The sequence below is a fragment of the Tritonibacter multivorans genome, assembly GCF_001458415.1.
GTDB classification, from domain to species: domain Bacteria; phylum Pseudomonadota; class Alphaproteobacteria; order Rhodobacterales; family Rhodobacteraceae; genus Epibacterium; species Epibacterium multivorans.
Genome location: NZ_CYSD01000037.1, coordinates 116,630 through 172,202 on the forward strand (window position 1 = coordinate 116,630; position 55,573 = coordinate 172,202).

Annotated in this window: 54 protein-coding genes and 2 tRNA genes (2 of these 56 cut by a window edge); 30 read left to right on the plus strand and 26 right to left on the minus strand. The window is 59.4% G+C overall.

The features are described 5' to 3' along the window. The 3 genes from TRM7557_RS11605 to TRM7557_RS11615 form a co-directional block, all read right to left on the minus strand. A protein-coding gene (locus TRM7557_RS11605) for an LON peptidase substrate-binding domain-containing protein (RefSeq protein WP_058290379.1) crosses the window boundary here: on the minus strand, window positions 1-108 show its 5' end (the start). Its footprint begins 522 nt before the window's first position; the window shows 108 of its 630 coding nt (coding positions 1-108); the start codon lies at window positions 106-108; its stop codon lies off the left edge, out of view. 27 nt (window positions 109-135) lie between these two features. Further along, the gene (locus tag TRM7557_RS11610; protein ID WP_058290380.1) at window positions 136-1,068 is read right to left on the minus strand and encodes a thioredoxin family protein; all 933 of its coding nucleotides are present in this window, start codon (window positions 1,066-1,068) and stop codon (window positions 136-138) included. A gap of 147 nt (window positions 1,069-1,215) precedes the next feature. Then, window positions 1,216-2,004, minus strand: coding sequence for an exodeoxyribonuclease III (locus TRM7557_RS11615; protein ID WP_058290381.1), 789 nt, complete (start codon window positions 2,002-2,004; stop codon window positions 1,216-1,218). 336 nt (window positions 2,005-2,340) lie between these two features. Between TRM7557_RS11615 and TRM7557_RS11620 the strand changes: the two genes are divergently transcribed. Beyond that, a complete protein-coding gene (locus tag TRM7557_RS11620; RefSeq protein WP_058290714.1) occupies window positions 2,341-3,450 on the plus strand; it encodes a TauD/TfdA family dioxygenase in 1,110 nt (369 codons plus the stop codon). Between the two features lie 125 nt (window positions 3,451-3,575). On the opposite strand, the gene TRM7557_RS11625 is transcribed toward TRM7557_RS11620, so the two are convergent. Continuing rightward, complete coding sequence (locus TRM7557_RS11625; RefSeq protein WP_058290382.1) at window positions 3,576-4,262, minus strand: response regulator transcription factor; 687 nt, start codon at window positions 4,260-4,262, stop codon at window positions 3,576-3,578. A gap of 186 nt (window positions 4,263-4,448) precedes the next feature. On the opposite strand from TRM7557_RS11625, the gene ribA reads away from it, so the two are divergent. Further along, window positions 4,449-5,537 (plus strand): GTP cyclohydrolase II, encoded by a 1,089-nt coding sequence (gene ribA / locus TRM7557_RS11630; protein WP_058290383.1) that lies wholly within the window; start codon window positions 4,449-4,451, stop codon window positions 5,535-5,537. A 41-nt stretch (window positions 5,538-5,578) separates the two neighbouring features. Further along, entirely contained in the window at window positions 5,579-6,034 is a 456-nt protein-coding gene (locus tag TRM7557_RS11635) for a L,D-transpeptidase family protein (RefSeq protein ID WP_413081161.1), read from the plus strand. Here the strand turns inward: TRM7557_RS11635 and TRM7557_RS11640 are convergent. Both TRM7557_RS11640 and TRM7557_RS11645 read right to left on the minus strand, forming a co-directional pair. After that, window positions 6,025-6,678 carry a YggS family pyridoxal phosphate-dependent enzyme gene (locus TRM7557_RS11640; protein ID WP_058290384.1) on the minus strand — a complete coding sequence of 218 codons (654 nt, stop codon included), beginning with the start codon at window positions 6,676-6,678 and terminating at the stop codon, window positions 6,025-6,027. The genes TRM7557_RS11635 and TRM7557_RS11640 overlap by 10 nt on opposite strands. A gap of 106 nt (window positions 6,679-6,784) precedes the next feature. Next, entirely contained in the window at window positions 6,785-7,738 is a 954-nt protein-coding gene (locus tag TRM7557_RS11645; protein WP_058290385.1) for a porin, read from the minus strand. A gap of 308 nt (window positions 7,739-8,046) precedes the next feature. Between TRM7557_RS11645 and TRM7557_RS11650 the strand changes: the two genes are divergently transcribed. From TRM7557_RS11650 to TRM7557_RS11670, 5 genes are all read left to right on the plus strand, one after another. Continuing rightward, window positions 8,047-8,541, plus strand: a complete 495-nt coding sequence (locus TRM7557_RS11650; RefSeq protein WP_058290386.1) for a DUF3576 domain-containing protein — start codon at window positions 8,047-8,049, stop codon at window positions 8,539-8,541. Between the two features lie 84 nt (window positions 8,542-8,625). After that, window positions 8,626-11,193, plus strand: a complete 2,568-nt coding sequence (gene leuS / locus TRM7557_RS11655) for a leucine--tRNA ligase (RefSeq protein WP_058290387.1) — start codon at window positions 8,626-8,628, stop codon at window positions 11,191-11,193. Further along, window positions 11,180-11,701 carry an LPS assembly lipoprotein LptE gene (lptE, locus tag TRM7557_RS11660; protein WP_058290388.1) on the plus strand — a complete coding sequence of 174 codons (522 nt, stop codon included), beginning with the start codon at window positions 11,180-11,182 and terminating at the stop codon, window positions 11,699-11,701. The genes leuS and lptE overlap by 14 nt, the downstream gene beginning before the upstream one ends. Next, a complete protein-coding gene (holA, locus tag TRM7557_RS11665; protein WP_058290389.1) occupies window positions 11,698-12,726 on the plus strand; it encodes a DNA polymerase III subunit delta in 1,029 nt (342 codons plus the stop codon). Before lptE ends, holA begins: the two co-directional genes overlap by 4 nt. Before the next feature lie 60 nt (window positions 12,727-12,786). Beyond that, window positions 12,787-13,377 (plus strand): glutathione S-transferase family protein, encoded by a 591-nt coding sequence (locus TRM7557_RS11670; protein ID WP_058290390.1) that lies wholly within the window; start codon window positions 12,787-12,789, stop codon window positions 13,375-13,377. On the opposite strand, the gene TRM7557_RS11675 is transcribed toward TRM7557_RS11670, so the two are convergent. Then, complete coding sequence (locus tag TRM7557_RS11675; protein ID WP_058290391.1) at window positions 13,350-14,564, minus strand: TIGR03862 family flavoprotein; 1,215 nt, start codon at window positions 14,562-14,564, stop codon at window positions 13,350-13,352. The genes TRM7557_RS11670 and TRM7557_RS11675 overlap by 28 nt on opposite strands. Before the next feature lie 64 nt (window positions 14,565-14,628). Here TRM7557_RS11675 and TRM7557_RS11680 point away from each other — a divergent pair, with 64 nt between their 5' ends. Then, on the plus strand, window positions 14,629-14,925 hold the full coding sequence (locus TRM7557_RS11680; RefSeq protein WP_058290392.1) for an HNH endonuclease family protein: 297 nt from the start codon (window positions 14,629-14,631) through the stop codon (window positions 14,923-14,925). A gap of 3 nt (window positions 14,926-14,928) precedes the next feature. On the opposite strand, the gene TRM7557_RS11685 is transcribed toward TRM7557_RS11680, so the two are convergent. Beyond that, a complete protein-coding gene (locus TRM7557_RS11685; RefSeq protein WP_058290393.1) occupies window positions 14,929-15,546 on the minus strand; it encodes an enoyl-CoA hydratase/isomerase family protein in 618 nt (205 codons plus the stop codon). Next, window positions 15,543-16,289: an SDR family oxidoreductase gene (locus TRM7557_RS11690; RefSeq protein ID WP_058290394.1), complete on the minus strand. Its 747-nt coding sequence runs from the start codon at window positions 16,287-16,289 to the stop codon at window positions 15,543-15,545. The genes TRM7557_RS11685 and TRM7557_RS11690 overlap by 4 nt, the downstream gene beginning before the upstream one ends. Before the next feature lie 164 nt (window positions 16,290-16,453). Between TRM7557_RS11690 and TRM7557_RS11695 the strand changes: the two genes are divergently transcribed. The 5 genes from TRM7557_RS11695 to lpxK all read left to right on the plus strand — a co-directional run bounded on the left by TRM7557_RS11695 (window position 16,454) and on the right by lpxK (window position 22,485). Next, complete coding sequence (locus tag TRM7557_RS11695; protein ID WP_058290395.1) at window positions 16,454-18,007, plus strand: DUF2125 domain-containing protein; 1,554 nt, start codon at window positions 16,454-16,456, stop codon at window positions 18,005-18,007. A 133-nt stretch (window positions 18,008-18,140) separates the two neighbouring features. Then, window positions 18,141-19,487: a TldD/PmbA family protein gene (locus TRM7557_RS11700; RefSeq protein ID WP_058290396.1), complete on the plus strand. Its 1,347-nt coding sequence runs from the start codon at window positions 18,141-18,143 to the stop codon at window positions 19,485-19,487. Next, a complete protein-coding gene (locus TRM7557_RS11705) occupies window positions 19,474-20,280 on the plus strand; it encodes a 3'(2'),5'-bisphosphate nucleotidase CysQ (RefSeq protein ID WP_058290397.1) in 807 nt (268 codons plus the stop codon). The genes TRM7557_RS11700 and TRM7557_RS11705 overlap by 14 nt, the downstream gene beginning before the upstream one ends. Beyond that, window positions 20,277-21,494, plus strand: a complete 1,218-nt coding sequence (locus TRM7557_RS11710) for a 3-deoxy-D-manno-octulosonic acid transferase (protein WP_058290398.1) — start codon at window positions 20,277-20,279, stop codon at window positions 21,492-21,494. The genes TRM7557_RS11705 and TRM7557_RS11710 overlap by 4 nt, the downstream gene beginning before the upstream one ends. After that, on the plus strand, window positions 21,481-22,485 hold the full coding sequence (gene lpxK, locus TRM7557_RS11715) for a tetraacyldisaccharide 4'-kinase (protein ID WP_058290399.1): 1,005 nt from the start codon (window positions 21,481-21,483) through the stop codon (window positions 22,483-22,485). Before TRM7557_RS11710 ends, lpxK begins: the two co-directional genes overlap by 14 nt. Before the next feature lie 34 nt (window positions 22,486-22,519). On the opposite strand, the gene TRM7557_RS11720 is transcribed toward lpxK, so the two are convergent. Both TRM7557_RS11720 and TRM7557_RS11725 read right to left on the minus strand, forming a co-directional pair. After that, a complete protein-coding gene (locus tag TRM7557_RS11720; RefSeq protein ID WP_058290400.1) occupies window positions 22,520-23,191 on the minus strand; it encodes a DsbA family protein in 672 nt (223 codons plus the stop codon). Further along, window positions 23,191-23,715 carry a DUF721 domain-containing protein gene (locus TRM7557_RS11725; protein ID WP_058290401.1) on the minus strand — a complete coding sequence of 175 codons (525 nt, stop codon included), beginning with the start codon at window positions 23,713-23,715 and terminating at the stop codon, window positions 23,191-23,193. Before TRM7557_RS11725 ends, TRM7557_RS11720 begins: the two co-directional genes overlap by 1 nt. 83 nt (window positions 23,716-23,798) lie before the next feature. Here TRM7557_RS11725 and mutY point away from each other — a divergent pair, with 83 nt between their 5' ends. Together mutY and TRM7557_RS11735 are read left to right on the plus strand one after the other, a co-directional pair. After that, complete coding sequence (gene mutY / locus TRM7557_RS11730) at window positions 23,799-24,878, plus strand: A/G-specific adenine glycosylase (protein ID WP_058290402.1); 1,080 nt, start codon at window positions 23,799-23,801, stop codon at window positions 24,876-24,878. 49 nt (window positions 24,879-24,927) lie between these two features. Beyond that, the gene (locus TRM7557_RS11735; RefSeq protein ID WP_058290403.1) at window positions 24,928-26,061 is read left to right on the plus strand and encodes an alkane 1-monooxygenase; all 1,134 of its coding nucleotides are present in this window, start codon (window positions 24,928-24,930) and stop codon (window positions 26,059-26,061) included. Window positions 26,062-26,066: 5 nt separating this feature from the next. Here the strand turns inward: TRM7557_RS11735 and TRM7557_RS11740 are convergent, their stop codons facing one another. The 4 genes from TRM7557_RS11740 to TRM7557_RS11755 form a co-directional block, all read right to left on the minus strand. Beyond that, window positions 26,067-27,458 (minus strand): adenylate/guanylate cyclase domain-containing protein, encoded by a 1,392-nt coding sequence (locus TRM7557_RS11740; protein ID WP_058290404.1) that lies wholly within the window; start codon window positions 27,456-27,458, stop codon window positions 26,067-26,069. A 181-nt stretch (window positions 27,459-27,639) separates the two neighbouring features. Then, a complete protein-coding gene (locus TRM7557_RS11745) occupies window positions 27,640-28,746 on the minus strand; it encodes a site-specific DNA-methyltransferase (RefSeq protein WP_058290405.1) in 1,107 nt (368 codons plus the stop codon). A 93-nt stretch (window positions 28,747-28,839) separates the two neighbouring features. After that, a complete protein-coding gene (locus TRM7557_RS11750; RefSeq protein WP_058290406.1) occupies window positions 28,840-29,472 on the minus strand; it encodes a ribonuclease HII in 633 nt (210 codons plus the stop codon). 89 nt (window positions 29,473-29,561) lie between these two features. Continuing rightward, window positions 29,562-30,035 carry a hypothetical protein gene (locus tag TRM7557_RS11755; RefSeq protein WP_058290407.1) on the minus strand — a complete coding sequence of 158 codons (474 nt, stop codon included), beginning with the start codon at window positions 30,033-30,035 and terminating at the stop codon, window positions 29,562-29,564. Window positions 30,036-30,202: 167 nt separating this feature from the next. Here TRM7557_RS11755 and TRM7557_RS19650 point away from each other — a divergent pair, with 167 nt between their 5' ends. The 3 genes from TRM7557_RS19650 (at window position 30,203) to TRM7557_RS11770 (ending at window position 32,896) form a co-directional block, all read left to right on the plus strand. Further along, window positions 30,203-30,496 (plus strand): hypothetical protein, encoded by a 294-nt coding sequence (locus tag TRM7557_RS19650; protein ID WP_074941783.1) that lies wholly within the window; start codon window positions 30,203-30,205, stop codon window positions 30,494-30,496. Beyond that, window positions 30,468-31,169, plus strand: a complete 702-nt coding sequence (locus TRM7557_RS11765) for a winged helix-turn-helix domain-containing protein (protein WP_058290409.1) — start codon at window positions 30,468-30,470, stop codon at window positions 31,167-31,169. Before TRM7557_RS19650 ends, TRM7557_RS11765 begins: the two co-directional genes overlap by 29 nt. Before the next feature lie 104 nt (window positions 31,170-31,273). Beyond that, complete coding sequence (locus tag TRM7557_RS11770; RefSeq protein WP_058290716.1) at window positions 31,274-32,896, plus strand: DUF427 domain-containing protein; 1,623 nt, start codon at window positions 31,274-31,276, stop codon at window positions 32,894-32,896. 81 nt (window positions 32,897-32,977) lie between these two features. Here the strand turns inward: TRM7557_RS11770 and TRM7557_RS11775 are convergent, their stop codons facing one another. Next, complete coding sequence (locus TRM7557_RS11775) at window positions 32,978-35,122, minus strand: methyl-accepting chemotaxis protein (RefSeq protein WP_207382657.1); 2,145 nt, start codon at window positions 35,120-35,122, stop codon at window positions 32,978-32,980. A gap of 300 nt (window positions 35,123-35,422) precedes the next feature. Here TRM7557_RS11775 and TRM7557_RS11780 point away from each other — a divergent pair, with 300 nt between their 5' ends. Further along, window positions 35,423-36,448, plus strand: a complete 1,026-nt coding sequence (locus TRM7557_RS11780) for a LacI family DNA-binding transcriptional regulator (RefSeq protein WP_058290718.1) — start codon at window positions 35,423-35,425, stop codon at window positions 36,446-36,448. Window positions 36,449-36,457: 9 nt separating this feature from the next. On the opposite strand, the gene TRM7557_RS11785 is transcribed toward TRM7557_RS11780, so the two are convergent. Both TRM7557_RS11785 and TRM7557_RS11790 read right to left on the minus strand, forming a co-directional pair. Then, window positions 36,458-38,431, minus strand: coding sequence for a putative bifunctional diguanylate cyclase/phosphodiesterase (locus TRM7557_RS11785; RefSeq protein ID WP_058290410.1), 1,974 nt, complete (start codon window positions 38,429-38,431; stop codon window positions 36,458-36,460). 250 nt (window positions 38,432-38,681) lie between these two features. Beyond that, complete coding sequence (locus tag TRM7557_RS11790) at window positions 38,682-39,596, minus strand: LysR substrate-binding domain-containing protein (protein ID WP_058290411.1); 915 nt, start codon at window positions 39,594-39,596, stop codon at window positions 38,682-38,684. A gap of 184 nt (window positions 39,597-39,780) precedes the next feature. Between TRM7557_RS11790 and katG the strand changes: the two genes are divergently transcribed. Next, a complete protein-coding gene (gene katG / locus TRM7557_RS11795) occupies window positions 39,781-42,015 on the plus strand; it encodes a catalase/peroxidase HPI (protein WP_058290412.1) in 2,235 nt (744 codons plus the stop codon). A 137-nt stretch (window positions 42,016-42,152) separates the two neighbouring features. On the opposite strand, the gene TRM7557_RS11800 is transcribed toward katG, so the two are convergent. Further along, window positions 42,153-42,228, minus strand: a tRNA-Lys gene (locus TRM7557_RS11800). A gap of 43 nt (window positions 42,229-42,271) precedes the next feature. Beyond that, a tRNA-Lys gene (locus tag TRM7557_RS11805) sits at window positions 42,272-42,347 on the minus strand. Window positions 42,348-42,595: 248 nt separating this feature from the next. Here TRM7557_RS11805 and dapF point away from each other — a divergent pair. Together dapF and mtaB are read left to right on the plus strand one after the other, a co-directional pair. After that, window positions 42,596-43,414 (plus strand): diaminopimelate epimerase, encoded by an 819-nt coding sequence (gene dapF, locus TRM7557_RS11810; protein ID WP_058290413.1) that lies wholly within the window; start codon window positions 42,596-42,598, stop codon window positions 43,412-43,414. Continuing rightward, window positions 43,411-44,673 (plus strand): tRNA (N(6)-L-threonylcarbamoyladenosine(37)-C(2))-methylthiotransferase MtaB, encoded by a 1,263-nt coding sequence (gene mtaB / locus TRM7557_RS11815; RefSeq protein ID WP_058290414.1) that lies wholly within the window; start codon window positions 43,411-43,413, stop codon window positions 44,671-44,673. Before dapF ends, mtaB begins: the two co-directional genes overlap by 4 nt. 136 nt (window positions 44,674-44,809) lie before the next feature. Here mtaB and TRM7557_RS11820 read toward each other — a convergent pair whose 3' ends face one another. From TRM7557_RS11820 to TRM7557_RS11835, 4 genes are all read right to left on the minus strand, one after another. After that, the gene (locus tag TRM7557_RS11820; protein ID WP_058290415.1) at window positions 44,810-45,604 is read right to left on the minus strand and encodes a cytochrome c1; all 795 of its coding nucleotides are present in this window, start codon (window positions 45,602-45,604) and stop codon (window positions 44,810-44,812) included. Between the two features lie 15 nt (window positions 45,605-45,619). Further along, entirely contained in the window at window positions 45,620-46,948 is a 1,329-nt protein-coding gene (petB, locus tag TRM7557_RS11825) for a cytochrome b (RefSeq protein ID WP_058290416.1), read from the minus strand. A gap of 12 nt (window positions 46,949-46,960) precedes the next feature. After that, window positions 46,961-47,521, minus strand: a complete 561-nt coding sequence (gene petA, locus TRM7557_RS11830) for a ubiquinol-cytochrome c reductase iron-sulfur subunit (protein ID WP_058290417.1) — start codon at window positions 47,519-47,521, stop codon at window positions 46,961-46,963. A gap of 266 nt (window positions 47,522-47,787) precedes the next feature. Then, the gene (locus TRM7557_RS11835) at window positions 47,788-48,393 is read right to left on the minus strand and encodes a glutathione S-transferase (RefSeq protein WP_058290418.1); all 606 of its coding nucleotides are present in this window, start codon (window positions 48,391-48,393) and stop codon (window positions 47,788-47,790) included. A 331-nt stretch (window positions 48,394-48,724) separates the two neighbouring features. Between TRM7557_RS11835 and TRM7557_RS11845 the strand changes: the two genes are divergently transcribed. The 3 genes from TRM7557_RS11845 (at window position 48,725) to TRM7557_RS11855 (ending at window position 51,802) form a co-directional block, all read left to right on the plus strand. Continuing rightward, complete coding sequence (locus TRM7557_RS11845) at window positions 48,725-49,483, plus strand: porin (protein ID WP_058290420.1); 759 nt, start codon at window positions 48,725-48,727, stop codon at window positions 49,481-49,483. Between the two features lie 131 nt (window positions 49,484-49,614). Further along, window positions 49,615-50,721, plus strand: coding sequence for a chorismate synthase (aroC, locus tag TRM7557_RS11850; RefSeq protein ID WP_058290421.1), 1,107 nt, complete (start codon window positions 49,615-49,617; stop codon window positions 50,719-50,721). 127 nt (window positions 50,722-50,848) lie between these two features. Continuing rightward, window positions 50,849-51,802 (plus strand): DMT family transporter, encoded by a 954-nt coding sequence (locus tag TRM7557_RS11855; protein ID WP_058290719.1) that lies wholly within the window; start codon window positions 50,849-50,851, stop codon window positions 51,800-51,802. On the opposite strand, the gene TRM7557_RS11860 is transcribed toward TRM7557_RS11855, so the two are convergent. Continuing rightward, window positions 51,803-52,246 carry a MarR family winged helix-turn-helix transcriptional regulator gene (locus TRM7557_RS11860; RefSeq protein ID WP_058290422.1) on the minus strand — a complete coding sequence of 148 codons (444 nt, stop codon included), beginning with the start codon at window positions 52,244-52,246 and terminating at the stop codon, window positions 51,803-51,805. It lies immediately after the preceding gene. Between the two features lie 112 nt (window positions 52,247-52,358). On the opposite strand from TRM7557_RS11860, the gene TRM7557_RS11865 reads away from it, so the two are divergent. Beyond that, window positions 52,359-52,787, plus strand: coding sequence for an organic hydroperoxide resistance protein (locus TRM7557_RS11865; protein WP_058290423.1), 429 nt, complete (start codon window positions 52,359-52,361; stop codon window positions 52,785-52,787). 110 nt (window positions 52,788-52,897) lie between these two features. Here the strand turns inward: TRM7557_RS11865 and TRM7557_RS11870 are convergent, their stop codons facing one another. Then, window positions 52,898-53,764 (minus strand): branched-chain amino acid aminotransferase, encoded by an 867-nt coding sequence (locus TRM7557_RS11870; protein WP_058290720.1) that lies wholly within the window; start codon window positions 53,762-53,764, stop codon window positions 52,898-52,900. Between the two features lie 159 nt (window positions 53,765-53,923). Between TRM7557_RS11870 and TRM7557_RS11875 the strand changes: the two genes are divergently transcribed. The 3 genes in view from TRM7557_RS11875 to TRM7557_RS11885 are tightly spaced (at most 23 nt apart) and all read left to right on the plus strand, a layout consistent with a single transcriptional unit that may run on beyond the window. Then, the gene (locus TRM7557_RS11875; RefSeq protein ID WP_058290424.1) at window positions 53,924-54,448 is read left to right on the plus strand and encodes a MarR family winged helix-turn-helix transcriptional regulator; all 525 of its coding nucleotides are present in this window, start codon (window positions 53,924-53,926) and stop codon (window positions 54,446-54,448) included. A gap of 22 nt (window positions 54,449-54,470) precedes the next feature. Further along, a complete protein-coding gene (locus TRM7557_RS11880; protein WP_058290425.1) occupies window positions 54,471-55,172 on the plus strand; it encodes a response regulator in 702 nt (233 codons plus the stop codon). Window positions 55,173-55,195: 23 nt separating this feature from the next. Next, window positions 55,196-55,573 carry the 5' portion of a histone deacetylase family protein gene (locus TRM7557_RS11885; RefSeq protein WP_058290426.1) on the plus strand. Its footprint extends 549 nt past the window's final position, so only the first 378 of its 927 coding nucleotides appear in the window; its start codon is at window positions 55,196-55,198; the stop codon falls past the right edge of the window.

Genomic DNA, 55,573 nt, shown 5'->3' on the forward strand with positions numbered 1-55,573 from the left:
GTACCGTGGCTCAAACAGATGCAACGGTAATTTTGCCCGGGGCAGCAACAGCGCTCCGGGCAGTGGAAAGACAGCAAGGGTGTCCGGCAAATCTGCGGGTTGTATCATGGGAAGGAACCTAGGGCTCCCAAGCCTTTAGGCAAATATCAACGAGCTAAGTTTGCGGCGACCGTTCAACACAACCGGATCATTGGGTTTCAGCGCGTCGAAAATGGTGAACAGCTGCGCTTTTGCGGCGCCATCATTCCATTCGCGATCCCGGCGGAACAGTTCCAGTAGTTCGGTCACAGCTGCCTCGGCATCTTCGGACGCATGCAGCGCCTGGGCCAGATCAAAACGCGCCTCGTGATCATCGGGGTTTGCGTCTACTTTGGCCCGCAGCTCCGCCACCGGACCAGCATTGGCGGCCTGACGGCCCAGTTCGATCTGTGCGCGTGCGGCTTCCAGTTCCGGCGCATCAGCGATTTCCGCAGGGGCACCGTTCAGCACGGCTTCGGCCTGATCCAGATCCTCGAGCGCAATATGCGCGCGCGCCAAACCGCCATAAGCGGCTGCGTTTTTGTCATCTTCGCCAATGATCGCCGTGAACACCTGAACCGCATCTTCGGCCTGACCGTCCTCGAGGAACTGTTCGGCCATCGCAACGGCTTCGCCAAGACCACCGTCAGCGGTGCCACCGCCGGCTTCGGCAATGCGCTTTACAAAAGCTTCGATCTCGGATTGCGGTACGGCGCCTTGGAACATGTCCACCGGACGGCCCTGAAAGAAGGCAACCACGGTTGGGATGGACTGCAGCGGCAGACCCTGCTGGGCCAGAGCCTGCGCCAGACGCTGGTTTTCGTCCACGTTGATCTTGGCCATTTTGACCGCGCCTTTGGCTTTGGTCACAGCGGCTTCCAATTGCGGCCCCAGCGTCTTGCACGGGCCGCACCACGGCGCCCAGAAATCCACAATGACCGGCACCTGCATGGAGGTGTCGACCACCTCGGCCATGAAGGTTTCTTCGGTTACGTCTTTGATGAGGTCATTCGCGGGGGCTTCGCCCGCACCGCCAAGAATATCCATCATGAAATCGCTCTCCTTTGCACTTGCCCCCTATATGTCGCCTCCGACACGGGAAACCAAGAGGAAAGCCGCCATCAGTAAACTGTGGCGGCCGCTGAGATCACAGCGCACCACAAACTGCGCTGTGGAATTGCAGACTGTCGCCGGTGATCAGAGATCGAAGGTCGCAAAAACCGGCGCATGATCGCTGGGTTTTTCCCACCCGCGCGCATCGCGTAGAACCCGACTGGAGTGCGCGGCGTTCTTAATATCCGCCGTGGCCCAGACGTGGTCCAAACGGCGTCCTTTGTCTGCAGCATCCCAGTCCTTTGCGCGATAGCTCCACCAGCTATAGAGCAGCCCATCGGGGATATCGTTGCGCGTCACATCGGACCAGCCGCCGGCTTCCATCACATCGGCGAAATGCTCCACCTCGATCGGCGTGTGACTGACCACCTTCAGAAGTTTCTTGTGGTCCCAGACGTCGTCCTCACGGGGCGCAATGTTCAGATCCCCCACCAGAATCGCTTTTTCCGGAGTCTCTGCTTTAAACCAGTCGCGCATGTCGGTCAGGTAATCGAGCTTCTGACCAAACTTTTCGTTCTTCTCTCGATTCGGCTCATCACCACCCGCCGGAACATAGAAGTTGTGGATGGTGGTGCCGTTTTCCAGCCGCGCCGCCACATGGCGTGCATGGCCCAGTTCCGCGAAATCCTTGTCCCCCACATCCTCCAGCGGAAGGCGCGACAGAATCGCAACGCCATTGTAGCCCTTCTGCCCGCGGGCCACGATATGGCCATAGCCGAGCTCGGTGAACTGGGCCATTGGGATCTTGTCCACGGGGCTTTTACACTCTTGTAAACAAAGGACATCTGGCGCTTCTTCGCGCAGAAGCTTCGCCACGAGATCTTCGCGCAGGCGGACAGAATTGATGTTCCAAGTGGCAAGGGTAAAGGCCATGAGAGCTGTCTTTCTTAAAGGACTGTCTTGGTCGGTTTTCACGGGCGACTTTGCCTAGTGCTTGGGCAAATCACCAGAGGCCGCGCGCATGATTTTCAAAAATCTGGGGACGAATGTGAAATTTTCTTGTCACTTCTCACAGAGCCTGCGTAAAGAAGCCGCAAGACGTAATTTGGACCTAGTGGGTCGGAAAAATGGAAACCGTGTTGGGGCGTCGCCCCGGACATCCTTACAAGAAAGCCTATGATTGGTGGCCGCCGCCCGCCGATCAGAAGCGGGCTTGATTCCGCACATTTTCGAACAATCTATCCAAATACCAATGCCTGGAGGTTTCTCATGGCAACCGCAGAACTGCGTCAAAACGACGGCACAATCGCAATCACTTTCTCCAACGGCGCAACCGGCGCGTTCCCCTTCATCTGGCTGAAGGACAATGATCCGGCAGGTTTCCACCCGCAAACTCAAGAGCGCGTCACCGACCTGACCGCAATCGATCTGGACGTCAAAGCCTCGGCTGTTGAAGCCGACGACAGCACCCTGACCATTTCCTGGGACGGCGAAGACACCAAAACCGTGTATCAGCTGGACTGGCTGGCGGCCCATGTTCCCGGTCAATACGCAGCTGACCCGGCAAAAACCGGCTTCAAACACTGGCGCACAGACCTGGGCGCAGACGGCATCCCGCGCGCCAACGCCAAAGAAGTTCTGGAAAGCGACGCCGCCCTGAAAGAATGGCTGAAGCAAACCCAGATCTTCGGCTACTCCATCGTGGAAGGTCTGGATGACAACACCGAAGCAGGTATGGACGTTGCCCGCCGCATCGGCTTCCTGCGCGAAACCAACTTTGGTGTGACCTTCGAGGTTCAGTCCAAGCCGAACCCGAACAACCTGGCCTACACCCCGATCGCGCTGCCGCTGCACACCGACCTGACCAACCAGGAACTGCCCCCGGGCTTCCAGTTCCTGCACTGCCTGGCAAACGAAGCTGTCGGCGGTGGTTCGCTGTTCTGCGACGGTTATGCGATTGCGGAAGACCTGCAGAAAGAAGACCCGGAAGCGTTTGAACTGCTGTCCACCGTGTCTGTTCCGTTCCGCTTCCACGACGGTGAGGTCGACATCCGCGCCCGCAAGAAGGTCATCAACCTGGACGAAGATGGCACCATCATCGAGATCTGCTTCAACGCACACCTCGCGGACATCTTCGATCTCGAGCCGACGCTGATGACCCGCTACTACCGCGCGTACCGCAAGTACATGGCGATGACCCGTTCCAAGGACTACGTCGTGACCCTGAAGCTGAAGGGCGGCGAAATGGTCGTGTTCGACAACCGCCGCGTTCTGCACGGCCGCGACGCCTTCGACCCGAACACCGGTTTCCGTCACCTGCACGGCTGCTACGTTGACCGTGGCGAATTCGAAAGCCGCCTGCGCGTGCTGAGCCGCTAAGCGCGCCCGCTTTACGAGCGCAAACAAAAAAAGGCCGGGCGACTAAGCCCGGCCAGTCCAACAGGGAGGTGCATATCATAACCCGGATATGCGCGGGACGTGTTGGCCGAACCTGAAAACTTGGCTCAGGAAACGAGCCTGTATCCCCCAGATTCCGTAACAAGAAGACGTGCGTTTGACGGATCTGGTTCAATTTTTTGACGCAGGCGATAAATATGCGTCTCAAGCGTGTGCGTGGTCACCCCTGCATTGTAGCCCCAAACCTCGTGCAAAAGCACCTCTCTTGGCACTACTCCGTCGCTGGAACGGTATAGGAACTTGAGAATATTGGTTTCTTTTTCCGTCAGACGGATCTTCCGGTCGTCTTCGGTGATCAACATCTTCATCGACGGCTTGAAACTGTAGGGGCCAAGGATAAACACCGCATCCTCGGATTGTTCGTGCTGGCGCAGCTGGGCGCGAATACGGGCCAGCAGCACCGGGAATTTGAACGGTTTGGTGACATAATCATTGGCGCCAGCATCCAGACCCAGAATGGTATCCGCATCACTGTCATGGCCGGTCAGCATCAGGATCGGCGATTTGACCCCTTGCTTGCGCATCAAACGGCACAGCTCGCGGCCATCGGTGTCGGGCAGGCCCACATCCAAAATCACCAGATCATAAAGCGCCTCTTTGGCACGCTCCATCGCGTTTGCGCCCGTGTCGGCTTCAAAGACATCAAAGTCTTCGGTCATCACCAACTGCTCGCTCAGCGCTTCGCGCAGGTCGTCGTCATCATCGACAAGCAGGATTTTTTTCAACTGAGCCATTGCGACCTCCCTCGGCGCGTTCCTATGTTCGTGATCCAGACTTGGGCGCGCGCCCGCCAAAGCACAAGCTTTGCGACAGTTCTCTCACGGCGTCGTGTCCGGCAAGCTGGAATTGTTTCACTTTTGCAGCATTTAGCCGTAGAAGGCGGAACCTGAATCACAAACCGCAGCAAAGGTTGCACAACCATGAGCCTCCTACCCACCACCTTGGAACGCATTGCCCGCGCCCGCGTGGACCTGCGCATGGGGCTGCCGGTGATCCTGACCCACGACGGGCAGGCGCTTTTGGCGATGTCGGTTGAAACCCTACGTCAGAACCGCCTTGGCGACCTGCGGGATCTGGGCGACGTGCATCTGACGCTGACCGCGCGCCGGGCAGAAACGCTGAAGGCCCGCGTTTATGATGAAGACGTGGCACGGATCACCGTGCCGACAGATGTGGATCTGCGTTGGATCCGGTCACTGGCGGACCCAGCGGATGATCTGAACACCCCGATGAAGGGCCCGTTGATGAGCCTGCGCGGCGGTTGCCCCAAACTGCACCGGCTGTCGATTGCCCTGGTGAAATCGGCGCGCCTGCTGCCTGCGTCTGTGTCCATTGCCCTGCCCGACGCGGAGGCCGTGGCGGTGAACTACAACCTCACCCTGCTGTCGCTGGACGCGGCAGAACCCTTGATGAACGAAAGCTCACCGCAGCACCCGATCGCTGCTGCCCGCCTTCCCATTGTGGCGTCCGAACGCGGCCGGTTGCATATCTTCCGCCCAGAGGACGGCGCAGAAGAACATTATGCCATCGAGATCGGCCAGCCGGACCGCAGCAAGCCTGTGCTGGCCCGCCTGCATTCGGCCTGCTTTACCGGCGATGTTCTGGGGTCGCTCAAATGCGATTGCGGGCCGCAGCTGAATGGCGCGCTGGATCAGATGGGCGAAGAAGGCTCTGGTGTTCTGCTGTACCTGAACCAAGAGGGGCGCGGCATTGGTCTGGCCAATAAGATGCGCGCCTATTCCCTGCAGGATCAGGGCTTTGACACGGTGGAAGCCAACCATCGGCTGGGCTTTGAGGACGACGAACGTGATTTCCGCATTGGGGCGCAGCTGCTGCAAGAGCTGGGCTTTAGCTCTGTCCGGTTGATGACCAACAATCCCGGCAAGATTGCGATGATGGAGAAGACCGGCGTGAAGGTCGCCGAACGTGTGGCGCTGAAGGTCGGCGAAAACGCCTATAACACCCGCTATCTGGCCACCAAAGCCGCGAAATCGGGGCATATGCTGTGAGCCTTGCCGACCTGACCCTCACCCCGCAAGGCGTGCGGTTCATGGGACGCCTGATCCCCTGTTCGATCGGTAAAGGCGGCATTTCTGCCAACAAACGTGAAGGCGATGGCGCGACGCCTGTGGGCATCCACCGCATTGTCGGCATGCTGTATCGCCCCGACCGGATCCCCCCGCCGAACGACTGGGCCATGCCAATTGGCCCCCGCGATCTGTGGTCTGATGATGGGCGCGACGCGCAGTACAATCACATGGTGCGCGCGCCTTATGGTTTTAGCCATGAACGCCTGCGCCGGGCGGACCCGCTTTATGATCTGGTGTTCATCACCGACTGGAACTGGCCAGATGCGATCCCCGGACAGGGGTCGGCGATTTTTCTGCATCAATGGCGACGCCCCGGCTATCCAACCGAAGGCTGCGTGGCATTTTCGCGCCAGAACCTGCGCTGGATTGCCGAACGCATTACGCCCGGCACCCGGCTTATTGTGCCTCAGCTGTAATCGCGCGCGCCAAAGATGGCAGAGCCAACCCGCACATGGGTCGCACCAAAAGCAATCGCCTTTTCAAAATCGCTGCTCATACCCATCGACAGGCCGGTGAGGTCGTTGCGTTTTGCGATTTTGGCAAGCAACGCGAAATGAAGCGCAGCTTCTTCCTCGACCGGCGGGATGCACATCACCCCCTTAATCGGCAGATCAAGGCCGCGACACTCGGCGATAAAAGCGTCCGCATCCTGCGGCAGAATTCCGGCTTTTTGATCCTCGGCACCGGTGTTCACCTGGATGAACAGATCCGGACAAGACCCAAGCTCTTGCGCCAGCCGCGCAAGGGTTGTTGCCAGCTTCGGGCGATCAACGGAATGGATGCAGTCCGCCAGCTCCATCGCCTGACGGGCTTTGTTTGTCTGAAGGGGCCCGATGATATGCAGCTGAATGCGATCAAATTGCGTGCGGAAATCGGGCCATTTGCCAGCCGCTTCCTGAACGCGGTTTTCGCCAAAGACACGGTGGCCTTCGTTTAGAACAGCTTCGACGCGTTCATTGGGCTGAATTTTGGATACAGCGATCAGCTCTACCGAACCGGGCGCGCGCCCGGCTTTGGCTTCGGCGTCTGAAATTCGGGATTTGATCTCGGCAAGCGACATGTTTGGCCTCATGGTCTGTTTGCCGCCACAAAACACCTAACGTGCGCAAAAGAAAAGGGCGAGTTCCCGAAGGAACCCGCCCAAGAACCGTGTGGTTCAGCTTGACTTAGAAGTCGAAGCGAACACCCAGGTCAGCAACGGTGTTGCCGGAGGTGTTTTGGCCAACACCGCCGCGCAGGGACACGCCGCCACCCAGACCGTGCTTGAAGCCCAGGCCGTATGCGTCGTCGTCACCGTCTGCGCCGCCACCGGAGAATACTGCGGTGATGTCGGTCGCGGAAGATACAGAGTACGCACCGTACAGACCGTATGCTACGTCGAAGTCATCTGCATCAACATCGGAGGAGTTGTCACCAACCAGAACGCCGTAGGAGAAGTCACCAACGGAACCGTTAAAGCTCGCAGCAATGTAAGATTCATCTGCGTCGTTGTCACGGGAACCGTAGACGATACCAACGGAGTTGTCACCGAAGGAGTAGCCTGCACCGATCTGGAAGTAAGAATCTGCAACAAAGTCGTCAGCATCGCCCGGATCGTCTTTGTTCTCACCCGCATAAGACGCGGACAGTGTCAGCGAACCAACGGAGTATTTAACTTTTACTTTTTGACGTGCAACGTTGTCAGAACCGAAACCGTTTGCGTCAAAGCCACCGAATGCTGCGTTGTATTCGAGGAACGAGGTCAGACCAACGCCTTTACCGTAGTAATCAACTACATCGCCGGAATCCAAGGTGTCGGAGATGTGACCAACGTCAACACGCAGACCGCCGGTGGAAACAGCGAAGCCAGCTGCACCCGGACCGGAACCGCCTGCGGAACCTTGTGCGGAGTCATCAGACTGCAGACGGATGCGACCTTCCAGTTTAACACCAGCGTCGGTTTCTGCGGTTGCGGTGATGTTAAAGCGGAAACGCTGCTCAATGCGTGTTTCCTGCTCAAAGGATTCGACACCTTCATCGTAGATTACGCCGAAACGGCCATAGCCGCCGAATTTAACTTCCGCTGCAGCCATACCGGTGGTCGCGATCAGCGCGGTGGTTGCGAAGAGAATCTTTTTCATGGTTTTCCCTCGGGTTTAGAATTTTGCCAAGGTGGCCGGACAAGTCCCAGCACATCCTCGAGTACGCTCTTCCTCTCGCCCGTTTTGGGGTGTTGGCGCAAGCTTGGGCTGAAAGCAGAAAACCTTTCCCCAACAAATTGATGCAAGCTTGCCACAGTGCTTTCTGTGCCGCTGCGCAGCGAATCTGACACCACGCGACAAAGCTAACGCTCAGCAGGCCAGAGTCTTATAAAGAATAGGCTTGTTGCAGCCCCTCTGCTTGTCTAGGAGTAATGCGAACGGCAAAAATGAACGGATCCGTCCCCGAAATGCGCAGGTTTACGACTTTTGTTCTTATTGCAGCGGTTTCGCTGTTTTCTGCATGCGGCACTCTTCGCTCTTTGAACACAGGCACTCAGGTCGATGAGGACAACACCATTGTGCTGCCCGGCGACGCCCGAGAGGCCAATAATTCCGATGGCACCACCATCTGGGATGCCTTTGGCCCACAGTATAATGAGCAAAAGGTTCAGGTGAACCGCTACATCTGGGCGGCGAGCCTGGATGTTTTGAACTTCCTGCCTGTGCAATCCGTGGACCCGTTCACGGGTGTGATTCTGACGGGCTACGGCACGCCCCCAGGCGGCAACCAGTCTTACCGGGCGACAGTGCACGTCCGAGACCCCGCCCTAGAGGCCCGTTCGCTGAGCCTTGCGCTGCAAACCCGGAACGGACGCTCGGTCAGCCCGGAAACTCTGCGCGCTGTGGAAGATGCGATTCTCTCCCGCGCCCGTCAGATGCGGATCGCGGACAAGAAACTCTGACCACGCCCGCACTGGATCACATACGAATTTAGACGTAAGACGCCGGGTAATCGCCCGGCGTTTTCATGCAAAGGACCGCAATCGATGTCGCGTTACACCGCCTCAGAAATCGAATCCAAGTGGCAAAAGGCCTGGGAAGAGGCCGCCATCTTCGAAGCCAAGCCAGATCAGGACAAACCCAAGTACTATGTGCTTGAGATGTTCCCCTACCCCTCTGGCAAGCTGCACATGGGTCATGTGCGCAACTACACCATGGGCGACGTGATTGCCCGCCACAAACTGGCAACGGGCCACAATGTGCTGCACCCGATGGGGTTTGACGCCTTTGGCATGCCCGCGGAAAACGCCGCGATGGCGTCCGGCGGTCACCCCAAGGATTGGACCTACGGCAATATCGACACGATGGTCGAACAGATGAAGCCGCTGGGCCTGTCGCTGGACTGGAGCCGGATGTTCGCGACCTGCGACGAAGATTACTATGGTCAGCAGCAGGCGTTGTTCCTTGATTTCCTTGAAAAAGGTCTGGTCTATCGCAAGAACGCCGTGGTGAACTGGGATCCGGTCGATATGACCGTTCTGGCCAACGAGCAGGTTGAAAACGGCCGTGGCTGGCGCTCTGGTGCGCTGGTGGAACGTCGCGAGCTGACCCAGTGGTTCTTTAAGATCTCGGATTACTCCGAAGAACTGCTGAGCGCGCTGGACGGGCTGGAGAACTGGCCTGCCAAGGTCCGTCTGATGCAGGAAAACTGGATCGGCAAATCCCGCGGTCTGCAGTTTGGCTTCAAACGTACAGATGGCGGCGAAGACATTACTGTTTATACAACTCGCCCTGACACGCTGATGGGCGCGTCCTTTGTTGGCATCTCTCCCGATCACCCGATCGCGAAACAACTGGAGGCCGAATCGGCTGAGGTTGCGGCGTTCGTCGCGGAATGCCGCAAAGGTGGCACCACCGAGGAAGCCATCGAAACCGGCGAAAAGCTGGGCTATGACACCGGCATCCGCGTCACCCACCCGCTGGACCCCAACTGGGAGCTGCCGGTCTGGATCGCAAACTTCATCCTGATGGATTATGGCACCGGCGCGATCTTTGCCTGCCCCGCCCATGACCAGCGCGATTTTGAATTCGCGACCAAATACGACCTGCCGATCATCCCGGTATTCGAGGACCCCAAAGCCGAAGGCCCGCTGACCGAGGCTTACGTGCCCACTAAGGCCGAGAAGGTTCGGTATGTGAAGGGGTTCGCGGGCAGCGCAGAGCAGACCGGCGAAGAGGGCGTGAACACCGCCGTTGATAAAGCCGAGGCCGAAGGCTGGGGCGAAGGCGTCGCCAAATTCCGCCTGCGCGACTGGGGCCTGTCCCGTCAGCGGTATTGGGGTTGCCCGATTCCCGTGGTCCACTGCGACGACTGCGGCGTGGTGCCCGAGAAGAAAGAAAACCTGCCGATCGCCCTGCCCTATGACGAAGACGGCAAGCCGATCGACTTTTCCGTGCCCGGAAACCCGCTGGACCGTCACCCGTCCTGGCGCGACTGTAAATGCCCGAACTGTGGCAAGCCCGCGAAACGCGAAACCGACACGATGGACACCTTTGTCGATTCGTCCTGGTATTTCGCCCGTTTCACCGCACCGAAGGCCGAGACACCCACCGATCTGGACGCCGCCAAATACTGGATGAACGTCGACCAGTATATCGGCGGTATTGAGCACGCGATTCTGCACCTGCTGTATTCGCGCTTCTTTGCCCGCGCGATGGAGATCACCGGCCACCTGCCCGAAAAATCCAAAGAGCCGTTTGACGCGCTCTTTACCCAAGGCATGGTGACCCACGCGATCTTTGAGAACGCAGAGCGCAAGGATGCCAACGGGCGCACGATCTATCACTACCCGGCCGAGGTCGAGGAACGTGATGGTGGCACCTTTGTCAAAGAAACCGGCGAGAAGGTGAATGTGATCCCCTCGGCCAAAATGTCGAAGTCCAAGAACAACGTGGTCGACCCATTGGCGATCATCGACGCCTTTGGCGCCGACACCGCGCGGTGGTTTGTGCTGTCTGACAGCCCGCCCGAACGGGACGTGGAATGGACCGCATCGGGCGCGGAAGCCGCGCATAAACACCTGTCGCGCGTCTACCGCATTGCGGCTGAAGCTGCTGCTGCAACCGGCGACGGTCAGGGCGATGACGAGCTGCTGCGCGAAACCCACAAGGCGATCCGCGATGTCTCTGCCGGGGTCGAGAGCTTTGGCTTCAACGCTTCCATCGCAAAGCTTTATGGCTTCACCAACACGCTGGCGAAATCCAAAGCGGGCGCGAAGGCCAAACAAGAAGCCGCCAAAGTTCTGGCGCAGCTGATGTCACCGATGACACCGCACCTGTCCGAGGCGATGTGGGACCTGCTTGGCGGCGAGGGGCTGGTTGCAACCGCGCCCTGGCCGGTTGCCGACGAATCCCTGCTGGTCGAAGCCAGCGTGACCCTGCCGATCCAGATCAACGGCAAGCGTCGCGGTGAAATCACCGTGCCCAAGGATATGGACAAGGCAGAGGTTGAAAAACTCGCCCTTGCACACGAAGCTGTGGTGAAGGCCCTTGATGGGGGCCAACCGAAGAAAGTGATCGTGGTGCCGGGTCGTATCGTCAATGTCGTTGCTTAACCGCCGAAATATTCTGACAACTGGGGGGGCGCTGCTGGCCAGCGCCTCTCTGACCGCATGCGGGTTTTCGCCCGTTTATGCCCCCGGTGGCACTGGTGATCGCCTGCAGGGGCGCATTGCCTTTCAGGCCCCGGAAACCATCAACGCACCGCGTGACGAGGATGCGTATTACCTGATCCGCAATCTTGAAACACGCATGGGCCGCAGCACCGATGCGGACTATGATCTGACGGTTTCGCTGGATACGCGCGAAGAAGGCCAGGCCATCACTGCGGATCGCGAAATCACCCGCTATTCGCTTATCGGGCAGGCGCGCTATGCGCTGTTGCGGCGTTCGGACGGTCTGGTTGTGACCAGTGGCCGGGTCGAAAGCTTCTCGGGCTATTCGGCCTCAGGCTCAACGATCCAGACCTTGTCGAGCGAAAACGATGCGCATGAACGTCTGATGCAGATCCTTGCAGATCAGATCGTTGCCAAACTGCTTGCGACGGATCTTGGCACCTCATGAAGCTGAGCCCGCGCGACGCTGATGGCTATTTCGCCAAACCAGACCCCGGCAAAACCGGGGTTTTGATCTATGGCGGCGATGCCATGCGGGTGTCGCTCAAGCGCCAGCAGCTTTTGGCTGCCTTGCTTGGCCCCACCGCCGAAGAGGAAATGCGCCTTGCCCGGATGCCCGGCGCGGACCTGCGCAAGGATCCGGCCCAGCTGTTGGATGCCGTCAAAGCAGTCGGGTTCTTTCCCGGCGCACGCGCGGTCTTTGTAGAAGATGCCACCGACACTGCGACCCCTGCGATTCTTGCCGCGTTGCAGGACTGGCAGCCGGGCGATGCGCAGATCGTCATTACGGCGGGGCAGCTCAAGGCCAGCTCAAAACTGCGCAAGGCGTTTGAGGGCCACACCAACGCCTATGCCGTGGGTATCTATGACGATCCACCTTCACGGCAGGAAATCGAACGGATCCTTGGCGAAAACGGCCTCCAGAACGTGCCCGGTGACAGCATGTCGTCGCTGGTCGACATCGCCAATGACATTGGCCCCGGTGACTTTTCCCGCATGGTTGAAAAGCTGGCCCTGTACAAACGCGGTGATGCCACCCCGCTGAGCCTGGATGATATCGACGCGGTTGCACCGCAATCAACCGAGGCCGCGCTGGATGATCTGCTGAATGTTGTTGCCGAAGGCCGCACGCAGGAAATCGGCCCGATTCTGCGCCGCCTGCAAAGCCAGGGCACGCAGGCCGTCACGCTGTGTATTGGTGCGACCCGCCATTTCCGGCAGTTGTACACCGTTGCAGCGGCGCCCGGTGGGGCCTCGCAAGGGATTGCTGCGCTGCGGCCGCCGCTTTATGGCAAACGGCGGGACCGGGTGTTGCGTCAGGCGCAGAACTGGGGGGCGCAGAAACTGCAATCTGCCCTAACCCTGCTGACCGACACAGATTTGCAACTGCGGTCCGCTGGTCAAAGCGCCCCCGCACTGGCCTTGACTGAACGGGCGCTTATTCGCCTCGCCATGCTGGCACGGTCGCGATAGACGCTTGATCCTCACGCTTCTGCTGCCCATCTTGGCAAGTCAGAGAGGGAGATTTCAGATATGTATACCGTAATCGGATTGCCAATGACCCGAACCCTGCGCGTGCTTTGGGCGCTGGAGGAGATGGGACAAGATTTTGAGGTCAAACCCTTCCTGCCCGGCAGTGATGAGGTCCGAGAGATCAGCCCCTTGGGCAAAGTTCCCGTTCTGATCGATGGCGATCTTGTGCTGCCCGATTCCATGGCGATCCTGTGCCATCTGGGCGACAAACATGGTCAGATCCTCGGTGCCCCCGGCACGCCCGAGCGCGCGCTGCAAAACGCCATGTGTATGCGGTTGATGGATGAGCTGGACGCGCTTTTGTGGACCAACTCGCGCCACAAGTTCATCCTGCCGAAAGACCAGCGCGTGCCAGATATCAGCCCGGCCATCGAATGGGAACTGAACCGCAATGTTGACCGGCTGTTTTCTCAGGTCGACACGCCCTTTCTGACGGGCGACAGCTTTTCCGTGGCGGATATCATCTTTACCCACTGCGTGGGCTGGGCGAAAAACGTCAATATCCCGATTGCGAACCGAGCCGCACTGGACCATGCAAAAGCCATGCGCGCCCGTCCCGCGTTTCAGCGTGTTGTAGAGCTCGCCAAATAGTCAGCGGCGGCACGTCCCGCCCAGCGCCCTGTGGCAAAACACGCCGTCAGGAGGTAGCCCCCGGTGGGCGCCTCCCAATCCAGCATCTCGCCTGCGCAAAAGACACCGGGCATGGCGTTTAGCATCAACCCAGCGTCCAGCGCGTCCTGTGTGACGCCACCCGCGGTTGAGATCGCTTCGTCCATTGGACGCAAACTCAGATCCTTGATCGGCAAGGCTTTGATCAGCGCGGGCCATTCGGACAGAGGCTTTGGCGCCCCGCCTGCAGTCATCTCATTGAACAGCGCCACCTTCGCGGGCGGCAGCCGCAGCGTTTTTTTCAGAAACTGGGACAGACGCGCCTTTTTAGGGTCTTTCGGCAGCCGCTTTTGCAGCGCGTCCTGCGTCAGGTCAGGCATCAGGTCAACGGACAGTCCGCAGCCATTTCGCAAGGCAGGCGTCAGCGCATAGAGCCCACCCCCTTCCAGCCCACGCTGGGAAACAATGGCTTCCCCCCGGCTGGTCAGTTCCCCAGCCTGCCACCGCACGGATTTCAAAGCTGCGCCAAAATGAGGTTGCATATGGGTGCTCCACGGCACGGACAGCGCGGCATTTGAGGGGGCAAAAGGCGCAAGCGGCACGTCGCGGGCCGCCAGAACATCTGCCCAGACCCCGTCAGAACCCAACCGTGCCCAGCTTGCCCCGCCCAACGCCAGAACCGTGCAGGCTGCCCGAATGTGACAAAGCCCCTCTGGCGATTGAAAGCACAGGGCGTCCCCTTCCCAACCAGTCCACCGCCAGCGGGTGCGACGGGTCACGCCAAGGCTCTCCAGCTCTGCCAACCACGACCGCAGCAGGGGCGATCCTTTCATGACTTCCGGAAACACCCGACCGGTGGAGCCGGCAAACAGCGGCTGCCCAAGAGCGCGTGCCCAGTCCTGCACAGCTGCCGCGTCAAATTCTTCTATCATCGGGCGCAGCCAATCGGCAGCTGATCCGTAGTGGCGCAAAAGGGTTTCAAAGGGTTCGTCTTTGGTAAGGTTCAGCCCGGATTTACCCGCCATCAGAAACTTGCGTGCAAGCGAGGGTTTGGCCTCGGCCACCAGCACCCGGTGACCCGCGCGGGCAAGCTCTCCGGCGGCCATCAACCCAGCCGGACCACCGCCGATCACCACGGCGTCCCATTGTTCGATTTCCGACTTTGACATGAAACCCTCTTGCCTGCTTGCGCCTTGCACCCATCATAGACGGGTTCACAGTTCAAGGCCTGCAATGTCCGACGATCCGATTTGCCCCCTGTGCGGACGCCCGATCCCGCCGGGTGTACCCCAGAGCCTGCACCACCTGATTCCCAAGCTGAAAGGCGGCAAGGGCGGGCCAACGGTGCTGCTGCATGACATCTGCCATCGGGAAATCCACGCCAGCCTGACAGAGGCCGAACTGGCGCGTGAGTTCAACACAGTTGCAGCCCTGCGCCAACACCCGCGCCTTGCCAAGTTTTTTGCATGGGTTGCCAAACGCCCACCCAGCTTTCGCTCGCGGGTGCCGGGCAAACGCCGCCCTCGTTAGCCGTCACAGACCATCGCAGGCCGCAAGTATGCGCGCCGCCAGATCTGGATCCGCGCCCAGCGCGGGTTCTGCCAGCGTCTCGGCCTCGCGCAGCAATGCGTCAGGTTCCACGATCCGGTCGATCAACCCAAAATCATAAGCCTCTTGCGCGGTCAGCTTTTGCCCCGCCGCCAGCACCATTTTGGTCCGGGCAGGGCCGATCAGGGCCCGCATCCGCACCACGTCCGAAGGCTGCGGCATATAGCCAAGGCGCATAACCGGGTAGAACACTTTGGCCGTGGGCACCGCGATCCGCAAATCACAGGCCAAGGCCATGCCATTCGCTCCGCCCGCCAGCGTCCCATTCAGCGCGGCGATCTTGAGACAGGGCAAGGCCGCAAGAGCGGACGACAGGTCTTCCCACAAGGGTGAGGTCGCCAGCCCCGCGCGTGCTTCGTCCAGATCGGCACCGGCGCTAAAGACCTTGCCCACGCCCGTTACAATCAATGCCCGCGCCGCAGAGGCCTGCCGAACGGCCGCGATCAATTGACCCAGCATATCGGCGGTTAAGGCATTGGCTTTGTCCGGCCGGTTCAGACGCAGCGTCCAAAGCCCGTCCTTGCGTGCCTCGACTTCGATCATATCAGCCCGACCCGGCGGCGGACGGTTTCGTCCCGCAACGACACCTCGGCCCCCAGATACTCATCCGCATCTGCGCTGCACATCCACAGCAAGGTCTGCGCCGGCCATTCGGGCGGGATGTGGTCTTCCCAATCCAGCTGGCTGACCGCGTTGATACCGCTGGCCTTGATCTCGCGCTGCATTTGGGTCGCGACGGTACCCGGCGACAGGCTCATGACACGCAAGCCGTTTTCCCGCTCTTCCAGATCCAATGCCCGCATCAGCATCAGGCTGCCCGCCTTTGAGCTGCAATAGGCGCTCCATCCTTCCAGCGGGCGCTGCGCCGCCCCCGAACCGATAGAGATCACCGTGCCACCCTGTTTGTCCATCATCGGCACACCGGCCCGCATAATGTTGAAGACGCCGGAAATATTCACCTGAATCAGTTGCGCCCAATCCGCCGGGTCGGCTTCGATCAGGCGCGCGATCGGGTCGATCATGCCTGCATTCGCGATCAGGATATCCAACCCGCCAAAATGCGATTTGGCTTTCATCAGCGCAGCTTCGACAGCTGCATAGTCGGCAACATCACAGGAAAGAGCGAGCGCACGCGTGCCAATTTCTGCGGCCAGCGCCTCTAGCGGCGCGGCACTGCGCGCCAACAGGGCCACATTGGCACCCGCATCGGCAAAAACCCGCGCAGCAGAAGCGCCAATACCCCGGCTTGCGCCCGTGACGACGACGGTCTTACCGCTCAAATCCATAGGAAAACTCCCTTATTGTTCTGCATCCAGTGTTAAACTGCCGCCACAGCGCGGGTCCAGCCTGCCTTACAGGCTTGTGAGGACAATCCTGCGTTCTGACACCTTGACGCGGCGGGGGACACAAGGGACTCTGCCCGCAATTTGGATATGAGAGAGGTTCACCAATGTCCGTTTTCTTCCCCCGCGGTCTTGGCCTGGTTTCGGGTGCAATTTCACCCCTTTTGCTTGTCGCCCATGCGGCCCACGCCGATGTATCGGCGCAAGATGTCTGGGCGGACTGGAAGTCCTATATGGTGGCCTCGGGCTACGAGATCACCGCAAATGAGAGCCTCGCGGCAGGCATCCTGACCATCACCGACTTCGAAGCCAAAATGACCCTTCCGGAAACCGAAGGCTTCGCAATGAGCATGGTCCTGGGCGATATGCGCTTTGAGGAGATGGGCGACGGCACCGTGAACATTCAGCTGCCCGCGGATTTCCCAATGGACATCGCGATTTCTGAAGAAGGCGAAGGCGGCGTTTCGTTGAAGGTGGCTTATACACACGACGGCGCACCAATTGTCGTGTCTGGCGACCCCGAAGCAATGGTCTATGATTATTCCACCGACAAAGCGACCTTTGCGCTGTCGGATTTGCAGATCGAAGACGCCAAGGATGAGGTGACCTTCAACGCGTTTGAAATCACCTTCAATGATCTGGAAAGCCGCACCACGCAGACCAAGGACGGCGACAACCGGTCCTATGATCAGTCGTTCACGTCAGAGTCTGTCACCTATACCGTAGATGTTGTGGTTCCCGAGGATGAAGGGTCGTTCAAGATGTCGGGCGACATGGCCGATTTCGCGATGACCAGCGATTCTGTCCTGCCGATGCAGTACCTCGGCAATGCCGCTGGTGATTTCTCTGCAGCTCTCAACAATGGCATGGCCTATCGCCTCGACGCCAACTACGGCGCCAATACGTCGAACCTGTCGGTCGAAGCGAAAGACGGCAGCTTTGTTGCACAGGGTGAAGGGGCCTCCGGCCTGATGAACCTTGAGATGACCGAAAAAGGTCTGAACTACCGCGCATCGACTATGGATATGACCAACTCTGTCATGGGCAGCGACATTCCTTTCCCGATGACCCTGAGCATCGCAGAAGCGGCGATGAACCTCGCGATGCCGCTGCTTAAATCCGACGACGAGCAGGACTTTGCCTTTGGTCTGAGCCTGCGCGATTTTCAGGTCCCGGACCTGCTGTGGGGCATGGTGGATCCGACCGGCCAGCTGCCGCATGATCCGGCGACCTTTGTTCTGGATCTGACTGGCAAAGCCAAACTGTTGTTCAACTTCGACGATGAAGAGGAAATGGCGGCCCTTGAAAAAGGGGAACTGACACCGGGCGAGCTGAACGCCATCACCGTGAATGAACTGCGTCTGTCTGCGGTTGGTGCCGAAGTCAGCGGCACCGGCGATTTCACCTTCAACAACGACGACTTGCAGACCTTTGACGGCCTCCCCGCCCCCAATGGCGAAGCGAACTTCAAAATCGTCGGCGCAAACACCCTGATCGACAAGCTGATCGCCATGGGTCTGGTACAAGAAAGCGATGCGCTTGGTGCCCGTATGATGATGGGCCTCTTCACCACTCCGGCTGAAGGCGAAGACACGCTGACCTCGCGCATTCAGGTGGAAGAAGACGGCAAGGTTCTTGCCAACGGCCAGCGCCTGCGCTGACCCTTTTCGCCTGCGAAACCAGAGCCGCCCGACGCCGGGCGGCTCTTTTTGTTTTACCATTCGCCACAGGGGCCTTGCAGCCTGCACCGGCTCTGGCTAGCTCTGGAACAGAAGAGAAAAAACGAAGGTGCCCATGACCCAGTCTCCTGAACAGCTCTGCCAAGCCCTGATCGATGCTGCCCGCAAAGCCGGCGCTGATGCCGCCGATGCGATGGCGGCCGAAGGGTCGTCCCTGTCGATCGAAGTGCGAGAAGGCAAGCTGGAACATGCGGAACGATCCGAAGGTGTGGATCTGGGCATTCGGGTGTTTGTCGGCCAGCGTCAGGCGCAGGTGTCTTCGTCTGATACACGTCCCGATACCCTGGCCGCGATGGCAGAACGCGCGGTCGCCATGGCAAAAGAAGCCCCTGAAGACCCCTATGCCGGTCTCGCGGATCCAGCCCAGCTGGCGCAGTCCTGGGATCTTGATGCACTGGAGCTTTGTGACTCTGCGGCGGAACCAGCCCCGGATGCGCTGCAAGCAGATGCGATTGCCGCAGAGGCCGCCTGTGCCGCCGTGGATGGCATCACACAAGTTCAGTCTGCGGCCGCAGGCTATGGCCGCCACCTTGTACATCTGGCGACCTCTACCGGGTTTTCCGGCGGCTATGCCCGCACCGCGCGTTCGCTGTCCTGTGTGGGCATTGCAGGCACCGGCACCGGCATGGAGCGCGACCACGATGGCGATTCCCGCACCTTTCAGTCTGACCTGCGCAGCGCCGAGGAAATTGGCCGCACCGCCGGTGAGCGGGCGATCGAACGCCTGAATGCCCGCCGCCCGGCAACCGGGGCTTATCCGGTGCTGTTTGATGAACGCATTTCCTCTTCGCTGATCGGCCATCTGCTAAGCGCCTCTAATGGCGCGGCCATTGCACGCGGGTCGTCCTGGCTGAAGGACAGCCTTGGTGCGCAGGTTCTGCCGACCGGTCTGAACGTGACCGAGGACCCTTTCCGCCCGCGTATTTCAGGGTCGCGGCCATTTGACGGCGAAGGTCTGGCGACGCGCCGCCGCGACATCATCAAGGATGGGGTGCTGACGGGCTGGACGCTTGATCTGGCCTCTGCCCGCAAGCTGGGTCTGGAAAGCACAGCCAACGCCGCCCGTGGCATTGGGTCTGTGCCTTCGCCTGCGAACTGGAACATTGAGCTGACCCAAGGCAGCGCCAGCCGCGAAGATCTGATCCGTGATATGGGCACCGGCCTGTTGGTGACCTCGATGATCGGGTCAACCATCAACCCCAACACCGGCGACTATTCCCGTGGGGCGTCTGGATTCTGGGTGGAAAACGGCGAGATTGTTTACCCGGTCAATGAGGTGACAATCGCAGGCAATCTGCTGGATATGCTCAAGGCGATTGTGCCCGCAAATGATGCGCGCACCCATCTGTCGCGCATTGTACCGTCGCTGCTGGTTGAAGGGATGACCCTTGCCGGCAACTGAATATACCAATGACCTTGCCCTCCTGACCGAGGCCGCTTTGGCCGCCGGTGAGGTTGCCTGCCAGTTCACCGGCCCCGAGGCACAGCGTTGGGACAAACCGGATGGGGCAGGCCCGGTGACAGAAGCCGATCTGGCCGTAAACAGGCTGCTCGAAGACCGTCTGCAAGCGGCGCGCCCAGAGTATGGTTGGCTGTCCGAGGAAAGCGAGGACGGAACAGAACGGCTGTCGCGCGAGCGGGTGTTTGTAGTCGATCCGATCGATGGCACCCGCAGCTTTGCCGAAGGGTCGCACACCTGGGCGCATTCCATTGCCGTGGTCGAAAACGGCGCCCCCGTGGCCGCCGTAGTCTATCTTCCCAAACGCGATCTTCTGTTCACCGCAAGCCGTGGGGCTGGCGCGTCTTTGAATGGAACCGCGATCCAAATCTCCCGCACGCAAGAAATTGACCGCGCCCATGTTCTGAGTGCCAAGCCCGCGATGGCACCAACACATTGGAAAGACGGTCAGGTGCCTGGCTTTCAACGCAGTCACCGCCCTTCGCTGGCCTATCGTTTGTCGCGGGTCGCGGATGGCAGCTACGACGCCATGTTGACCCTGCGCCCAACGTGGGAATGGGACATCGCGGCTGGCGTTCTGATCCTGAGCGAAGCAGGCGGGCATTACCGCGACCGCGCAGGCGAACGCTTGCGGTTCAACTCCCCGTCCGCACAGCAGAACGGTCTTCTGGCGGGGTCAGAGGCGCTCTGCGAGGCGTTGCTGACACGCCTGGCAGGGACCGCCACACCGTCATGACGTCCACGCCCGGCACCTTCGCGCCCGTCGTTTGGGCGCCTCGCCCCGCCGGCGAGGTCATTTGGGTGCATGCCACCTCCGAAGAACGCCTCTATGGGCTTTGCGATGTGGGTCATCGGCTGAAATCACAACGGCCGGACCTACGCATTCTCACCACTTGGGAGCCAGAGTTGGGTGCGACAGCATGTCCGGACGACTGTGACATTGTCTGCGGTCCCCTCAGCCTTGATACCCAAAGCGCAATTCGCGCATTTCTCGACCATTGGCGCCCGGATGCCTGTGTCTGGGCAGGGGGCAATCTACGGCGCTTGCTGATGCGCAAGCTGCGCGAACAGCAGGTCCCGCTGTTTCTGGCCGACATTGAACTGCCAGAGATCCCGGACCGGACCAGCCGCTGGCTGCCGGACCAACGCCACCGTTTGCTGAACGGGTTTCGCAGTATTCTCGCCCCGGACCAAACCGTTTCTGAACGCCTGCAGCAGGCAGGCACCGCGCCCGAAAAAATCCGGGTGTGCGGGCGTCTGCGCCCTTCGATCACACCACCAGATTGCCATGACGACGACCTCACGGCGCTACAGGCAAGCTTTGCCAGTCGCCCGGTTTGGCTGGCCGCACATGTCACCTTGCCAGAGCTGGAGACCATCATAGCCGCGCACCGCAGCACACTGCGGTTGCTGCATCGCCTGTTGCTGGTGGTGTCTATGGCGGATGCAAAAGAGCTGCCCAAAGCCCGCGACCGCCTAAGCGACCTTGGCATCGGATTGGGGCTTGCTGATTGGGACAGAGGCGAAGAACCGGACGAACATCAGCAAATCCTTCTAAGCGGCCCCGAGGATCTGGGACTTTGGTATCGACTTGCGCCGCTGTGTTTTGTCGGCGGCAGTCTCCAACGTGGGCAAAACGGCAATACCCCCCTCGACGCGGCGGCGCTGGGATCCGCAGTTCTTCATGGGCCAGGGGTTTTGCAGTACCGCAGCGTTTATGACCGTCTGGCAGAGGTCGGAGCGGCCCGGCAGGTGTTTGGTGTCTCAGACTTGGCTGCGGCGGTCGAAAGGCTATCGGCCCCGGATGCTGCGGCCCAGATGGCGCTTGCGGGTTGGCAGCTGGTAACCGATGGTGCCGCCATGACAGATGCCCTGATCGAAGAAATCCAAGCCGCGCTCGACGAACAAGATGCGCGCCCAGTCGGAAGCACGGACAATGCGCGCGCCTGAATTCTGGGACAAAGCGCCCTCTGCTTTTGACTGGCGCGCCAGCCTGCTGGCCCCCCTGGGCGCGGCCTATGCGGCGGCTACCGCGCGGCGCCTGTCCCGCGCGACAGGCGTCTCTGTCGGGGTTCCGGTGATCTGCGTTGGCAATCTGAACGCAGGCGGCACCGGAAAGACCCCCACCGTGATCTGGCTTTTGGAACAGCTGAGCCAGATGGGCCACAAACCGCATGTGGTCAGCCGGGGCTATGGCGGCAGGCTGACGGGCCCTACTCAAGTGGAACCCACAACACACAAAGCCGCAGATGTCGGTGACGAGCCGCTTCTGCTGGCGGCCTTTGCACCGGTTTGGGTCGCCAAGGATCGCGCCGCCGGTGCGCAAAGTGCGGCCCATGCGGGCGCAACCGTCATTCTGCTGGATGATGGGTTTCAAAACCCTGCGGTGGCCAAAGATCTGTCGATCATTGTGGTCGACGCGGCGCGCGGCTTTGGCAATGGGCGCTGCCTGCCCGCAGGCCCGCTGCGCGAACCCGTCCCGACGGGTCTGGCCCGTGCTGATATTGTTCTGTCGCTTGGCGCGGAGACCACGCAGTCGCAGTTTGCGGCCCTTTGGACCCAAAGCATCGCACCCCTGCCCCATGTCACCGGCGAAGTGCGCCCCCTGCCCACCGGTATGCCATGGCAGGGCACAAAAGTGCTGGCATTTGCAGGCATTGGCCACCCGGAGAAGTTCTTTGCCACCCTGCGCGGTCTTGGCGCGGATCTGGTGCGCACAGAGGCGCTGGAGGATCACCAGGCACTGCCCCCCGCCCTGCTGACACGTTTGGAACAAGAAGCCCGCGCGCTTGGCGCGCAACTGGTGACCACCGAAAAAGACGCGGTGCGCCTGCCGGACAGTTTCCGCCCAAAAGTCGTCACCCTGCCTGTGCGCCTGCACATCGAACAGGCTGACGTTTTGTTCGCCCTGATCCAAGAAAAAGCGCCGCCCCCAGCCTGAGGACGGCGCTTTCTAAACTGTCAGGGCGCTGTAATCAGCTGCCCAATTCGGCCTCGATCGCCTCTTTGATATCGGCATAGGGCTGGTTCTGCATCTTTTCGCCGTTCAGCAGGAAAGACGGGGTCGAGGATACGCCATCCCGGGTGGCGTTTTCCTGATACCAGGTGACCAGCGTTTTGGCCTTGGTGCCGTCCTGAAGGCAAGCTTCCAGTTCGGCGTTGTCGATGCCAGCCAGACGGCCGATTTTGCGCAGTTCGTCGGCGACATCTGCTGGGCTACCGGCGCGCACCCAGGAGGTCTGACCTTTGAACAGCAGGTCGGAAATACCAAAGAACTTCTCGGGACCCGCGCAGCGCGCCACCATCGACGCCCAGAGGCCGGGGCCGTCAAAATACACTTCGCGGAAGACAAACTTCACCTTGCCGGTGTCGATGAAGTCTTTCTTCAGCTCTTTATACGCGCCTGCGTGAAAGTTCGCGCAATGCGGGCAGGTGAAAGAGGCATATTCCACCAGCGTGACCGGCGCGTCCTCGGCCCCCTGCACCATTTCAACAATGGTCGAGACGTCTACGTCAGCCTCTTGCGCCTGTGCGGAACCCACCAGCGGCAGATCGGGAAGCGCGGTGCGGCTGTTCATGCCGCCAATCGCATAGGCGCCAGCCGTCAGGGCCACCGCTGCGCAAAGCGCTGTCATCAAACGGGTCATCAATACCCCTTTCCTTTGGTTTTCTGTCGAGTGAGGACGTTCTGCCCCAACCGCTCCAAGGCGGCGCGCAGTTCGTCATTTTCCACCACGGCCGCGCTGGCTTGTGCCTCGGCCACATCTTCGGGCGCGGGGGCTGGCTGGCTGCGGGTTCGCGGGGCGTATTTGAAATCAACATGGCCTTCGGAAAACCCTGTCGGCGCGGTTTGCGTGATGTGTACGCGGGAAATGGCGTTGTAGCCGTAGGTCCCGTTCACCTTGGCCCGCAGGGCTTCTTTTTGCATTTCCAGCATCGGTGCCTGGGCACCGGTGGTCAGCACGGTGAGCGTCGCGCCAAGGCCGCCACGGCCATAGCCGACCTTAACGGGACGGGCGATCTGCGCCATGTCTGGGCCCACGATCTCTTCCCAATGGGTCAGAACACGCGACACCGCAAAACCCCGGCTTTCGCCAGTCTTGCGGATCTGGTCGTTGAGCAGGCTGCTTGTGCGTTTAAAGCCGCGGGTTGTGGATTTGCGATATGCCATAAGGTGGTTTTGCGTGACTGTTCGCCCTATTGTAAAGGGTCGGTTCACGAGAACCAGAAAAAGCGACCCAACGGGGATAAAGAATGCGTGACCTGAGCAGCACCGAGCTGAGCGAAACCTTGCTTGGCTGGTATGATATCCATGCCCGCAGCATGCCCTGGCGGATTGGCCCGGCAGACCGCGCCACAGGGGTAACTCCCGATCCCTATCGCATCTGGATGAGCGAGGTGATGCTGCAGCAAACCACGGTTGCCGCCGTGAAAGAGTATTTCACCCGTTTCACTACTCGCTGGCCGACAGTCACGGATTTGGCCACCGCCGAAGATGCGGATGTCATGGCCGAATGGGCGGGTCTTGGGTACTACGCCCGTGCACGCAACCTGCTGAAATGCGCCCGCGTAGTTGCCTTTGAGCTGGGCGGCCAGTTTCCAGATACGCTGGACGGGCTTCTTGCCCTGCCGGGTGTTGGCCCTTACACGGCTGCCGCGATTGCCTCTATTGCCTTTGATCGCTCAGAGGCTGTTTTGGACGGCAATGTTGAACGCGTCATGTCGCGACTATTCAATATTCACGACCCGCTCCCCGGCGTGAAGCCGGTACTGAAGGACAAAGCCGCCAGTCTGACCCCTGCGCTGCGCCCCGGTGATTACGCGCAGGCTGTGATGGATCTGGGCGCGACGATCTGCACCCCGAAATCCCCAGCCTGCGGCATTTGCCCTTGGGTTGCCCCCTGCGCGGCCCGCGCCGAGGGCACCGCTGCCGAGCTGCCAAAAAAGACCCCCAAAAAACCCAAACCCACCCGCTATGGCGTCGCCTATGTCGCGCGCACGACAGAAGGCGCGTGGCTGTTGGAGCGCCGCCCTGACAAAGGGCTGCTGGGCGGAATGCTGGGGTGGCCGGGCACCGATTGGGGCGATGCGCCATCCCGAAACCCGCCATTTACGGCCGACTGGTCCCGGTTGGAGGGCGAGGTCAAACATACGTTCACCCATTTCCATCTGATCCTGAAAGTGGAAACCGCGCGCATCCCCGAGGGGTTCAACCTCCGACCCGATCAGGAACTGCTGCCACAGGCAGGCTTCAAACCCTCTGACCTGCCGACAGTCATGCGCAAGGCCTTTGATCTTTATCAAGGAAATCCCCCCATCAAAGCGCTTGGGTGAATGTCAGATCGCCATTAAACTAGCGCCGAGAACACACAGGGAGCCCCCGATGATCCAAACCGCGCAGCTGAAGTCTTGGAAGCATATGCTGCCGTTCTGGTGTTCGCTCCTGCTGCTGCCGCTGTTGTGGCTGGGCGCAGTCTGGGGCGGATGGTGGGTGCTTTTGCCCACCTTGGTCACATGGAACCTCTTTGCGGTAATGGATGTGGCCACCGGGCTCGACCTCGAAAACGCCGATCCAGACACGCCAGATTCGGACCTGCGCGGCTATATCCGGCTGACCACCATCTGGGTGCCCCTGCAGTTCCTGACCCTTTTTGGGTTGATTGCTTATGTCGGTGGCGCAACCCATCTGTCCGGATGGGAGAAAGTCGGCCTGTTCTTTGGCGTCGGCGTGATCACCGGCACGGTGGGCATCAACTACTCTCACGAGCTCATGCACCAGCGAAACAGAGTGGAGCGCTGGCTCGGCGATTTCCTTTTGGCGATGGTGTTTTACTCACATTTCCGTTCGGAACATCTGCTGGTGCATCACCGCTATGTGGGAACCCCGCGCGATCCGGTGACAGCGCGCTACAATGAAGGCTTTCATCGCTTCTACCCGCGTGTCCTGCGCCAGTGCTGGCATTCTGCCTTCAACGCGGAAAAGGCGCTGCTGGCCCGCAAGAACCTCCGCTGGACAGACCGCTCCAATCCGTTCTGGCGCTATTGGGGGCTGCAAGGGGTCATGCTGCTTCTGGCCTTGAGCCTGGGCGGCTGGAGCGGCGTTGCCCTGCTCCTGCTGCAGGCCGGCATCGCGATCTGGCACCTGGAGCTGGTCAATTACGTGGAGCACTATGGGCTGACCCGGAAACATCTGGGCGATGGCAAATACGAGCACGTGAAGCCGCATCATTCCTGGAATGCCGCGCATCGGGCAACCAATTGGCTTCTGATCAATCTGCAGCGTCACAGCGACCACCACTATCGACCAAACCGCCGGTTTCCGCTGTTGCAAAACTACGACGATGCCGAAGCGCCGCAGTTCCCGCTCGGGTATCCGGCGATGACAGTTGCGGCCATGATCCCGCCCCTGTGGCGGCGGATTATGAACCCCCGCGTGCGCGCATGGCGGCAACGGTTTTATCCAGAGATCACGGACTGGCAGCCCTACAACAAGGCACAAAACCCGATGCCACGCTGAACGGCCTAGCGGGCCCAGACGGTCATTGGCTCGCTGAGCCCACGAATGATTTGCCCCTCATGGCAGCCAAAGCCCTGGAGCAGATCATTATCAGCACCTTCTTGCAGCAATTGCCCACGCAAGCCGTCGCTCAGGACAATATCCCCCTCGAGGGTTCGGGTCAGTTTTTCCAATCGGGACGCGACATTCACAGCCGCGCCAACAACCGCATATTCCAACCGGTTCGCGCCAATGTCGCCAAGAACCACGTCACCGTAATGCAGGCCAATGCCCACACGCAGCGTGGGCAGCCCTTTGCGGCGTCTGTCACGGTTCCAGCCCTCCAGCGCCGCCTGCATGGACAGCGCACAGGCAAGCGCATGGGTTGCGTCCTGCTCTCCGGGCTGCGGCGTGCCAAAGGTCGCCATCAAACCATCCCCCAGATATTTGTCGAGCGTGCCATTGTGCCGGAACACTTCGGCTTCCATCCGGCCGTGAAAGCCGCGCAGCAAATCAATGACTTCATGCGGGTCTTGGTCTTGGGTCAGCGGAGTGAAGCCCATAATGTCGACAAACATAACCGCCACTTTGGCGCCGCGAACCTGTTTCAGCGGTTCGTCATTCTGCGACAGCTGCTCGACCACATTGGGCGAAAAATAGCGCGACAGGTTTGCCCGTTCACGTTCCGATCCGGCCGCCGTTAGCAGCAGTTCATTGAACCGCTTGGCCGACAGGGCAAGCGTGCCGGCCACCAAAAGAAACACCATCGCTTCCTGAATGCGCAGCTGGAAATTCACATGAAAGGGGTCCATCAGTTCCCACATATGGCTGTCAGGCCCAACAATCGCCGCAAGCGCTGCCGACATATCCGCATCGGCGGGCGCAAAGCGCGCAACCCCATAGGATGCGCCCAGCCAGATCACTGCCGTCCAGACCCCGATCGCAATCACCGTACGCCAGCTATAGGCCAGTGTGCCCGCTGATAGGATCATGAAGAAGTACACAAAATTGCCGTAGTGATAGAGCATCGGCACCGGGATCGGCTGCGGATCAAATGGGTTTGGCACCACCATGCCAAAGGTCATCAGCAGCAGATCAAACAGGATCAGCGACAGCTCTGCCCGCGACCGTTCGACCCGCGCAACCCGCCGCATCAGCCAACCGTTCAGACACAACAGCCCAAGCATCGCAACATAATAGAGCTGCGACCACACCGGGTGCACGGCAATCAGAAACACAGCCACAATCGGCAGCATGATCCAACGAGTCCAAACGGCCAGCTCTACCCCGCGGCGCTTGTGTTCTTCCAAGGCGGTCAGAATGTACTGGCGGTCTTCAAACTCTTCTCGTGTGCGCACCGGCCCGTCGTTTGGCGCGCGCAGTTCTGCTGCGGTGGTGACATCCGTGGCATCTGCCATCTGTCTGTTCCTTCCTGCTGTCCCCTCACAGATAGCGACTGATGGCCCAAGTTTCACGGGGCCAATACGCAATCAGGTACAAAAAAACCCCGCCAAAAAGGCGGGGTATAGTTGGCGAGCCCGGCGCACCGGGCGCGGCAGGCAACTGTGTATTCTTAGAATGTCTTTGTTATGCGTAGGCTCAGTTCTGCATTTCAGCGCGGATCTGCTGGCGCAGCACGTCGATCGGCACAACTTTACCATCACGTTTGAAGCACCAGTAGGTCCAGCCGTTACAGGACGGCGCATTTTCAAGATGCGCGCCAACCTGGTGGATGGAGCCTTTGCAATTGTCACCGACCAGCGTGCCATCTGCACGCACCTTGGCCTTGTGACGTTTGTTCATAGAGTAAAGCTCTTCGCCCGGACGCAGCATGCCACGTTCGACCAGTTGGCCAAAGGGCACGCGCGGCTCTGCACGCTTGGAGGTCGAAACCTGCAGCGCTTCGCTGTCGAACTTGCGCACGGATTTAAGGCGCGCGGTTGCGACTTCGCGGTAGCTTTCTTCGCGTTCAATGCCGATCCAGTTGCGGCCCAGCATTTTGGCAACCGCACCGGTGGTGCCGGTGCCAAAGAACGGGTCCAGAACCACATCGCCCGGGTTGGTCGCGCCAACCAGAATGCGGTGCAGCAGCGATTCCGGCTTCTGCGTCGGGTGTGCCTTGTCGCCGTTGGCATCTTTCAGACGCTCGTGACCGGTGCAGATTGGCAGCACCCAGTCGGAACGCATCTGAATGCCCTCGTTCAGGGCTTTCAACGCCTCGTAATTGAAGGTGTATTTTGCACCCTCGGATTTGGACGCCCAGATCATGGTCTCATGCGCGTTGGTGAAACGTTTGCCGCGGAAGTTCGGCATCGGGTTCGATTTGCGCCAGACAACATCATTGAGGATCCAGAAACCCTCGTCCTGCAGCGCGGTGCCGACACGGAAGATGTTGTGGTAAGAGCCGATCACCCAGAGGGAGCCGTTCGGCTTCAGGATCCGGCGTGCCTGTTGCAGCCACTCGCGGGTGAACTGATCATACGCCTGAAAACTGGAGAACTGGTCCCAGTGGTCATCAACCGCATCGACTTTGGAATTGTCGGGACGGTGCAGCTGACCCTTGAGCTGCAGGTTATACGGCGGATCTGCAAAAATCAGATCCACGGAATTTGCGGGAAGACCCGCCATCGCCTTGATGCAATCGTCGGCAATAATCGTGTTTAAAGGGAGCGCGGAAGCCGCGCCCTTTTCGATGGTGTTTGTCATTTGCTCTGCCTCAGTAACCACGGCGCTTTTGCGCTCATTTTGGTTCCCTCTAAGATGAGTCATCCGGGATTCGAGGTCAATTCGTTTTTTGAATCAAGAAGCTACGTTTCTCGCTTGATACAACATATTGTGTACCGGCTTGAAGGATCGACGATGATGTGGGGTAACCCCTAGGGTCTGCAGGGCGTCGCGGTGTTGTTTGGACGGGTAACCTGCGTTTTTCTCCCAGCCATAACCGGGGAACTGTTGCGCCAATTCAACCATCAGACGATCGCGGGCTTGTTTTGCCAAAATGGAAGCCGCCGCAATCGACAGTGATTTGCCATCACCTTTTACGACCGCTTCACTGGGCAGATCCAACCCACGGGGGATCAGGTTGCCATCGATCAGCAGATAGTCCGGCGCAGGGTCCAAAGCGGCCACCGCACGCTCCATCGCCAGATGCGACGCACGCAAGATATTGTGTTCGTCGATTTCCTCCACAGTGGCATGCGCTACGGCCCATTCGGTTTTCTCAAGGATCTGCACCTCGACCGCATCGCGCTTCTTCGCGGTGAGCTTTTTAGAATCATTGAGCCCCTCTGGGATCTGGCACACATCGAGGATCACAGCGGCCGCTGTCACTGGCCCTGCAAGCGGGCCGCGCCCGACCTCATCCACCCCTGCGATGCGCAAGAAACCCTTGGCCTTTGCGGCCTCTTCAATCGTGTAATCTGGCTGTTCCATAGCCCAGAGAGGCCAGTTTTCGCGCCGGTGTGCAAGACGTAAAAAAAGGGGGCCGAAGCCCCCAGTTCACCTGCTCGAACGGTGTTTGGTTACCCCGCGGTCAAACGGTAGCCATGTTTGCGCAGGCAGCGCGGGCGAAACCCTTTGCGGTAATTGTCCTTGCGCTCATAGATTACCTCACAGCGCTCCGGCAGTGACCGGGTGTAGTTATAGTTGCGCTTGAGACAGCGTTTGCTCAGGACCCGACGGTTTTCGCCGCGCAGACGCGCATTGCGCAGGCAATGGCCCGGCAGGTCATAACGGCGCACGGAATGCGGTTTGGGGCGGACCGGTTGGTCATAGCCATACCCACTGTGCGGGCGGACCACCTTGCGTTTCTTTCGGTCGTCATCCTTGGCATCGTTGATCGCGGCGCCGATCAGGCCCAGCGCGACCATGCCCGCGATGAACTTAGCGACGTCCTCATCCGCACGGGCGGGCGCAGTTGAGAACCCCGTAATCGCCACGGAAGCCGCGAGAACAACGGCAATGAATTTGCGGTGCATATTGCGAATGGCAGGCATGAGAACCCCTTTCGTCGGTGCGGGGATGTCCCCGGCAGTGAAGCTTGTGCCCTCACCCTCGACCAACCCCGCTCAGACAGGCAATAACGGCCCCTTGTTATCGAATATCACCGCGGCAAAGCCCTGTTGTCATTGAATATCCCGCGCCCACCCCGCATGGTGGAGACATGAAACAGATCCTTTCTCTTTGCGGCCTTCTCATGGCCCTCGGCCTCGCGGCGGCACCGGTTCATGCGGCGGATTGCTATGCCGATTACAAGGCCAAACAGGACCAGCCCCTGCGGCTGCACTATGGGGTGATGGAGCTCTCTCAGGGCTGCAATGCGCAATCGGCCCGGCAAGAAGTCGCCGCCCGACTGAAGCGCAACGGCTGGACATTGCTCCAAGTTCAGTCCGTATTCGACGCCCAAGGCTTGCAGCAAAGGAAGACCAATGCCGGAAAATACTATCTCCGTTTCTGAGGTCCGCAGCGCTGGCCACCGCGTGGTGACCTTTGGCATCCTTGCCATCGTTGCGATCCTGCTGACGGCAGGCGTCGTTCTGTTGCTGACCCTGCCCGACGCCAATGCGTTTAACGCGCAGGTCGAGAAGCTGTTTGTCGAAAACGACCTGACCACGCAGGCCGAAATCAAACTGTTGGAAATCCTTGCGCAATCCGGCAGCGCATTTGCGGATACGCTGTCGAGCTACCGGATGGTGATCTTTGTGCTGTTGATTTTTGCCACAGCCATGATGGGCGCAGCCCTTGTGGTGCTGACCATGCTGGTGATGCTGAACCGCCGTATGGCGCAGATCGAACGGGCCGGTATTCAGGTGACCGAACTTCTGCTCAGCCGCGAAGAAAACACCGTCTATCTCAACACGATGGGGTTCAAACTGACCCCCGCCGCAATGGAGACCCTGGCGGTTCTGGCCGAGGCGCGGTTGGACGACGACGTGCTTTCGGGCGCTGAAATCGAAGCTATGATTTCGGGTCGCGATGCCTCTGACTGCGAAGAAGCCGCCGGCGCGACACGGATCAAACGTTTGCGCGACACGCTGGGAAATCAGATGGTGAGCGAGCTTCTGGTTAAAAACATCGCCAAACGCGGCTATGTTCTGGCGATCAATAAGGACGTGATCCGAATGGTTTAGGGCATGGTCAAGGGTCCGCAAGACCCTTGCGGCACCCTCACCAGCCCTAGAAATCGGCCACGTGACGTCCCATATTTGTAAAAACCCCCGAGGGAATGGTTTTTATGAACATTCGTGTGACACCCAAAACGGGCTATGGAATTCTCGTTGAACAATTGGACGGCCCGGTGGAGGCCTGGAACGGGCAGACGCTTCTGGCCCGCAGCACGCGTGCGAAGGTCATGTACGAGACGCGCAACGAACCGATCATCTATGTCCCCTTCGACGACATTCAGACGGAAACAAGCCCGTTCAATGATCTGTCGACCTTCTGCCCCTTCAAAGGCGTGGCACAGTACCGCGACCTGAAACTGCCCGGCGAAACACTGGACAACGCCCTTTGGTGTTACACTACGCCGTTTGCTGAGGCCCGCGAGATTGACGGCTATGTCGGGATCGCCCCCAATGCAGTGGAACGATGGGAACTGGGTGACAATACGCTTTCGCCGCCCGACTACGGCAATATCGCAGGTCCGCTGGTGGACTGGCTCCTTCGCGATGCCGCGTTTATGGACACGCCCGAAGACTTCATGGCGGGATTGGTCGACACCCTGCAGACCCATGGCGTTCCGATCAGCCGCCTGACTGTTCTGGCCTGGGCACTGCACCCGCGTATCGCAGGCCATCATTACATCTGGGAAAAACACCGCGACGGGATCACCACCAAGACCCCAAGCTACGAGATCCACGAAAAGCCCGAATACAAGAATTCGCCGCTGCGACATGTGTCGAAAGGGTTGGGCGGGCTGCGTTATCGGCTAAGCGAACAGATGGAGACGGATGATTTCCCGATCCTCAAGGACCTGCGCGACCTTGGCGCAACCGATTATGTGGCAATGCCATTGCCGTTTTCCGATGGGCGGATCAATGTTTTGACGCTGGCCAGCGACCACCCGGACGGGTTCAGCGTGGCAGATCTTGGGCTGATTTTTGAATGCTCCGCTGTCATCGCACGCCATCTGGAGGTCTTTGTGCAGCGTGAAAACGCGCAGGCCGTTCTGGAAACCTATGTCGGGAAACGGTCGGGTGCCCGGGTGCTTGGCGGTGAGATCCGCCGTGGTGACGGCGATGAAATCGACGCGGCGATCATGTTCTGTGATTTGCGCGGCTCAACACAATTGGAAGAACAGCTCCCGCGTGGTGCCTATATCGACCTGCTCAACCTGTTTTTTGACACCGTGTCCGGCATTGTTCATGACCATGGCGGCGAGGTTCTGAAGTTCATTGGTGATGCGGTCTTGGCAGTCTTCCCCTCTGACACAGACCCGGATCGCGCAAGAGCAAACGCAATGAAAAGCGCGCGTGCCATTGTGGCTTCGCTTGCGGCGCTGCCCCGCCGCCCGGACACGCGCCCTATCGAATGTGCCATAGGCCTGGCCGCAGGTTCTGTGCTCTACGGGAATGTCGGCTCTCACGAGCGCCTTGATTTCACAGTCATAGGACAGGCCGCCAATGTGGCCGCGAGACTGGGCGATTTGGGCAAAGAAGCGGGTCACCGGATCGTGGTGAGCCAAGATCTACTGCCGTCCGCTGACAGCCAGAGCGCGGTTGATCATGCCGCCACATGCGCCGAAGAAGCCACATCGGATCAGATCAAACCCTTGGGGCATGTGAAACTTCACAATGTGTCTAAGCCGGTTGTGTGCTTTGCCGTCTCTGCCGATGCACGGTCGTATCAGCTGGATTGATCGCCGCTTGCACATGGCGCCAAAACGGCGTGCAAGGGGCAACATCAAAACCCCTTGCACAGATATTCATGCGCCCTGAGTTTAGCCCGCTTTGCGCACGGCAGGCTGGGTCTCAGCCGTCTGTCCAATCCGCGCACTGCTCTGGCCATCGCCGATCTCAAACCCGCCTACAATCTCGCCAAGCTGTTCCGAGTTGGATTTCAGCATGTGGCTTGCAGCGGTCGACTGCTCCACCATTGCGGCATTCTGTTGGGTCACCTGATCCAACTGCACGACGCCAGTGTTGATTTCTTCCAGCCCAGACGACTGTTCGGTCGCGCCTTTGGCAATCTCACTGACAAGACCGGAAATATGGCTCACGCGTTCAACGATGCTCTGTAGGGCGTCGCCCGCTTTGTGAACCAGCTCGACCCCATGTTCCACTTGGCTGGAGCTTTTGCCAATCAACGTCTTAATCTCCATCGCCGCATCAGAAGAGCGCTGCGCCAAGGCCCGCACTTCGCTTGCGACCACCGCAAAACCACGCCCCGCTTCGCCGGCACGGGCGGCTTCAACCCCCGCATTCAGCGCAAGAAGATTGGTCTGAAAGGCAATATCGTCAATCACACCGATGATCTGCGCGATATGGTTAGAGCTTTCTTCGATTTCAGACATTGCCGCGACCGCTTTTTGCACCACGGTCCCGCTGTCCACAGCCTCCTGCTTGGCGTCTTCTGTCGTGCGTTCCACAGTCCGAGCGCCGTCTGCTGCAGATTTCACACTCACCGTGAGCTCTTCCAAGGCGGCAGCTGTTTGTTCCAGCGTTGCGGCCTGGCTTTCTGTGCGTTGCGACAGGTCATCCGAGGCCTGCGTGATCTCGCTCGCGCCACCCCGAATGCTATCGGCCGCCTCAATGACCTGAACCAAAGCCTCGCGCAGTTGCTGGATGGTGTCGTTAAAATCGCTGCGCAGGCCTTCGTATTCTTCGGGGAACGGGGATTGGAACCGCGTTGTCAAATTGCCGTCCGACAGCCCCGCAAGCCCGCGGCGCAGCTCTTCGACGACGAAATCCTGCTCCTCTTTGCGCTTTGCTTGATCTTCTTCCAACTGTTTTGCATTGCGGTGCATTTCAAGCGTGTCTTGTTTGAACCTGTAGATTGCACGTGCCATTTTGCTCAGCTCGTCCGAACCGTCGATCCCCTTCACAAAAATAGAGAAGTCGCCCGACGAAAAACCGTCAACGATCCGCGTCAGCTCTTTGATCCGGGCAATCATCAATTCAAAGGCCCCAACAGCCAAAACCAGGGCCACAATGGTTGTGATGATACTGACCACCAGAAGCGTATGGAAATCACCGCGCGACTCTGCTTCGATCTGAGCAGAAAAAGCCTCAATCTCGGCCGCCAGCCCCAGCTCTGTTTCGCGCAACAGGTCAATCCAATTGGTGGAAATCTTGAACCAATCCGGGGCTTTCAGCCCCCCGAAATCACCGCTGTCGTAACCTGTGCGGATCGTTTTCCGGGTTTCGGACACCACCTGGAACTGCTCTTGCGCCATGAGGTTCTGTAACCAATCCGGCTGCCCCAACGCGCCATTTGCTTCGGACAACAGGGCCATCTGGCTGGCACCCAAAGACACATATCGGTCGTGCAACGCGAGGCTAAAACCACCGCCCAAACCGGACGCGCCCATGGCCCGTTCCAACCCCGCACGCTCTTTGGCCGCGCTGACCAGCGTACGGGCCTGCAAAAGCTGCTGAAGCTCCATGCGTGTGTCGCCTTTGGCAACGGGGCGGGAAATCTCCAGAAGCTGGCTGATGGTTTGCGTGTAGAACTTTGCCATCTGCGGCACAGTCAGATCAAAGTTGCTGACCTGCGCGCGAATGTCAGCGATCCGGGCCATGTTTTCCAAGGCGATGCCCGCAGGCGTTGGCTTGTTTGCGCGCGCAAGTTCGACCTGTTCTTGGGCGCGGGCCAAAAGGCTATCGGTGGCTTCGCGCTGTTCTGCCAGTTGCGTCGGGAAATTTTTGCCTTTCGACGCAATGAACCCCGCAGAATATCCGCGTTCTTTCTGCATCTCGTGAATGAAGTCATTGACGATCGCCTCAGACCGGGTATCTGCCGCAACGACCTGCGCATGGGTCCAGTTGGACCGCAAAAGAAGCACCTCATTATAGGCAAAATACCCCGCAGCAGCGAACAAGGGGGCGATAACCAACGCCATAACGATACGTAAGCGCAAACGCATGGATAGACTCCTACAGGTAAACAACTGCCAAAAACCTAAACGTGCGGAGCTTAACCGCCCCTAAACCTTAAGGTGAAGCTTCCGCAAAATAAGATGCGTTTACTGAGCAATGGTGGACAAATGCCCGCACGGGACGCGTTGGTTGGAAAATCCAAACACTTTTCTGCTCTGTTGGTGACAGAGCTTTTGCCCCGTGTTCGGGTTTGCAAGCACCTGAATTCAGAGCGGCAGCTGAACAGCCATTGTGCAGACCTCAACGACTGGCTAACCTTGAGAAAATTGTGGAACGAGGCCAAGCAAGTGACCAATGAAAAACATCGCCCCCTGACACTTCGTGACGTGTCCGAAGCAACCGGCGTGTCGGAAATGACCGTCAGCCGTGTGCTGCGCAATCGTGGTGATGTATCTGAGAAGACCCGCCAAAAGGTGCTCGATGCCGCAAAAGAGCTGGGTTATGTGCCAAACAAGATCGCGGGTGCCCTGGCCTCTAAACGTGTGAACTTGGTCGCTGTTATTATCCCGTCGCTGTCCAACATGGTGTTTCCCGAGGTTCTGACCGGCATCAACCGGGTGCTGGAACACACAGAACTGCAGCCCGTGGTCGGCGTCACCGATTACCAGCCGGAGAAAGAGGAAAAAGTCCTCTATGAAATGCTGTCGTGGCGTCCTTCTGGCGTGATCATCGCCGGCCTTGAACACACGGACGCTGCGCGCGCCATGCTGCAGGCCGCCGGCATCCCTGTGGTTGAAATCATGGATACGGATGGCAAATGCGTGGATGCAATGGTCGGTATTTCACACCGCCGCGCGGGGCGCGAAATGGCGCGGGCCATTCTGAAAGCAGGCTACAGCCGCATCGGCTTTATGGGCACGAAAATGCCATTGGACCACCGGGCCCGCAAGCGGTTTGAAGGATTTACCGAGTGTCTGGCCAAAGAAGGGATCGAAATCGAAGATCGCGAGTTTTATTCCGGTGGCTCTGCTCTGGCCAAAGGCCGCGAGATGACTCAAGCCATGCTGGAGCGGTCGCCTGATCTGGACTTCCTCTATTATTCCAATGACATGATCGGCGCTGGCGGTCTGCTGTACCTTATGGAACAGGGCATCGACATTCCCGGCCAGATTGGTCTTGCGGGTTTCAATGGCGTGGAACTGCTGGCGGGCCTACCGCGCCAGCTGGCGACAATGGACGCCTGCCGCCAAGAGATTGGCCGTGCCGCCGCCGAAATCATTTCTGCGCAGCTGGAATCCCCGGACGCGGATGTCGAAAAGGTCATTTCCCTCACGCCGACCATCGCCTATGGCGACACGCTGCGCCGTAGATAAACCAGCATATTATACGGTCAGCGGACGCAGCGGGATCTGCGCGTCCGCTGACCGCTCCGCCACAAGAAATTGTGTCGCAAACTCTTCCGCCGCAACCGGCTTTCCAAACAGATATCCCTGACCGTGGGTGCATCCCAATGCCTGTAGCCGGTTGCGCTGCGCGTCTGTTTCAATCCCCTCTGCAACAATCGACAGGCCCAGATCTCTGCCCAGTTGCACCAGGGCCGCCACGATGTGATCGTCGCGCTGATCTTCGGTGATATTGCGTATAAATCGGCGGTCGATCTTGATCCGGGCAACCGGGAGATCTTTCAGCATCGCCAGTGATGAATATCCGGTGCCAAAGTCGTCCAGCGCCAGCTCCACGCCCAGCTCCTGCAATGCGTGAAGGTCCCAATGCGCGTCCGCCAAGCGCGGATAATGCACCGTTTCGATGACTTCGATGTGCAGGGCTGATTTCGGCACGGCCCAGGACTGGAGACAGTGGCGCAAGTCTGCCGCAAACCCCTCTTCCAGCAGCGTGGTGAGCGAAAGATTGATCGAAACTGGCAGTACGGGCAGCCCCGCGTCCTGCCAGCGGGCAATCTGTTGGCAGGTCTGCTCCAGCACAAAGCGGTCAATCACACCGCGCAGACCGACATCCAAAGCCATGGGCACAAAGGCCGCCGGCATAACCAGGCCGCGTGTGGGGTGGTGCCAGCGCAGCAGTGCCTCGGCGCCAATACACTGGCCGTCCCCAAGACGCACCTGTGGCTGGTAGTGGAGTGTAAGCTCGCCCCGTCTCAGCCCCTGTCGCAGTTCCAGTTCCAGCGTCAGGCTCTCTGCATTGCGCCGTTTATGCCCTTCCGACGAAAAACACATCAGCTGACCGCGCCCGCCTTCTTTGGCGGCGGCCAGAGCCTGACTGGCAGACTGCATGAGACGTCTGTAGGTGTCTGCATCTTCGGGAAAGACAGCCACCCCGGCGCTGGCGCTCAGACGAATTTGAGCATGACCCACGGATTGCTCCTGCCCCAGCGCGTCCAGCACCAATTCGCCAAACCGCGCAGCCTCTTCCCGGTTGGCATTTGGCATCATCAGGGCAAATTCATCACCGCCGGTTCTGGCAACCTTCATCGGGGCGACGGCCATCTGCATCATTATTCTGGCACAAGCCGCCAGAACCTTATCCCCGACCCAATCGCCAAAGACCGAATTGATGTCCCGAAACCTGTCCAAATCCACCAACACAACCGCCAGATCCTGCCCACGGGTTTCAGCCTCCATCAGCGCCGTCTCAAGATGGGCTTTCATCGCCCGCCGGTTGCAGATCCCCGTCAACCGGTCCGTGGCCCCCGGCGAGCCGGGATAGGCCGCATCAGAACGCTGCAAGGACCGCACCCTCAGAATAAACTCCACTGCATCCTGTGCAGGGTCCACTGGCACCACTTTCTCTAACAACCGATCCGTCATGGCCCTTGGAACCTTTGTGTCCAGCGACAACCGGGATACCGCGCCACCATCGCAGCCCAAATAGGTCACAGGGGCTGGCCCCTCTTGTCGTCCGCGCGCGCCCGTGTCGCCAATGGCAAGGCGATCCATCTGCCAATAGCCGCGTTCGCAAGCCGTCTTCAGCGCGTTGTACCAGAAGGACCGGTCAAACCCGGCCCCATCCAGGGTCCAAATCGGCTTTCCTATGACCTGCTCTGGTGGCAGCCCGCACCGCGCAAGAAACGCGCCTCCAGCCCCCAGAATGCGCCCATGCCTGTCCAGAAGCGCGACGTCATCCGCCAGAGCTTTGCCGGATCTCCCTCGGAACCGGCTGGCACGACCGTGAATTTCAAATCCGCCCACCGCCCGTTTGCGGGAATAGGTCATCACGCTCAGCAAAATGAGGAAAACAAGCGCCAGAAAGGTCGCGGCCAACAGTTCCCATTCAAGAAACAGGGGGCGATCGGCGCCGCGGAAATCAATGAATTCGATTTTCGGAAGGGTTACATCCATGACGCTGCCCTTCCATCACCAGAGGCCCTGCCCCAGACCCCGCGCGTCACACTTGCCGATCTAGACATCACCCCAAAAGGACATAATCCCAAGTGTCTCGCTCCACCAAAAAGGACCACAACCAAAAGTTGCGCATATGGTTAAGAGAGGTCAGACCACCCAAAGCTGTCAACTTGGCACAGGTGATTTTACGGAGAGCTATCGGTTGGCCACAGGAATAGAGGACACCCGCTTCGCAAATTCGGAAACCTCAGAAGCCCTGGGCGTCATCGACAACACTGCGGCCTGCTGTTTTGATCACCTGCGCCATCTCACGAAGCTGCCCCGCCAAGGGGGAGGTCTTGCGCCAGACAAGTCCAATACTGCGCCCCGGCTGCAGCCCGTCGAACCGCGACAAAGACACCGGCGCTGCCCGTGCTTCGACGCGCGCTGCCATTTCCGGAATAAGGGTCATCCCGATGCCTGCGCCAACCATCTGCACGAGGGTAGAAAGCGAGCTGCCATCCAACCCGTCCCGTGGCGCGGCTGCCTGCACCTGACAGAACGCCATCGCCTGATCGCGAAAGCAGTGGCCATCCTCCAAGAGCAACAGATTTTCGCGTCCCAGCGCGTCGATCGACGGGGCTGCTGTGCCTGCTTCGCTTTGCGCGCGAACCAACACAAAGGCCTCATCAAACAGCGCAAACTCCTCAATCGCTGCTTCCGCGATTGGCAGCGCAACAATAGCACAATCCAGTCGCCCTTCCTGAAGTTCCTGCACAAGCCGAGGTGTCTGCGTTTCCCGGAACTGCACCTCGAGGTCCGGGAAATCAGTACGCAACGCCGGGATAAGCTTTGGCAAAAGATAGGGTGCGATGGTCGGAATGACCCCAACGCGGAGACGCCCAGACAACCCAGCCTGCGCCGCGCGGGCCACATCGCCAAGCTCATCGACCGCGCGCAAAATTTCTCGCACCCGGTTTGCAAAGGTTTCGCCAAAGCCGGTCAACCGGACATGGCGTGCACTGCGTTCAAACAGGGCAAGGCCCAGAGTCTGTTCCAACTCCTTGATCTGCACTGACAAGGCCGGCTGCGTGACAGCGCAGGCATCTGCCGCCCGGCCAAAATGCCCGTGCTGGCGCAGCGCTTCGAAATATCTCAACTGTTTCAAGGTGATGTTCATCATTAGTTTTTCTTATCAAGGTCAGAAGAAAATGCAACTTAGAATAATTCTGATCTACTGTTAGGCTGACCCCACGGGAGGTTCCTCACCTTTGGGAATCAGATGCTGCGAAAATTGCTTCGTCAGCAAACGGGTAAGCTGTGCCTTCCGCAGAGCCAGAAACTATGTTCCAGCACCGGAGAACGACATGGACGGAAATTCAGTGACCACAGGCGGCTGCCCCTTTTCGGGATCGAACACCAGCAAGGGTAAGCGCTCCAACCGGGATTGGTGGCCGAACCAGCTGAACCTTGCGATCCTGCACCAGCATCAGGCGCGCGAGAACCCAATGGGGGCCGACTTTAACTATGCCGAGGCATTCAAATCGCTGGACCTGAAGGCTGTCAAAGCAGATCTCACTGCACTGATGACCGACAGTCAGGACTGGTGGCCCGCAGACTATGGCCACTATGGCGGCTTGATGATCCGCATGGCCTGGCATTCGGCCGGCACCTACCGGACCGCAGACGGTCGCGGTGGTGGCGGCACCGGTACACAGCGCTTTGCGCCGCTCAATTCCTGGCCGGACAATGGCAACCTCGACAAGGCGCGGATGCTGCTGTGGCCGGTCAAACAGAAATATGGCAACGCCCTGTCCTGGGCGGACCTGATGATCCTTGCGGGCAATGTCGCGCTGGAAAGCATGGGCTTTAAGACCTTTGGTTTCTCGGGTGGACGCGAAGACGTCTGGGCACCGGAAGAAGACATCTTCTGGGGCGCTGAAACCGAATGGCTGATCGAATCTGATAATGCCAACAGCCGCTACGCCGGCAAGCGCGACATGGGCGCAGGCGATGTGGATTCCGCCAAACTGGAAAACCCGCTGGCTGCGGTGCAGATGGGTCTGATCTATGTGAACCCCGAAGGCCCCGACGGGACCCCCGATCCGGTCGCCTCCGGCAAAGACATCCGCGAAACCTTTGCCCGCATGGCGATGAACGACGAAGAAACCGTCGCGCTGGTCGCCGGTGGCCACACCTTTGGCAAGGCCCACGGCAATGGCCCCGCAGACAAAGTCGGCGCAGAGCCCGAAGCTGCCCCAATCGAAGCAATGGGTCAGGGCTGGCTGTCTTCGCACGGCACCGGCAAGGGCGTAGACACCATCACATCCGGTATCGAAGGCGCCTGGACCCCGAACCCGATCCAGTGGGACATGGGCTATTTTGATGTGCTGTTCGGATACGAATGGGAGCTGACCAAATCCCCGGCAGGTGCGCATATCTGGCACGCCAAGGATCTGAAAGACGCCGACCACGCCCCCGAAGTTGACGGGTCTGGAAAGAAGGTTCCGATCATGATGACCACCGCCGATATGGCGATGCGCATGGATCCGGCCTATGAGAAGATCAGCCGTGACTTCCACGCCAATCCGGACAAATTCGCCGATGCCTTTGCCCGCGCTTGGTTCAAGCTGACCCACCGTGATATGGGGCCGCGCGCCCTGCATCTGGGGGACGAAGTGCCCAGCGAAGAGCTGATCTGGATGGATCCGATCCCAGCCGTCGATCACGCGTTGATTGATGCAAGCGATATTGCCGCGCTGAAAGCCAAGGTGCTGGACGCGGGCCTGTCAGTGGGCGAGCTGGTTGCAACCGCCTGGGCCTCTGCGTCGTCCTTCCGCGGGTCGGACAAACGCGGTGGTGCTAATGGTGCACGCATCCGTCTGGCGCCAATGAAGGACTGGGAAGCCAATCAGCCTGTGCAACTGGCCAAGGTGCTGTCTGCGCTGGACGCCATCCAGTCCGACTTCAACGCCACCGGCAAAACTGTCTCGCTCGCCGATCTGATCGTGCTGGCAGGCTCTGCCGCGATTGAGAAAGCCGCCAAGGACGCTGGCCACGATGTGGAGGTCCCGTTTACGCCGGGCCGCATGGACGCCAGCCAAGAGCAGACCGATGTCGACAGCTTTGCGGTGATGGAGCCGCAGGTGGAAGGCTTCCGCAACTTCACCACCGGCAAGTTCACGGTGTCGACAGAAGAGCTGCTCTTGGACCGCGCGCAACTGCTGACCCTCTCCGCCCCCGAAATGACCGTTCTGGTTGGCGGCCTGCGGGTTCTTGGTGCAAATCACGGCGGCAGCCCACATGGGGTCTTCACCGACCGCGTTGGCCAGCTGACCAATGACTTCTTCGGTAATGTGCTGGACCTTGGCACAAAATGGGAAGCCTTGGATGGCACCGGAGAGCTGTTTGAGGGCAAGGACCGCGCCTCTGGTGCGGTGAAATGGACCGGCACGCGGGCGGACCTGATCTTTGGCTCCAACTCGCAACTGCGGGCCCTGTCCGAGGTCTATGCGCAGGCCGACAATGGCGGCAAATTCATTGCGGACTTTGTCGCAGCCTGGACCAAAGTCATGGAGCTGGATCGTTTTGATCTGAAGTAATCAACCCGCCTCAAAACACCCAAAGCGCCCCACCTCGGTCGGGGCGCTTTTTCATGCCAAACGGGTGGCCCGACAAAAACGGATCTGCCCCGGAAAGGGAAAGATGCGAATTTCAGTGAAACTTCGGAGGAGAGGAGTGGTGAGCCGTGCAGGATTCGAACCTGCGACCCACTGATTAAAAGTCAGTTGCTCTACCAACTGAGCTAACGGCCCACTCTGTTCTCTAGCAGCGGTTGATTTCAGTCTCAGGGAAGAGTGGTGAGCCGTGCAGGATTCGAACCTGCGACCCACTGATTAAAAGTCAGTTGCTCTACCAACTGAGCTAACGGCCCACTCTTATGAGAAGCTTGAAACAGCTCCGCGCCAATTCCATACAAGCTGAATAATCCGGTAAGATCAACATCTTGTCAGGAAACAGAACCCCGCGCTGTTGGTCACCGCAGCGTTCCGATAGGGGGGGCTTCTACGGATATCTCGAGAAAGGGTCAACCCCTATTTCAAAGAATTCTCCGGTTAGGCTGGATTCATTTTACGCGGGCCTCTATATGCCTGTGAAACACCCCCTCGAAAGACGCCCGCTATGCTGCCCTTTATGAAAATGCACGGGCTCGGTAACGATTTTGTCGTGATCGACGCCCGCACCACTCCTGTTCAGATCACCGAAGCCATGGCTAAGGGAATCGCGCATCGCCAGCTTGGCGTTGGCTTCGATCAGCTTGCGGTGATCGAAGCGGGCCAGAACGGCGCGGATGCGCATCTGGTGTTCTACAATGCAGACGGCTCCACCTCGGCGGCCTGCGGCAATGCCACCCGCTGCATTGCCCGTCACCTGATCACCGAGACCAGTAAAACCGCCCTGCATCTGACCACCGACCGTGGGGATCTGTTTGCCGAGGAAGCCGGCAATGGGCTGACCTCTGTGAATATGGGGCATCCGCAGCTGAACTGGGACGAAATCCCCCTGGCCGAAGACATGGACACGCTAGAGCTGCCGATCGAGGGCGCGCCAACGGCCACCGGCATGGGCAACCCCCACTGCACCTTCTTTGTTGAGGACGCCGAAATCATCCCGCTGGCGGAATTTGGCCCGCGCTACGAACACCACCCGCTCTACCCTCAGCGCACCAATGTACAGGTGGCCCAGGTGGTCGGCCCCAACCACATCCGTATGCGCGTCTGGGAACGCGGCGTGGGCGTCACCATGGCGTCCGGATCGTCCTCCTGCGCCACGGCCGTCGCAGCGGCCCGTCGTGGCCTCACAGGACGCAAGGTCCAGATCGATCTGGATGGGGGCACCCTGTGGATCGACTGGCGCGAGGACGGCGTCTGGATGACCGGTGCGACCATGCACGTCTGTGACGGCACCTTCACCGCAGAATTCCTGGAGAGCCTCGCATGAGCGCGCCCAAGTTCACCACGCTCGGCTGCCGCCTGAACGCGTACGAGACCGAAGCGATGAAGGAGCTCAGCCGCGAAGCCGGGCTTGAGAACGCCGTGGTGGTGAACACCTGCGCGGTGACGGCCGAGGCCGTGCGCAAGGCCCGTCAGGAGATCCGCAAACTGCGCCGCGACAATCCCGACGCGCCGATCATTGTGACCGGCTGTGCCGCGCAAACGGAACCGGAAACCTTTGCCCAGATGGACGAGGTCACCAAGGTCATCGGCAACACCGAAAAGATGCAGCCCGAAACCTGGAAAGAGATCGCCAAGGGCCCGGACTTCATCGGCACCACTGAACGCGTTCAGGTCGACGACATCATGTCCGTGACAGAAACCGCCGGTCACCTGATTGATGGTTTCGGCACCCGCAGCCGTGCCTATGTGCAAGTCCAGAACGGCTGTGACCACCGCTGCACGTTCTGCATTATCCCCTACGGTCGCGGCAACTCGCGCTCGGTCCCCGCAGGCGTTGTGGTGGATCAGATCAAACGGCTGGTGGACAAGGGCTATAACGAAGTGGTCCTCACCGGCGTGGACCTCACCTCCTGGGGGGCAGACCTGCCTGCCACGCCGAAGCTTGGCGATCTGGTGATGCGCATCCTGAAACTGGTGCCCGACCTGCCCCGCCTCCGCATTTCCTCTATCGATTCGATCGAAGTGGACGAGAACCTGATGCAGGCCATCGCGACCGAGCCACGCCTGATGCCGCATCTGCACCTGTCACTGCAGCACGGTGACGACCTGATCCTGAAACGCATGGCCCGTCGCCACCTGCGCGATGACGCCATCCGCTTCTGCGAAGAGGCCCGCAAGCTGCGCCCCGAAATGACCTTTGGGGCCGATATCATCGCAGGCTTCCCAACCGAGACCGAGGCGCATTTTGAAAACTCACTCAAGCTTGTCAGCGACTGCGACCTGACCTGGCTGCATGTCTTCCCCTATTCCAAACGCGAAGGCACACCAGCGGCCAAGATCCCCAGCCAAGTAAACGGCAATGCCATAAAAGACCGCGCCGCTCGGCTGCGCGCAGCTGGGGATAGGCAAGTGCAAAAGCACCTAGCGGAACAGATCGGCAAGACACATCACATCCTGATGGAAAACCCCCATATGGGGCGCACCGAACAATTCACCGAAGTGACCTTCGCAAATGCCCAGACCGAAGGCGCGCTTGTGACAGCGAAAATCACAGGTATTGCGGGCGCGCAACTCACCGTCTGAGCCCCAGCACTTCTTTTGGCCCGAAATACTCCGGGGTGAATTGGCCGCAGGCCAAAAGGGGCAGCGCCCCTCCACCGCAAAGCAAAAACCCCCGCGCCGGGCTGGCACGGGGGTTTGTTATTCATGTCGTGATGGCTCAGGACGCCTTCTTGCCCTTGTGCGGGGCCCAAAGACGCTTGTTGGTCAGATACAGCAGCACCGACAGGATCGCGAGAAAGATCACGCCGGCAAAGCCAGCCTGCTTGCGCGCCATCATCTTCGGCTCGGCCGCCCACATCAGGAAGGCAGAGACGTCTTCGGACATGTGGTGCACATCGTTGGCATGGCCGTCGATGAATTCCACCTGTTCGTCAGACAGCGGCGGCGCCATGGCGATCCACCCCCCCGGGAACGCGGTGTTCTCGTAGTAGGTAGTGCCAGCTTCTTCTTTCTCTTCACCGGTGTAACCGGTCAGCAGCGAAGCAATGTACTCTGCGCCGCCCATGCCTTTGACCAGCTGATTGATGCCAAGACCATAGGGGCCGTGGAAACCAGCACGGGCCTTCGCCATCAGGCTCAGGTCAGGTGCGTTTTCAAGTGCGCTGCCGGGGAAGTGGTCGGTCGGCTTGGCCGGGCGATCATCATCCAGTTCCGGATCATACACAGTGAATGTATCCGCCGCATAAGCGCGCACCTGATCGTCAGGCAGGCCAACACCGCCGGGATCGCCCAGGGTCCGCAGGGGCACCAGTTTCATCCCGTGGCAGGCAGAGCAGACCTCGGTATAGATCTGCAGACCGCGCTGCAGCTGGTTCTGATCATAGGCGCCGAAGGGGCCTTCGAACGAAAAGTCGAAGTCTTCGATGTGCTGGTCGCCCCCCCCTGCCGCAAAAGACGCAGCAGGGATCAGGGCCAAAGCAAAGGCAGCACCGGTTGCAAGTTTCTTGAACATGGTCACTGTCCTCTCTTATTCGGCGGGCGTCGCATCGGACTTCTTGCCGTAGTGGGCATTGAAGTCGTCTTCGATGGTTGCTGGCAGCTCATCCGGTTTCTCGATCACACCCAGAAGCGGCAGGATCACCAGGAAGTAGGCGAACCAATAGGCAGAGGCGATCAGCGAGAAGGACGCATAGGGTTCTTCCGCAGGCATCGCACCCAGCCACATCAGGGCGAAGAAGTCGACGACCAGCAGCAGGAACCACCATTTGAACATTGGGCGGTAAGCACCGGAGCGAACGCGCGAGGTGTCCAGCCAGGGCGCCAGCGCCATCACCGCAATCGCGCCAAACATCGCCAGAACACCAAAGAACTTTGCGTCAATGATGCCACCGGTGATGAAGGAGGCAAACTGCACGACCCAGACTTCCGACGTAAAGGCACGCAGGATCGCGTAGAACGGCAGGAAGTACCATTCGGGCACGATGTGCGCAGGCGTCACCAGCGGGTTGGCCTCGATGTAGTTGTCCGGATGGCCCAGGTAGTTCGGCATGAAGCCCACAACCGCCCAGAAGATGGTCAGCACAACGGCCAGACCCACAAAGTCTTTGATGACGAAGTAGGGCCAGAAGGGCAGCGTGTCTTTCTCTGCTTCTTCTTTGGAGCCTTTGCGCACATCCACACCGGTCGGGTTGTTGTTGCCGGTCGTGTGGAACGCCCAGATGTGGACGATCACCAGCGCGGCAATGACGAACGGCAGAAGATAGTGCAGCGAGAAGAAACGGTTCAGCGTGGCATTGCCAACGGCCGGCCCGCCCAAGAGCCAGGTCTGGATCGGTTCACCAATGAAGGGGATCGCACCAAACAGGCCGGTGATCACGGTTGCACCCCAGAAGGACATCTGACCCCAGGGCAGCACATAGCCCATAAAGGCGGTGCCCATCATCAACAGATAGATCAGCATGCCGACAATCCACGTGATTTCGCGCGGCGCTTTGTAAGAGCCGTAGAACAGACCCCGGAAGATGTGGATGTAGACCGCGACAAAGAACAGCGAGGCGCCGTTCATGTGCAGATAGCGGATAAAGAAGCCGCCGTTCACGTTGCGCATGATGTGCTCAACAGAAGCAAAGGCCAGATCCACATGCGGTGTGTAATGCATCACCAGCACAATGCCGGTCACGATCTGCAGCGCAAGGCAGAACGCCAGAACAATACCCCAGATCCACCACCAGTTCAGGTTCTTGGGGGTGGGGATCATGATGGTGTCATAGATCAGACCGACGATGGGCAGACGGCTGTGCAGCCACTTTTCTGCGCCCGTCTTCGGCTCGTAATGGTCGTGCGGAATACCAGACATGTATGCGCCTCCTTATCCCAGCTTGATGGTGGTAGCGTCGGTGAACTCGGCCACCGGAACAGGAAGGTTCAGCGGTGCCGGACCTTTGCGAATACGCCCTGCGGTGTCGTAGTGCGACCCGTGGCAGGGGCAGAACCAGCCGTTGAATTCGCCCGCGCCGTCCCCCAGCGGAACACAGCCGAGGTGGGTACAGACACCCATCATCACCAGCCATTCGCCAGCTTCGTCCAGCGTGCGGTTTTCATCCGAGGCATCGGTGCCCGGTTTGTTTGCGTTCTCGGAACCGGCGTCAATCAGCTCGCCCAAATCAACGGCGCGCGCTTCAGCGATTTCTTCGGCGGACCGGCGGCGAATAAACACCGGTTTACCCAGGAACATCACAGAGATCTGCGTGCCAACCTCAACACCCGACACATCCACGAAAATCGAGGACAGCGCCTGCACATCTGCAGAGGGGTTCATTTGGTTCACAAGCGGCCAAACTGCGGCACCGGCCGTCACCGCGCCGGCGCCTGCCGTGGCATAGTAGAGGAAATCTCTCCGGGTGCCTTCGTTCTCATCTTCGTGGGACACGAGGTTTTCTCCAATTTTGACGCCCTTCGTGGGCAAACATGCGGCTGGGGCCGCGTTCAGGGGACGCAGCTGCCTATGCCGCGTGTCTAGCGACGCAGAACCGTCCAGTCTATCGGACAAAGCGGCGCAGGTGTTGGGCGTGTTGTTTGCATTACAGTGGCTTGCTTACTTAGAAAGCCGGTGGTCGTTTGGGGCAGTCTCCAATCGTTGTGGCGCAGCTGTCTTAATTCAGACTAAAGCTTCGCGCGAAAAAATCTCGGCGCGGGTCAATCCGGCTGGGGAAGCGCGGTCGCGACCATCGACGGACGTTCGGAAAACGCCTCGAACCACGCTGTCAACGCGGGGTTCCCGTTACGCCATCCGCATTTCCCATGACGGAAATCCAGATAGGACAGCGCCGCACCCATTGCGATCTGTCCAATGTTCAACGGACCGTTGAGCATTGGCATCCAGCGCGATTCGACCGCGGAACAGGCCGAGAGAACCTTGCCCTGATGACCTGCCACCCAAGCCTCCCATTGTTTCTCGGCGGGGCGCAGGTTTCGCTCGTAGGCCATCGATACAGCCGAATCCATCAACCCTTCTGCGGTCGCCTCGAGCACTTTCATATCCCATCCCCCCGCATAGAGACCCGCACCCGCCCGATCGTCCAGGTATTCGCAGATCACCCGACTGTCATAGAGCGTGGGGCCACTGTCGCGCTCCAGCGCCGGAATTTTCTTCAGTGGGTTTGCGGCTGCCAGCGCAGTGTCCGGTGCAATGACGGTAGTGGAAACGTTCAGGATCTCAACCGTATCCAATTGGTTGGTTTCATGCAGAACAAGCATCACCTTGCGCACAAAAGGCGAGGTTGGAGAATGATACAGCTTCACGACGGCCCTCCCCTGGCTTGTCGCTTGGTGGCGAAACAACGACCTACCCGCCTCAGCTTACCGGTCGGCCTGTCGGATTACACTCTGCTCGGACAAAGGCGCTGCGTCATCCAATTTTTTGGGTTCAAGACGCAAATTGTGGCGGATTGACGCGAAAGCATCGCCTTTGGCCATGAACAGCCCGCTGCTTTCAGACGTTTTTTGTCCGCCCACAAAGAAACGCGTCCAGGGGCTATAGAACAATTTTCACGGTATTGTTTTCCTGACCTTGCAACGCAGGAGCAAGAGCGAGATTAGCGTCCAAACAACACCTACTTATCTGGAAACAATAATGAAAAACGCAATTACTGCCGCCGCAGCGATCATGTCGCTGACGACACCCGTGCTGGCATCCGAAACCTTTTCCGGCGAACTGACACTGGGCTATCAGAGCCTTTCTGATGACGGCGAGACCGCCGACAACTTCTTTGGCGGCGGCGCAATTGACGCAGACCTTGGCAACGGCTTTCACCTTAACGGCGGCCTGAACTACACTGGTACTGAGTATCAGGACGTCGACATCGATATGACCGTTTTCAGCCTCGGTGCTGGTTATGATGTCTCTCCGAATGTGCGTGTTGGCGCATTCTTTGATCGCACAAACCTTGACGCCGGGAACGAGTCCCTGACAACAAACCACTTCGGTGTTGAAGGCGCATACACGCTTGAAAGCGCGACCCTGTCCGCATTCTTCGGCAAGGGCGACTCCAGTGATCTCGATCTAGATTCGACCGTCATGGGTGCAGAATTCGTTTATGAAATCTCTCAGTCCATCGATCTCGGTGCTTTCTTGCTGCATGAAGAAGTCAACTCCATCGATATTGACAACTTCGGCCTGTCTGCAGGCTATGACATGTCCGATACCGCTGGTTTGCCAATCTACCTGAACGCCACACTTGGCCGCGTTGATATCGAAGGCGAAGGCGTCACTCAATTTGCTCTCACAGCAACGATTCCCCTCGGTGGCAAGGGCGTGAAGAAAGGCAGCCGCCGTTTCCACAAGCACTCCACTTACCTGAACACCGTTTCGACTCTGTTGGGCGAATTGTAAGGACGGGCTCAACGTCTTCAAACAACAATGGCGGGGCATGGGAACATGTCCCGCCATCTTGTTTGCGCAGGTCTCTTCCGCCTCGTGGTTTTTTTCTTTATGGAAAGCGCTGCAAAAGGAGACCCGCGCATATGTCGATGAACAGCTTTGGCCACCTCTTCCGCGTCACCACCTGGGGCGAAAGCCACGGGCCCGCGCTTGGCGCAACCGTGGATGGCTGCCCTCCGAATGTGGACGTGACCCCCGAGATGCTGCAGGTCTGGCTGGACAAACGCCGTCCGGGCCAGAACAAAAACACCACCCAGCGCAATGAACCCGATGCGGTGAAAATCCTGTCGGGTGTGTTCGAAGGCAAATCCACCGGCACGCCGATTCAGCTGATGATCGAAAACACCGATCAACGCAGCCGGGATTATGGCGAGATTGCGCAGACCTTCCGCCCCGGTCACGCCGACATCACCTATTTCCAGAAATACGGCAACCGCGACTATCGCGGCGGCGGGCGCTCTTCGGCGCGTGAAACGGCGGCCCGTGTGGCGGCAGGTGGCGTGGCCCGCGAAGCGATCAAGGCGCTGGTGCCGGGCCTAGAGATCAAAGGCTATATGACCCAGATGGGCGCGATGGAAATCGACCGGTCCAGGTTCGACTGGGACGCAATTGACCAGAACGACTTCTGGATCCCCGATGCAGGCGCTGTGCAGGACTGGGAAGACTACCTGCAAGGCCTGCGCAAGGACCACGAATCCGTCGGCGCAGTGATCGAAGTTGTTGCCAAAGGCGTGCCCGCTGGCATTGGCGCGCCGATCTATGGCAAGCTCGACACAGATCTGGCCGCCGCCATGATGTCCATCAACGCGGTCAAAGCCGTTGAAATTGGCGAAGGCATGAATGCTGCAACCCTCAAAGGATCTGAGAACGCGGACGAAATCTTCCTCGGCGAAGACGGTCAGCCGGTTTATTCCTCCAACCACGCGGGCGGCATCCTTGGTGGGATTTCCACGGGTCAGGATGTGGTGGTGCGTTTTGCGGTGAAACCAACCTCCTCGATCCTCACCCCGCGTGCGTCGATCCGCAAAGATGGCTCTGCGGCTGAGGTCATCACCAAAGGCCGTCACGACCCCTGCGTCGGCATCCGTGCGGTTCCTGTGGCCGAGGCGATGATGGCCTGTGTAATTCTGGACCATCTGCTGCTGCACCGTGGCCAGATTGGCGAAAATCAGGGCCACATTGGCCAGTAACAGAGCCTAAACCTATAGAAAGACCCGGCTCAATGCGGCCGGGTCTTTACGTTTGGCTTTCGCGAATAATGTACCAATCAAACCCGCGCCCATTGCCTTGCCCAAAGGGAAGGCGCAGGGTCGCGCCATGAACAAAACCAGCGCACAGTCCCCTTCTTTGACAGCACATAGACCCGAGCTTGGGATCCTGCTGAAAGTGGTGGCCATAGGTTTGTTCACCATTATGTCGGGTATGATCAAAGAGGCCGTGCAATCGGTGCCCACAGGGGAAGCCGTGTTTTTCCGTTCTTTCGCGGCGTTGCCGGTGATCTTGATCTGGCTGGCTCTGCGCGGAGATTTGCCCCGCGGCCTGCGGACCAAACAACCCCTGATGCACGTCTGGCGGGGTCTTGTTGGCACAACGGCCATGGGGCTGAACTTCTTGGGCCTTGGGATGCTGCCCCTGCCAGAAGCCACAGCGCTTAGCTATGTCACGCCCATTTTCACCTTGATCCTTGCAGCACTCATGTTGGGCGAACGCATTCGCCTGATCCGGATCAGCGCTGTGGCCGTGGGGCTGCTGGGTGTGCTGATTATGCTGTCTCCACGGCTGGGCGCATCATTGCAGGACACCGCCTTTATTGGCGCGCTGTGCATTCTCGGGGCCTCGGCCGCGCGGGGCTTTGTGCAGATCCATCTGCGCAAGATGGTGCAGGTCGAAGAGACTGCGGCCATCGTGTTCTATTTCTCGCTCACCGCATCGGCCCTGGCGTTGCTGACGGCACCCTTTGGCTGGGTCATGCCTTCGCCGTTTGTGCTGGGGCTTTTGGTCGGCGCCGGGCTGATCGGCGGGGTGGCGCAGATTCTGGTGACATCGTCCTACCGCTTTGCCCCAGCTTCGCTGCTCGCGCCTTATGACTATGCCTCGATGCTGTTTGCCATTGTGATCGGCTATATCTGGTTTGCCGAGCTGCCGACGCTGGTCATGCTCGCCGGGGCGGCGCTGGTTATTGCGGCGAATGCGATCGTGATCTGGCGCGAACGCCGTCTGGGCGTTGTACGTGGCAAAGCCAAACGGCTGATGGACCCCAAAGGGGGCTGATCAAGCGGGCTGATCCGCCCCGTCCAGCCGCGCGCGCAGCCGGTGTAGACGATCGCGCAGCTCTGCGAGCTCTTCCATGTCGTCCCCCATGGCCTTGGCCACGCAAGGCGCCATGTCCTCGGCCTGCGCCCTGAGCGCGTGGCCCTTCTCTGTCAGTGACACCAGAACCGAACGTTCGTCTTCCGGGTTGCGCGTGCGCGCCACCAGATCTGCGGCCTGCATGCGTTTCAGAAGCGGTGTCAATGTATTGCTGTCCAGCAGCAGGTCCGCGCCCAACTCGCGCACGCGGCGGCCGTCCCGCTCCCACAATGCCAACAGCACCAAGTACTGCGGATACGTAAGCCCCATCGGGTCCAACAACGGGCGATACATCCGCGCGATCGCGTGACTGGCGGAATAGATGGAGAAGCACAGCTGGTCGTCGAGGGTCATCTTCAAAGTCATGGCCAGATTTTAGGACGCGCACGATTTAGTCGCAAGCACATTGACTCAGTCACTCGAATCTCATATTAAATCGCACACGATCTAATCGCACTCGATACGAAAGGAAACCCAAATGTCCGTATCTCCAGTTTACACCGCCCATGGTTCCGCAACCGGCGGCCGCGACGGCAAAGCCAAAGTGGCTGGCACCGATCTGGCGCTGGATCTGGCCGTGCCCACTGAAATGGGCGGCAATGGCAAAGGCTATAACCCCGAGCAGCTTTTCGCGGCTGGCTACTCTGCCTGCTACATTGGCGCGATGCAGTTTGTGGCCTCCCAAGATTCCTCCCTGCCGAAGGTTCCGGCGGACGTGGAAGTTGAAACAGCAGTGGGCATCGGCCCGCATGATGCCGGCGGTTTTGGCCTGACGGTTCACTTGAAGGTCTCGCTGCCGGGTGTCGACGCCGCCGAAGCCGCGCGCCTCACCGAGGAAGCCCATAAGATCTGCCCCTACTCCAACTCTGTCCGCGGCAATGTGGACGTCACCACCGAAATCGCCTGATTGCCACAGGGGAGCGAGGCGCTGCCTCGCGCTCCGGAGTATTTTTGGCCAAAAGAAAAGCGCGGGCCAATCGGTCCGCGCTTTTTTTAGTTCCAGAGATTTCAGAGCGCTTAGCTGCGCACCAGCGCCTCGTAGTCTTCGGCGATCTGGCGGGTCAGGTCGCCAACCTCAAACGTATAAGGGCCAATTTCGCCAACCGGGGTGACCTCAGCTGCGGTGCCGGTCAGCCAGCACTGTTCAAAGCCTTCCATTTCTTCGGGCTGGATGCGGCGTTCGTGCACGGTGATGCCTTGGTCTTTCAGCATCTGGATCACGGTCTGGCGGGTGATGCCATTGAGGAAGCAATCTGCCAGCGGGGTGTGCACCTCTCCGTCTTTCACAAAGAAGATGTTCGCGCCGGTGGCTTCGGCCACATAGCCGCGCCAGTCCAGGAACAGCGCATCCGAGCAGCCCTTGGCTTCGGCTTTGTGTTTGGAGATGGTGCAGATCATGTAAAGACCCGCCGCCTTGGCATGGACCGGAATGGTTTCCGGGCTCGGGCGTTTGTATTCGGCGATGTCGAGCTTTGCGCCCTTCATCTTGGCGTCGCCGTAATAGGCGCCCCAGCCCCAGATGGCGATGGCCATACGGACCGGATTTTTCGCGGATGCGACACCCATGTCGTCGCCGGACCCACGCCAGACAACCGCACGGACATAGGCGTCCTGCAGGCCAGAGGCTTTCAGGGTTTCTTCTTTCGCCGCCTCTATCTCGTCGACCGTATAAGGCATCGGCATATCCAGCGCCTCGGCAGACGCGATCAGGCGTTCGGAATGTTCGCGGCTTTTGAAGATCTTGCCATTGTAGGCACGTTCGCCTTCAAACACGGAAGAGGCGTAGTGCATCGCGTGGGTCAGGACGTGAACCTTGGCGTCGCGCCAGTTCACCAGTTCTCCGTCCATCCAGATCACGCCGTCGCGATCATCATATGCAGCCATTTTAAAGCTCCCTTGCCGACCCGCATTTTCCGGTTGTTGCGCAAACACCAATAAACGAGTCATTTCATTGCGTCAAAGTCGCGACTCGATACATCTTGGGCCTTGGAATGTCAACAAGGCTGACATAAAATGCCCTGCAAAACACATAGGAGAGGCACAATGTCTGACGGGCGAAACGGACCTGGCTTCGGCACTGGTTTTGGCAGCGAAAGCCTGCTGTTTCTGACAGATGAACAGCTGCGCCAAGGCATTGAAGCCATGTTCTTTGCTTATCGCGGCTTTACCGCTGACCCGGACCGGATCCTGTCCGAACTGGCTTATGGGCGTGCCCACCACCGGGCGCTGCACTTCATTGCGCGCGCGCCGGGCACCACGGTCAACAATCTGCTGGGCATTCTGGGGGTGTCAAAACAGTCCCTGAACCGGGTTCTGCGCGCTTTAGTCGAAGATGGCCTGGTGGAAAGCCGCGTGGGCACGCTGGACAAACGCGAACGCAACCTGACCCTAACGCCGCGCGGCGAAGAGCTGGAAGCCCGCCTTTCTGACGCCCAACGCGCCCGGATGCGGGGCGCTTACAAGGAAGCAGGGCCCGACGCGGTGCAAGGATTCAAAAAAGTTCTCGAAGCTATGATGGACCAAGACATGTATCGCGCGTACAAAAAACTACGCGATAGCGCTTCCTGAGCCCCGAGGGACTGATTGGACCATGAGCACCTGCGACGCCCACCTGCTGATCGTTGATGACGACGAACGCATTCGTGATCTGTTGAAGAAATTCCTGGTGCGGGCCGGGTTTCTGGTGACATCGGCACGCGATGCCGCGCATGCGCGGCGCATTCTGTCCGGCCTCGATTTTGATCTGATCGTGCTGGACGTGATGATGCCCGGCGAAGATGGGCTGAGCCTGACACGGTCCCTGCGCGAAGACATGACCACCCCGATCCTGTTGCTGACCGCCCGCGGAGAGACCGAGGACAGGATTATGGGCCTTGAGGCCGGCGCCGATGATTACCTGCCGAAGCCTTTTGAACCCAAAGAGCTGCTTTTGAGGATCAATGCCATCCTGCGCCGGATGCCCGAAGCGGACATCAGCGAGGTGACGCCCAAAATCCTGCAGCTGGGCGACATCCGCTATGACATAGAACGCGGTGAGATGTGGCAGGGCGAGGACCTGATCCGTCTGACCTCGACCGAAAGCCAGCTGATGCGGATCTTTTCGGCGCAGCCGCATGAGCCGGTCAGCCGCAGCAAGCTGGTCGAAGATCTGGGCCGGGATCGCGGCCAGGCGCAGGAACGTGCCGTGGACGTTCAGATCACGCGACTGCGCCGTAAGATCGAACCGAACCCGAAACAGCCGCTTTACCTGCAAACCGTGCGCGGCGCGGGCTATATGCTGGCCCCCGACTGACCTTTCTCCGACAGGACATTCCCATGACCACCGCGCTTTTGACCCATGCCGATTGCCTGACCCACATCACGCCAGAGGGCCATCCCGAGCGTGTCGCGCGGCTGGAACACGTTCTGCACGCGCTTGAAGATCTGGATCTGAAACGCGTCACCGCGCCCATGGCGGCTGAAGATGATCTGCTGCGGATCCACCCCGCGGGCTATATTGAACAACTGCGCGCTGACTTGCCCGATCAGGGCATCGTGCAAATCGATTCTGACACCCATCTGTCGCCCGGCTCGCTCGATGCGGCCTTTCGCGCAGCAGGCGCTGCGGTGCGCGCGGTTGATCTGGTTCTAACCGGTGGTGCGCAAAACGCGTTCTGCGCCACCCGCCCGCCGGGCCACCATGCAGAAACCGAT

Excerpts from the sequence above, each read along its gene's own strand:
- mutY (WP_058290402.1), top strand. The coding sequence starts at position 23,799 with ATGCGTGACCTGAGCAGCACCGAGCTGAGCGAAACCTTGCTTGGCTGG.
- TRM7557_RS11790 (WP_058290411.1), bottom strand. The coding sequence starts at position 39,596 with ATGATGAACATCACCTTGAAACAGTTGAGATATTTCGAAGCGCTGCGC.
- mtaB (WP_058290414.1), top strand. The coding sequence starts at position 43,411 with ATGAGCGCGCCCAAGTTCACCACGCTCGGCTGCCGCCTGAACGCGTAC.
- ribA (WP_058290383.1), top strand. The coding sequence starts at position 4,449 with ATGAGCCTCCTACCCACCACCTTGGAACGCATTGCCCGCGCCCGCGTG.
- TRM7557_RS11725 (WP_058290401.1), bottom strand. The coding sequence starts at position 23,715 with ATGGCATATCGCAAATCCACAACCCGCGGCTTTAAACGCACAAGCAGC.
- TRM7557_RS11880 (WP_058290425.1), top strand. The coding sequence starts at position 54,471 with ATGAGCACCTGCGACGCCCACCTGCTGATCGTTGATGACGACGAACGC.
- TRM7557_RS11720 (WP_058290400.1), bottom strand. The coding sequence starts at position 23,191 with ATGACCCGTTTGATGACAGCGCTTTGCGCAGCGGTGGCCCTGACGGCT.
- TRM7557_RS11765 (WP_058290409.1), top strand. The coding sequence starts at position 30,468 with ATGCCGGAAAATACTATCTCCGTTTCTGAGGTCCGCAGCGCTGGCCAC.
- TRM7557_RS11770 (WP_058290716.1), top strand. The coding sequence starts at position 31,274 with ATGAACATTCGTGTGACACCCAAAACGGGCTATGGAATTCTCGTTGAA.
- aroC (WP_058290421.1), top strand. The coding sequence starts at position 49,615 with ATGTCGATGAACAGCTTTGGCCACCTCTTCCGCGTCACCACCTGGGGC.
- TRM7557_RS11735 (WP_058290403.1), top strand. The coding sequence starts at position 24,928 with ATGATCCAAACCGCGCAGCTGAAGTCTTGGAAGCATATGCTGCCGTTC.
- TRM7557_RS11775 (WP_207382657.1), bottom strand. The coding sequence starts at position 35,122 with ATGCGTTTGCGCTTACGTATCGTTATGGCGTTGGTTATCGCCCCCTTG.
- TRM7557_RS11875 (WP_058290424.1), top strand. The coding sequence starts at position 53,924 with ATGTCTGACGGGCGAAACGGACCTGGCTTCGGCACTGGTTTTGGCAGC.
- TRM7557_RS11710 (WP_058290398.1), top strand. The coding sequence starts at position 20,277 with ATGACGTCCACGCCCGGCACCTTCGCGCCCGTCGTTTGGGCGCCTCGC.
- TRM7557_RS11670 (WP_058290390.1), top strand. The coding sequence starts at position 12,787 with ATGTATACCGTAATCGGATTGCCAATGACCCGAACCCTGCGCGTGCTT.
- TRM7557_RS11820 (WP_058290415.1), bottom strand. The coding sequence starts at position 45,604 with ATGTTCAAGAAACTTGCAACCGGTGCTGCCTTTGCTTTGGCCCTGATC.
- TRM7557_RS11680 (WP_058290392.1), top strand. The coding sequence starts at position 14,629 with ATGTCCGACGATCCGATTTGCCCCCTGTGCGGACGCCCGATCCCGCCG.
- leuS (WP_058290387.1), top strand. The coding sequence starts at position 8,626 with ATGTCGCGTTACACCGCCTCAGAAATCGAATCCAAGTGGCAAAAGGCC.
- dapF (WP_058290413.1), top strand. The coding sequence starts at position 42,596 with ATGCTGCCCTTTATGAAAATGCACGGGCTCGGTAACGATTTTGTCGTG.
- TRM7557_RS11755 (WP_058290407.1), bottom strand. The coding sequence starts at position 30,035 with ATGCCTGCCATTCGCAATATGCACCGCAAATTCATTGCCGTTGTTCTC.
- TRM7557_RS11700 (WP_058290396.1), top strand. The coding sequence starts at position 18,141 with ATGACCCAGTCTCCTGAACAGCTCTGCCAAGCCCTGATCGATGCTGCC.
- TRM7557_RS11645 (WP_058290385.1), bottom strand. The coding sequence starts at position 7,738 with ATGAAAAAGATTCTCTTCGCAACCACCGCGCTGATCGCGACCACCGGT.
- TRM7557_RS11860 (WP_058290422.1), bottom strand. The coding sequence starts at position 52,246 with ATGACTTTGAAGATGACCCTCGACGACCAGCTGTGCTTCTCCATCTAT.
- lpxK (WP_058290399.1), top strand. The coding sequence starts at position 21,481 with ATGCGCGCGCCTGAATTCTGGGACAAAGCGCCCTCTGCTTTTGACTGG.
- TRM7557_RS11870 (WP_058290720.1), bottom strand. The coding sequence starts at position 53,764 with ATGGCTGCATATGATGATCGCGACGGCGTGATCTGGATGGACGGAGAA.
- TRM7557_RS11845 (WP_058290420.1), top strand. The coding sequence starts at position 48,725 with ATGAAAAACGCAATTACTGCCGCCGCAGCGATCATGTCGCTGACGACA.
- TRM7557_RS11685 (WP_058290393.1), bottom strand. The coding sequence starts at position 15,546 with ATGATCGAAGTCGAGGCACGCAAGGACGGGCTTTGGACGCTGCGTCTG.
- TRM7557_RS11785 (WP_058290410.1), bottom strand. The coding sequence starts at position 38,431 with ATGGATGTAACCCTTCCGAAAATCGAATTCATTGATTTCCGCGGCGCC.
- TRM7557_RS11750 (WP_058290406.1), bottom strand. The coding sequence starts at position 29,472 with ATGGAACAGCCAGATTACACGATTGAAGAGGCCGCAAAGGCCAAGGGT.
- TRM7557_RS11855 (WP_058290719.1), top strand. The coding sequence starts at position 50,849 with ATGAACAAAACCAGCGCACAGTCCCCTTCTTTGACAGCACATAGACCC.
- TRM7557_RS11620 (WP_058290714.1), top strand. The coding sequence starts at position 2,341 with ATGGCAACCGCAGAACTGCGTCAAAACGACGGCACAATCGCAATCACT.
- TRM7557_RS11625 (WP_058290382.1), bottom strand. The coding sequence starts at position 4,262 with ATGGCTCAGTTGAAAAAAATCCTGCTTGTCGATGATGACGACGACCTG.
- TRM7557_RS11640 (WP_058290384.1), bottom strand. The coding sequence starts at position 6,678 with ATGTCGCTTGCCGAGATCAAATCCCGAATTTCAGACGCCGAAGCCAAA.
- TRM7557_RS11615 (WP_058290381.1), bottom strand. The coding sequence starts at position 2,004 with ATGGCCTTTACCCTTGCCACTTGGAACATCAATTCTGTCCGCCTGCGC.
- TRM7557_RS11865 (WP_058290423.1), top strand. The coding sequence starts at position 52,359 with ATGTCCGTATCTCCAGTTTACACCGCCCATGGTTCCGCAACCGGCGGC.
- TRM7557_RS11675 (WP_058290391.1), bottom strand. The coding sequence starts at position 14,564 with ATGTCAAAGTCGGAAATCGAACAATGGGACGCCGTGGTGATCGGCGGT.
- petB (WP_058290416.1), bottom strand. The coding sequence starts at position 46,948 with ATGTCTGGTATTCCGCACGACCATTACGAGCCGAAGACGGGCGCAGAA.
- TRM7557_RS11740 (WP_058290404.1), bottom strand. The coding sequence starts at position 27,458 with ATGGCAGATGCCACGGATGTCACCACCGCAGCAGAACTGCGCGCGCCA.
- holA (WP_058290389.1), top strand. The coding sequence starts at position 11,698 with ATGAAGCTGAGCCCGCGCGACGCTGATGGCTATTTCGCCAAACCAGAC.
- TRM7557_RS11745 (WP_058290405.1), bottom strand. The coding sequence starts at position 28,746 with ATGACAAACACCATCGAAAAGGGCGCGGCTTCCGCGCTCCCTTTAAAC.
- TRM7557_RS11610 (WP_058290380.1), bottom strand. The coding sequence starts at position 1,068 with ATGATGGATATTCTTGGCGGTGCGGGCGAAGCCCCCGCGAATGACCTC.
- TRM7557_RS19650 (WP_074941783.1), top strand. The coding sequence starts at position 30,203 with ATGAAACAGATCCTTTCTCTTTGCGGCCTTCTCATGGCCCTCGGCCTC.
- TRM7557_RS11650 (WP_058290386.1), top strand. The coding sequence starts at position 8,047 with ATGCGCAGGTTTACGACTTTTGTTCTTATTGCAGCGGTTTCGCTGTTT.
- TRM7557_RS11635 (WP_413081161.1), top strand. The coding sequence starts at position 5,579 with ATGGGACGCCTGATCCCCTGTTCGATCGGTAAAGGCGGCATTTCTGCC.
- TRM7557_RS11690 (WP_058290394.1), bottom strand. The coding sequence starts at position 16,289 with ATGGATTTGAGCGGTAAGACCGTCGTCGTCACGGGCGCAAGCCGGGGT.
- katG (WP_058290412.1), top strand. The coding sequence starts at position 39,781 with ATGGACGGAAATTCAGTGACCACAGGCGGCTGCCCCTTTTCGGGATCG.
- lptE (WP_058290388.1), top strand. The coding sequence starts at position 11,180 with ATGTCGTTGCTTAACCGCCGAAATATTCTGACAACTGGGGGGGCGCTG.
- TRM7557_RS11695 (WP_058290395.1), top strand. The coding sequence starts at position 16,454 with ATGTCCGTTTTCTTCCCCCGCGGTCTTGGCCTGGTTTCGGGTGCAATT.